The 56,735-nt window shown below is 56.2% G+C and carries 55 protein-coding genes (1 of these 55 running past the window's edge); 27 read left to right on the top strand and 28 right to left on the bottom strand.

Translation table 11 applies throughout. The features are described 5' to 3' along the window. On the top strand, nt 1-552 hold the end of the coding sequence (sstT, locus tag D8U18_RS00960) for a serine/threonine transporter SstT (protein WP_131106824.1). The gene continues 681 nt to the left of window position 1, outside the view; the window shows 552 of its 1,233 coding nt (coding positions 682-1,233); its start codon lies off the left edge, out of view; the stop codon is at nt 550-552. Nucleotides 553-639: 87 nt separating this feature from the next. Here the strand turns inward: sstT and D8U18_RS00955 are convergent, their stop codons facing one another. Continuing rightward, complete coding sequence (locus tag D8U18_RS00955) at nt 640-1,149, bottom strand: DUF1993 domain-containing protein (RefSeq protein WP_056854751.1); 510 nt, start codon at nt 1,147-1,149, stop codon at nt 640-642. A 126-nt stretch (nt 1,150-1,275) separates the two neighbouring features. On the opposite strand from D8U18_RS00955, the gene D8U18_RS00950 reads away from it, so the two are divergent. Continuing rightward, nucleotides 1,276-1,923 (top strand): DUF480 domain-containing protein, encoded by a 648-nt coding sequence (locus D8U18_RS00950; protein ID WP_131106823.1) that lies wholly within the window; start codon nt 1,276-1,278, stop codon nt 1,921-1,923. Between the two features lie 143 nt (nt 1,924-2,066). On the opposite strand, the gene D8U18_RS00945 is transcribed toward D8U18_RS00950, so the two are convergent. Beyond that, nucleotides 2,067-2,885, bottom strand: coding sequence for a shikimate 5-dehydrogenase (locus tag D8U18_RS00945; RefSeq protein WP_131106822.1), 819 nt, complete (start codon nt 2,883-2,885; stop codon nt 2,067-2,069). A 243-nt stretch (nt 2,886-3,128) separates the two neighbouring features. Between D8U18_RS00945 and D8U18_RS00940 the strand changes: the two genes are divergently transcribed. The 3 genes from D8U18_RS00940 (at nt 3,129) to D8U18_RS00930 (ending at nt 4,347) form a co-directional block, all read left to right on the top strand. Next, nucleotides 3,129-3,500, top strand: coding sequence for a hypothetical protein (locus D8U18_RS00940; RefSeq protein ID WP_056854754.1), 372 nt, complete (start codon nt 3,129-3,131; stop codon nt 3,498-3,500). 344 nt (nt 3,501-3,844) lie between these two features. Continuing rightward, the gene (locus D8U18_RS00935) at nt 3,845-4,039 is read left to right on the top strand and encodes a hypothetical protein (RefSeq protein WP_034149937.1); all 195 of its coding nucleotides are present in this window, start codon (nt 3,845-3,847) and stop codon (nt 4,037-4,039) included. Between the two features lie 116 nt (nt 4,040-4,155). Beyond that, nucleotides 4,156-4,347: a hypothetical protein gene (locus D8U18_RS00930; protein WP_056854899.1), complete on the top strand. Its 192-nt coding sequence runs from the start codon at nt 4,156-4,158 to the stop codon at nt 4,345-4,347. On the opposite strand, the gene D8U18_RS00925 is transcribed toward D8U18_RS00930, so the two are convergent. Next, nucleotides 4,344-5,405 (bottom strand): AI-2E family transporter, encoded by a 1,062-nt coding sequence (locus tag D8U18_RS00925; RefSeq protein ID WP_056854755.1) that lies wholly within the window; start codon nt 5,403-5,405, stop codon nt 4,344-4,346. The two genes, D8U18_RS00930 and D8U18_RS00925, sit on opposite strands and share 4 nt — an antisense overlap. 162 nt (nt 5,406-5,567) lie before the next feature. Here D8U18_RS00925 and yegQ point away from each other — a divergent pair, with 162 nt between their 5' ends. Then, nucleotides 5,568-6,887, top strand: a complete 1,320-nt coding sequence (gene yegQ, locus D8U18_RS00920; protein WP_131106821.1) for a tRNA 5-hydroxyuridine modification protein YegQ — start codon at nt 5,568-5,570, stop codon at nt 6,885-6,887. Between the two features lie 15 nt (nt 6,888-6,902). Here yegQ and D8U18_RS00915 read toward each other — a convergent pair whose 3' ends face one another. Beyond that, nucleotides 6,903-7,766: a LysR substrate-binding domain-containing protein gene (locus D8U18_RS00915; RefSeq protein ID WP_056854757.1), complete on the bottom strand. Its 864-nt coding sequence runs from the start codon at nt 7,764-7,766 to the stop codon at nt 6,903-6,905. A gap of 95 nt (nt 7,767-7,861) precedes the next feature. Here D8U18_RS00915 and D8U18_RS00910 point away from each other — a divergent pair, with 95 nt between their 5' ends. Then, nucleotides 7,862-8,761, top strand: a complete 900-nt coding sequence (locus D8U18_RS00910; RefSeq protein ID WP_131106820.1) for a DMT family transporter — start codon at nt 7,862-7,864, stop codon at nt 8,759-8,761. 120 nt (nt 8,762-8,881) lie between these two features. On the opposite strand, the gene D8U18_RS00905 is transcribed toward D8U18_RS00910, so the two are convergent. Then, nucleotides 8,882-9,592 carry a FadR/GntR family transcriptional regulator gene (locus D8U18_RS00905; protein ID WP_056854759.1) on the bottom strand — a complete coding sequence of 237 codons (711 nt, stop codon included), beginning with the start codon at nt 9,590-9,592 and terminating at the stop codon, nt 8,882-8,884. A 278-nt stretch (nt 9,593-9,870) separates the two neighbouring features. Here D8U18_RS00905 and D8U18_RS00900 point away from each other — a divergent pair, with 278 nt between their 5' ends. From D8U18_RS00900 to ampC, 3 genes are all read left to right on the top strand, one after another. Next, the gene (locus D8U18_RS00900; RefSeq protein WP_130907878.1) at nt 9,871-11,217 is read left to right on the top strand and encodes an MFS transporter; all 1,347 of its coding nucleotides are present in this window, start codon (nt 9,871-9,873) and stop codon (nt 11,215-11,217) included. A 12-nt stretch (nt 11,218-11,229) separates the two neighbouring features. Continuing rightward, nucleotides 11,230-12,573: a glucarate dehydratase gene (gudD, locus tag D8U18_RS00895; protein WP_056854761.1), complete on the top strand. Its 1,344-nt coding sequence runs from the start codon at nt 11,230-11,232 to the stop codon at nt 12,571-12,573. Nucleotides 12,574-12,693: 120 nt separating this feature from the next. After that, complete coding sequence (gene ampC, locus D8U18_RS00890) at nt 12,694-13,833, top strand: class C beta-lactamase (protein WP_131106819.1); 1,140 nt, start codon at nt 12,694-12,696, stop codon at nt 13,831-13,833. A gap of 157 nt (nt 13,834-13,990) precedes the next feature. Here ampC and D8U18_RS00885 read toward each other — a convergent pair whose 3' ends face one another. After that, nucleotides 13,991-14,545 (bottom strand): DUF4174 domain-containing protein, encoded by a 555-nt coding sequence (locus D8U18_RS00885; protein ID WP_056854763.1) that lies wholly within the window; start codon nt 14,543-14,545, stop codon nt 13,991-13,993. A 447-nt stretch (nt 14,546-14,992) separates the two neighbouring features. Here D8U18_RS00885 and D8U18_RS00880 point away from each other — a divergent pair, with 447 nt between their 5' ends. Both D8U18_RS00880 and D8U18_RS00875 read left to right on the top strand, forming a co-directional pair. Beyond that, a complete protein-coding gene (locus D8U18_RS00880; RefSeq protein ID WP_131106830.1) occupies nt 14,993-15,946 on the top strand; it encodes an amidohydrolase family protein in 954 nt (317 codons plus the stop codon). A 128-nt stretch (nt 15,947-16,074) separates the two neighbouring features. Then, nucleotides 16,075-17,322, top strand: coding sequence for a beta-propeller fold lactonase family protein (locus tag D8U18_RS00875; RefSeq protein ID WP_056854764.1), 1,248 nt, complete (start codon nt 16,075-16,077; stop codon nt 17,320-17,322). A gap of 57 nt (nt 17,323-17,379) precedes the next feature. Here the strand turns inward: D8U18_RS00875 and D8U18_RS00870 are convergent, their stop codons facing one another. The 4 genes from D8U18_RS00870 to D8U18_RS00855 form a co-directional block, all read right to left on the bottom strand. After that, a complete protein-coding gene (locus D8U18_RS00870) occupies nt 17,380-18,603 on the bottom strand; it encodes a c-type cytochrome (RefSeq protein WP_131106818.1) in 1,224 nt (407 codons plus the stop codon). Beyond that, nucleotides 18,600-20,366, bottom strand: a complete 1,767-nt coding sequence (locus tag D8U18_RS00865) for a GMC family oxidoreductase (RefSeq protein WP_131106817.1) — start codon at nt 20,364-20,366, stop codon at nt 18,600-18,602. Before D8U18_RS00865 ends, D8U18_RS00870 begins: the two co-directional genes overlap by 4 nt. A 2-nt stretch (nt 20,367-20,368) precedes the next feature. After that, nucleotides 20,369-21,121 carry a gluconate 2-dehydrogenase subunit 3 family protein gene (locus D8U18_RS00860; protein ID WP_056854767.1) on the bottom strand — a complete coding sequence of 251 codons (753 nt, stop codon included), beginning with the start codon at nt 21,119-21,121 and terminating at the stop codon, nt 20,369-20,371. Nucleotides 21,122-21,261: 140 nt separating this feature from the next. Then, nucleotides 21,262-21,714, bottom strand: coding sequence for an Lrp/AsnC family transcriptional regulator (locus D8U18_RS00855; protein ID WP_007973385.1), 453 nt, complete (start codon nt 21,712-21,714; stop codon nt 21,262-21,264). Nucleotides 21,715-21,852: 138 nt separating this feature from the next. Here D8U18_RS00855 and D8U18_RS00850 point away from each other — a divergent pair, with 138 nt between their 5' ends. Genes D8U18_RS00850 through D8U18_RS00840 form a run of 3 tightly spaced genes read left to right on the top strand, consistent with a single transcriptional unit; the run spans nt 21,853 to nt 23,837 of the window. Further along, entirely contained in the window at nt 21,853-22,470 is a 618-nt protein-coding gene (locus tag D8U18_RS00850) for a LysE family translocator (RefSeq protein WP_056854769.1), read from the top strand. A gap of 24 nt (nt 22,471-22,494) precedes the next feature. Continuing rightward, on the top strand, nt 22,495-23,337 hold the full coding sequence (gene panB, locus D8U18_RS00845; protein WP_056854770.1) for a 3-methyl-2-oxobutanoate hydroxymethyltransferase: 843 nt from the start codon (nt 22,495-22,497) through the stop codon (nt 23,335-23,337). Between the two features lie 14 nt (nt 23,338-23,351). Continuing rightward, entirely contained in the window at nt 23,352-23,837 is a 486-nt protein-coding gene (locus D8U18_RS00840) for a MaoC family dehydratase (RefSeq protein ID WP_131106816.1), read from the top strand. Between the two features lie 81 nt (nt 23,838-23,918). On the opposite strand, the gene D8U18_RS00835 is transcribed toward D8U18_RS00840, so the two are convergent. The 7 genes from D8U18_RS00835 to pyk all read right to left on the bottom strand — a co-directional run bounded on the left by D8U18_RS00835 (nt 23,919) and on the right by pyk (nt 31,760). Next, a complete protein-coding gene (locus D8U18_RS00835; RefSeq protein WP_131106815.1) occupies nt 23,919-24,635 on the bottom strand; it encodes a TerC family protein in 717 nt (238 codons plus the stop codon). 158 nt (nt 24,636-24,793) lie between these two features. After that, nucleotides 24,794-26,317 (bottom strand): 2,3-bisphosphoglycerate-independent phosphoglycerate mutase, encoded by a 1,524-nt coding sequence (gene gpmI, locus D8U18_RS00830; protein WP_131106814.1) that lies wholly within the window; start codon nt 26,315-26,317, stop codon nt 24,794-24,796. A gap of 8 nt (nt 26,318-26,325) precedes the next feature. Further along, a complete protein-coding gene (locus D8U18_RS00825) occupies nt 26,326-27,951 on the bottom strand; it encodes an NADP-dependent glyceraldehyde-3-phosphate dehydrogenase (RefSeq protein WP_131106813.1) in 1,626 nt (541 codons plus the stop codon). 80 nt (nt 27,952-28,031) lie between these two features. Then, on the bottom strand, nt 28,032-28,829 hold the full coding sequence (gene tpiA, locus D8U18_RS00820) for a triose-phosphate isomerase (RefSeq protein WP_056854775.1): 798 nt from the start codon (nt 28,827-28,829) through the stop codon (nt 28,032-28,034). 3 nt (nt 28,830-28,832) lie between these two features. After that, nucleotides 28,833-30,134 carry a phosphopyruvate hydratase gene (gene eno, locus D8U18_RS00815; RefSeq protein WP_056854776.1) on the bottom strand — a complete coding sequence of 434 codons (1,302 nt, stop codon included), beginning with the start codon at nt 30,132-30,134 and terminating at the stop codon, nt 28,833-28,835. Further along, complete coding sequence (locus D8U18_RS28665; RefSeq protein ID WP_162830878.1) at nt 30,127-30,297, bottom strand: hypothetical protein; 171 nt, start codon at nt 30,295-30,297, stop codon at nt 30,127-30,129. Before D8U18_RS28665 ends, eno begins: the two co-directional genes overlap by 8 nt. Nucleotides 30,298-30,311: 14 nt before the next feature. Beyond that, nucleotides 30,312-31,760 (bottom strand): pyruvate kinase, encoded by a 1,449-nt coding sequence (gene pyk / locus D8U18_RS00810; RefSeq protein ID WP_056854901.1) that lies wholly within the window; start codon nt 31,758-31,760, stop codon nt 30,312-30,314. Between the two features lie 315 nt (nt 31,761-32,075). On the opposite strand from pyk, the gene D8U18_RS00805 reads away from it, so the two are divergent. The 4 genes from D8U18_RS00805 (at nt 32,076) to D8U18_RS00790 (ending at nt 36,751) form a co-directional block, all read left to right on the top strand. Continuing rightward, nucleotides 32,076-33,698: a methyl-accepting chemotaxis protein gene (locus D8U18_RS00805; RefSeq protein WP_056854777.1), complete on the top strand. Its 1,623-nt coding sequence runs from the start codon at nt 32,076-32,078 to the stop codon at nt 33,696-33,698. A gap of 144 nt (nt 33,699-33,842) precedes the next feature. Next, the gene (locus D8U18_RS00800) at nt 33,843-34,808 is read left to right on the top strand and encodes a GntR family transcriptional regulator (protein WP_056854778.1); all 966 of its coding nucleotides are present in this window, start codon (nt 33,843-33,845) and stop codon (nt 34,806-34,808) included. Continuing rightward, the gene (locus tag D8U18_RS00795) at nt 34,805-35,443 is read left to right on the top strand and encodes an aldolase (RefSeq protein WP_131106812.1); all 639 of its coding nucleotides are present in this window, start codon (nt 34,805-34,807) and stop codon (nt 35,441-35,443) included. The genes D8U18_RS00800 and D8U18_RS00795 overlap by 4 nt, the downstream gene beginning before the upstream one ends. A gap of 519 nt (nt 35,444-35,962) precedes the next feature. Further along, nucleotides 35,963-36,751, top strand: a complete 789-nt coding sequence (locus D8U18_RS00790; RefSeq protein WP_056854780.1) for a nucleotidyltransferase domain-containing protein — start codon at nt 35,963-35,965, stop codon at nt 36,749-36,751. Between the two features lie 696 nt (nt 36,752-37,447). Here D8U18_RS00790 and acnA read toward each other — a convergent pair. Beyond that, nucleotides 37,448-40,132 (bottom strand): aconitate hydratase AcnA, encoded by a 2,685-nt coding sequence (gene acnA / locus D8U18_RS00780; RefSeq protein WP_131106810.1) that lies wholly within the window; start codon nt 40,130-40,132, stop codon nt 37,448-37,450. A 214-nt stretch (nt 40,133-40,346) separates the two neighbouring features. On the opposite strand from acnA, the gene D8U18_RS00775 reads away from it, so the two are divergent. Continuing rightward, entirely contained in the window at nt 40,347-41,087 is a 741-nt protein-coding gene (locus tag D8U18_RS00775) for an ABC transporter substrate-binding protein (protein ID WP_056854782.1), read from the top strand. A 37-nt stretch (nt 41,088-41,124) separates the two neighbouring features. Here the strand turns inward: D8U18_RS00775 and D8U18_RS00770 are convergent, their stop codons facing one another. From D8U18_RS00770 to D8U18_RS00750, 5 genes are all read right to left on the bottom strand, one after another. Continuing rightward, entirely contained in the window at nt 41,125-42,165 is a 1,041-nt protein-coding gene (locus D8U18_RS00770; protein WP_007946576.1) for an AbrB family transcriptional regulator, read from the bottom strand. Beyond that, entirely contained in the window at nt 42,162-43,226 is a 1,065-nt protein-coding gene (locus D8U18_RS00765; RefSeq protein WP_131106809.1) for a lactonase family protein, read from the bottom strand. The genes D8U18_RS00770 and D8U18_RS00765 overlap by 4 nt, the downstream gene beginning before the upstream one ends. A 42-nt stretch (nt 43,227-43,268) precedes the next feature. After that, nucleotides 43,269-44,150, bottom strand: coding sequence for a LysR family transcriptional regulator (locus D8U18_RS00760; RefSeq protein ID WP_056854784.1), 882 nt, complete (start codon nt 44,148-44,150; stop codon nt 43,269-43,271). Further along, on the bottom strand, nt 44,140-45,408 hold the full coding sequence (gene otnK / locus D8U18_RS00755) for a 3-oxo-tetronate kinase (protein WP_131106808.1): 1,269 nt from the start codon (nt 45,406-45,408) through the stop codon (nt 44,140-44,142). The genes D8U18_RS00760 and otnK overlap by 11 nt, the downstream gene beginning before the upstream one ends. Nucleotides 45,409-45,526: 118 nt before the next feature. Beyond that, a complete protein-coding gene (locus tag D8U18_RS00750) occupies nt 45,527-46,597 on the bottom strand; it encodes an isocitrate/isopropylmalate dehydrogenase family protein (RefSeq protein WP_056854786.1) in 1,071 nt (356 codons plus the stop codon). 262 nt (nt 46,598-46,859) lie between these two features. Between D8U18_RS00750 and rraA the strand changes: the two genes are divergently transcribed. Then, nucleotides 46,860-47,342 (top strand): ribonuclease E activity regulator RraA, encoded by a 483-nt coding sequence (gene rraA, locus D8U18_RS00745; RefSeq protein WP_007948268.1) that lies wholly within the window; start codon nt 46,860-46,862, stop codon nt 47,340-47,342. On the opposite strand, the gene D8U18_RS00740 is transcribed toward rraA, so the two are convergent. Next, complete coding sequence (locus tag D8U18_RS00740) at nt 47,335-48,273, bottom strand: GntR family transcriptional regulator (protein ID WP_007948269.1); 939 nt, start codon at nt 48,271-48,273, stop codon at nt 47,335-47,337. The two genes, rraA and D8U18_RS00740, sit on opposite strands and share 8 nt — an antisense overlap. Nucleotides 48,274-48,495: 222 nt before the next feature. Between D8U18_RS00740 and D8U18_RS00735 the strand changes: the two genes are divergently transcribed. From D8U18_RS00735 to D8U18_RS00720, 4 genes are all read left to right on the top strand, one after another. Then, nucleotides 48,496-49,155, top strand: coding sequence for an aspartate/glutamate racemase family protein (locus D8U18_RS00735; protein ID WP_056854787.1), 660 nt, complete (start codon nt 48,496-48,498; stop codon nt 49,153-49,155). Nucleotides 49,156-49,182: 27 nt separating this feature from the next. After that, nucleotides 49,183-49,971, top strand: coding sequence for a TIM barrel protein (locus D8U18_RS00730; RefSeq protein WP_131106807.1), 789 nt, complete (start codon nt 49,183-49,185; stop codon nt 49,969-49,971). 133 nt (nt 49,972-50,104) lie between these two features. Next, a complete protein-coding gene (gene phbB, locus D8U18_RS00725; protein WP_056854789.1) occupies nt 50,105-50,848 on the top strand; it encodes an acetoacetyl-CoA reductase in 744 nt (247 codons plus the stop codon). Between the two features lie 92 nt (nt 50,849-50,940). Continuing rightward, nucleotides 50,941-52,302 (top strand): CitMHS family transporter, encoded by a 1,362-nt coding sequence (locus D8U18_RS00720; RefSeq protein ID WP_347237896.1) that lies wholly within the window; start codon nt 50,941-50,943, stop codon nt 52,300-52,302. A gap of 23 nt (nt 52,303-52,325) precedes the next feature. Here D8U18_RS00720 and D8U18_RS28660 read toward each other — a convergent pair whose 3' ends face one another. The 3 genes from D8U18_RS28660 to D8U18_RS00710 form a co-directional block, all read right to left on the bottom strand. Beyond that, nucleotides 52,326-52,466, bottom strand: a complete 141-nt coding sequence (locus tag D8U18_RS28660; protein ID WP_156386275.1) for a hypothetical protein — start codon at nt 52,464-52,466, stop codon at nt 52,326-52,328. A 293-nt stretch (nt 52,467-52,759) separates the two neighbouring features. Beyond that, nucleotides 52,760-53,545: a sulfite exporter TauE/SafE family protein gene (locus tag D8U18_RS00715; RefSeq protein ID WP_056854791.1), complete on the bottom strand. Its 786-nt coding sequence runs from the start codon at nt 53,543-53,545 to the stop codon at nt 52,760-52,762. A 206-nt stretch (nt 53,546-53,751) separates the two neighbouring features. Beyond that, nucleotides 53,752-54,489 carry a hypothetical protein gene (locus D8U18_RS00710; protein ID WP_056854792.1) on the bottom strand — a complete coding sequence of 246 codons (738 nt, stop codon included), beginning with the start codon at nt 54,487-54,489 and terminating at the stop codon, nt 53,752-53,754. Nucleotides 54,490-54,989: 500 nt separating this feature from the next. Between D8U18_RS00710 and D8U18_RS00705 the strand changes: the two genes are divergently transcribed. Beyond that, nucleotides 54,990-55,811, top strand: a complete 822-nt coding sequence (locus D8U18_RS00705) for an aldo/keto reductase (protein WP_131106806.1) — start codon at nt 54,990-54,992, stop codon at nt 55,809-55,811. A gap of 27 nt (nt 55,812-55,838) precedes the next feature. After that, on the top strand, nt 55,839-56,309 hold the full coding sequence (locus D8U18_RS00700) for a DUF1810 domain-containing protein (RefSeq protein ID WP_056854794.1): 471 nt from the start codon (nt 55,839-55,841) through the stop codon (nt 56,307-56,309). Here D8U18_RS00700 and D8U18_RS00695 read toward each other — a convergent pair. Further along, the coding region (locus D8U18_RS00695) for a DNA polymerase domain-containing protein (protein WP_277752452.1) at nt 56,274-56,735 on the bottom strand (462 nt) is incomplete at its 5' end. The genes D8U18_RS00700 and D8U18_RS00695 overlap by 36 nt on opposite strands.

Here is a 56,735-nt window from a genome sequence, read left to right as displayed (position 1 = left end):
GTGGCGCTGGTGATGAACCCGCTCATCGTGTTCTGGAAACTGCGCCGCAACCCGTATCCGCTGGTACTGACCTGCTTGCGCGAGAGCGGCATCACCGCATTCTTCACCCGCAGTTCGGCAGCGAACATTCCGGTCAACCTGGAGTTGAGCAAGCGTCTGGGCCTGCACGAAGACACCTACTCGGTGTCGATCCCTTTGGGTGCGACCATCAACATGGCCGGTGCTGCGATCACTATCACCGTGCTGACGTTGGCGGCCGTGCACACACTGGGGATCGCCGTGGATATCCCGACTGCGATCCTGCTCAGCGTCGTCGCGGCAATCTGCGCCTGCGGCGCTTCGGGTGTGGCCGGTGGTTCGCTGTTGCTGATTCCACTGGCGTGCAGCCTGTTCGGCATTCCAAGCGAAATCGCCATGCAGGTGGTAGCCGTTGGTTTCATTATTGGTGTGTTGCAGGATTCGGCGGAAACCGCTCTGAATTCTTCCACTGATGTGCTGTTCACGGCGGCGGCTTGCCTGGGTGAAGAGCAGAAAGCCGAACGGCTGGCGTAGTACATCGCCACTCCCACGGCAGATCGCTTGCCCATGAAAAAGCCCCCGCAGCCAAAGGCTCCGGGGGCTTTTTTACATCTGGACGGTTTAGAACGCGCCCATGTAATCGCGCTTGCCCACTTCCACACCGTTGTGGCGCAACAGTGCATAAGTGGTGGTGACGTGGAAGAAGAACTGCGGCAGGCCGTAGGTCAGCAGGTAAGCCTGGCCAGAAAAACGCTTTTCTTTCGGCGTGCCAGGACGGGTGACGATCTCGATGCCTTCCTTGCCATTGATCTGCTCAGGCGTGAACTCGCCGATGTAGGCCAGAACCTTGGCGATCAGCGCTTGCAGCTCGGCGAAAGTGGTTTCGGTGTCGTCGTACTTCGGCACTTCAACCTCGGCCAGACGCGAAGAAACGCCCTTGGCGAAATCGACGGCGATTTGCACCTGGCGCACCAGCGGGAACATGTCCGGGTACAGGCGGGCTTGCAGGAAGGCGTTCGGGTCGATGTTCTTGGCGGTGGCGTGGGCCTCGGCTTTTTTCAGTACATCGCTCAGGGCGTTGAGCATTTGCTGGAAAACAGGAACGGAGGCGTCGTACAGGGAAATGGTCATGGCGGTCTCGCGTGATGACAGGAGGAAACGTGGGGCCGATTATAGCCATGCGCGACCGTCCTGCGGCTTGTCTTTTATCCTGCAAGGATTAGGCTAGGCTGCTTCGATGGCACAGGGAAAAGCGCGATGAGCACTGAACAAGAACAGACCTTTGACGAACCACGCCTGAACGGCACGGAAATCCGCATTCTGGGTTCGTTGATCGAGAAACAGGCCACCAGCCCGGAAACCTATCCGCTTACCCTCAATGCCCTGGTGATTGCCTGCAACCAGAAAACCAGCCGCGAACCGGTGATGAACCTCACTCCCGGCCAGGTTGGGCAGAGCCTGCGTGCACTTGAAGGACGCGGTTTCACCAAACTGGTGATGGGCAGCCGCGCAGATCGCTGGGAACACAAAGTCGACAAGGCGTTGGAGTTGGTGCCGGCTCAGGTGATTCTGACCGGGCTGATGTTTTTGCGCGGACCGCAGACAGTCAACGAACTGCTGACCCGCAGTGGTCGCATGCATGAGTTTGAAGATGCCGAACAGGTGGTGCATCAGCTCGAGCGCTTGATTGCGCGAGGGATGGCGGTGCTGATTCCGCGACAGGCGGGGCAGCGCGAAGACCGTTATACCCATGCGCTGGGCGATCCGGCTGATATCGAGGCGATTCTCGCGGCGCGGCAGAACCCGTCGGAACGCGGCGCCGGCAGCGGTGTTTCGGTTGAGCGGATAGAGGAGCTGGAGGCGCGGATTGCGGCGCTGGAAGAGCGGCTGGCGCGGCTGGAATAACCGATCGGCTGGTCACCTTGGTGTTGGATTTAGCGCCGTCATCGCCAGCAGGCTGGCTCCCACATTGAAATGCATTCCATTGTGGGATCACAGCTAGCCTGCTGACGATGTGGCCGGTTCAAACATCAAGAGAACAGGGTTTATCAACCCCGCGCAAACGCCACCGCTTTCTGAAACTGTTCCTCTGTCGGGCGAACGCCGGTGTACAGCACAAACTGCTCCAAGGCCTGGATTGCAATCACTTCCAGCCCGGTAATGACCTTCTTGCCCTCGGCACGCGCCCGCACGATCAGCGGGGTTTCCGACGGTATCGCCACCACATCGAAGACGATATCCGCAGCCTTGATGACTTCGACGTCGAAGGCCAATTTACCGGCTTCTGCCCCGCCATCCATGCCCACCGGGGTTACGTTGACCAGCATCTGCGGACGACGGGTACCCAGGTCCGCTTGCCATTCATAACCCAGGGATTGGGCCAAAGCGCGGCCGGCGCGTTCGTTACGGGCCACGATCAAGCCGTTTTTGTAACCACCGTCACGCAGGGCACTGGCAACAGCCTTGGCCATGCCACCGCTGCCGCGCAGCGCAAACGTAGTGTCCTTGGGCACTTCGTGGGTTTGCAGCAGTTGGGCCACGGCGATGTAATCAGTGTTGTAGGCCTTGAGATGGCCGTCGGTGTTAACGATGGTGTTGATCGATTGAATGGCGGCGGCGGAAGCGTCCATTTCATCGACCAAGGCAATACAGGCTTCCTTGAACGGCATGGACACGCCACACCCGCGAATGCCCAGCGCACGAATACCGCCCACGGCACCCGGCAGATCCTGACTGCTGAACGCCTTGTAATAGAAATTCAACCCCAACTGTTCATACAGATGATTGTGAAATCGCAGGCCAAAGTTGCCGGGGCGCCCGGAAAGTGACATGCACAACTGAGTGTCTCGATTGGGGTTCATCTGCATGAAGATCTCCTTCTAACGCACTTTCAGATGGACGGGATTAGCCAGCCCAAGTGTTCTGATCAATGATAATCGCGTACCTGTCGGCGGCACCTGCAACCGTCAGAAAACCGGTACAGACCTTACACAAAATTTACCCTGCGGCTGTGCTGATTTTCAAAAAAACGCTGTCTTAGAAGTATCCCCGCGACAAACCTTGAGTCTATTGCAGACACAAGCGCTGGGGCGAAGAAGCGAGGAACTATCATGATCCGTACAATCCCCACAGTGGCCTTGCTGATCGGCGCTCTGACTATCGCCGGGCAGGCAGAGGCGCATGGCGGTGGCGGCGGCGGTTGGGAAGGCCCGGCGGTATTTGGCGCGATCGTGGGCACGGCCATCGTTGGCTCGGCCATCATCAACAGCAACCGACCGGTGTACGTCGCGCCGCAACCGGTCTATGCCCAGCCGGCCCCGGTCTATTACGCACCGCCACCGCCTCCGGTCTACTACCAACCGGCTCCAGTGTACGTGCAACAGCCGATCTACTACCGTCCGGCGCCGGTCTATTACGGACCACCCCGTGGCTATTACGGCCCGCCCCGCGGTTACTATCGCCCCCGTTACGGTCACTACTGACTGGTTCATCAAGCCCCGCAGTGACGGCTAGATGCTGCTCACTTAAAGCATCCTGTGGCGAGGGAGCTCGTCTTTGAGTGAGCAATATTGCGCTGTGATAGCGGGGCTTTTTTGGCCCGTTGTTTCGTCCTGAACAACGCTTTCACCTTCTGACTTATCATCAGGCTGGTCTGAATAAATCTCGCCGAGGTCGCTCTCGGGACAGCGAGTTGGGCATAAATGGGCAACAGTGTCGCGACACTGTTTCTGCCGCGCGGCAGCCAACGGTCATATTTATGTCATGTCAGGTCTGCAAGCTCGGACCTGTCCGTCAAGAACAGGTTGATAACAACAAGGACGACCTCATGCCAACGCAAAATCCGCACCGCATTGTCGGCCTGTGCACTTCAAGCAAGGTGTACAACGCGCTGACCGAACTCAAGCACCTGGAAGGTCATCGCAGCGCCAAGTTCCTTTCGCTGCTGACGCAAAACCTGGTGCGCAAAGGCCTGCTCAATGAGCAGGAAGTGGTGCACATGCTCGACCAGGTCGTCGATTGAGCGACAGCGGGTCAATTGCCCTCACTCGCATCAATGACCACTATCGAAAACGGTGATTGTTCGTAAAAACCTGCGCCACGTAAGGTAGCCCCATAGATTGATGGAGGTTACTTATGATGTCTCAAGTTCAGATCATGTCCGTTATCGGCAGCGCCGTCCCTGCACCGCTCAGAGCGCTGGGCATGCTTGCCTGCTGGTATCTCGTCCAGGATGGCGAACAAATCAGCGGCCCGCTCACCTCACTGCCCGATGCCCAGGCGCTGTCGCAGCAAATCAGTGCTGGCCAGCAAGGCAAGCTCAACGCCTAAGGCAACTGAACCCGCGGCTTGGTCTCGATGAAAATCGCCCAGCTCGACATGAACAGTGCGGCAATCAACGGCCCGATGACAAAGCCGTTGAGACCGAAGATCGCCAGGCCACCCAAGGTGGAAATCAGGATCATGTAATCGGGCATCTTCGTGTCCTTGCCCACCAGGATCGGTCGCAGCACGTTATCGACCAGGCCGATCACGAACACACCGAACAAGGCCAATGTCACGCCTTGCCAGATCGCCCCGGTAAACAGGAAAAACGCTGCCACCGGCGCCCAGACAATCCCGGCCCCCACAGCCGGCAACAGCGACAGAAACGCCATCAGCACTGCCCAGATCAAGACACTGGGAATATCCAGAAACCAGAAGATCAAACCGCCCAACGCGCCCTGCGTGATCGCCACCACCAGATTGCCCTTCACGGTCGCCCGCACCACGCGGTTGAACTTGAGTTGCAAACGGCGCTTCTGGGTTTCCTCCAGCGGTACGGCCATGCGCACCTTGCGCGCAAGTTCGGCACCGTCACGCAAGAAGAAAAACAGCAGGTACAGCATGATGAAAAAGCTGACGATGAACTCGAACGTGCCCTGACCAAAACTGAACACCTGGGTAGCAACGAATTCATTGCCGGACATGGCGCTCTTGATGATTTTCTCCCGCAGCCCATTCAGTTCGCCCATTCCGAAACGGTCGAGCAAATGCTGGAAGTAGGCCGGCAGGCTGTGCTTGAACTGCGTCACGTAGCCGGCTATGTCCAGTTCACCACTCTCGATCTTCTGGTAGACCGCTGTTCCTTCCTGCACCAGAAAGATGCTCAGGACAATCACCGGCAGGATCGCGATCAACAAACAGATGCTCAAGGTGAGCATGGAGGTGAGGTTGCGCTGCCAGCCGAATTTCAATTGCAGCCTTCGCTGTAGAGGGGCGAACAGAATCCCGAGGATCACCGCCCAGAATACGGCACCGTAAAACGGCAACAATATCCAGATGAAAGCAACGCTTACCAGTGCCAGCAGGATCGTCAACGACCTGTCTTTAAGTGTTTCTTCGTTCATGTCCGATCCATGCCAGTCTGCCTGAACGCGAAAGTACGTCCTGTTCCTTAGGCCGCCACGGCTCGCACGAGTGCCATCCGTTTGTGAATAAAGCATAGATCCAGATCAATAAACCCTCGGAGCAAAGCGTTTACCCTGCTCGGCTTTTGCGATCGACTCACCATGAACCTCATTGCTCCGGAACTGCTCGCCCCCGCCGGCACCCTGAAAAACATGCGTTATGCGTTCGCCTACGGCGCCGATGCAGTGTATGCCGGTCAGCCGCGCTACAGTCTGCGGGTGCGCAACAACGAATTCGATCATGCCCATCTGGCCCTCGGCATTCGCGAGGCGCAGGCGCTGGGCAAACGTTTCTATGTAGTGGTCAACATCGCGCCGCACAACGCCAAGCTAAAGACCTTCCTCAAGGACCTGGCGCCCATCATCGCCATGGCGCCCGACGCGCTGATCATGTCCGATCCCGGCCTGATCATGCTGGTGCGCCGACACTATCCGCAGATGCCGATTCACCTTTCAGTGCAGGCCAACACCGTGAATTGGGCCAGTGTCGAGTTCTGGCAGCAACAGGGCTTGAGCCGGATCATCCTGTCGCGGGAGTTGTCGCTGGAAGAAATCGAGGAAATTCGCCAACAGGTTCCGGCCATGCAGCTGGAGGTATTTGTGCATGGTGCGTTGTGTATGGCCTATTCCGGGCGCTGCCTGCTGTCGGGCTACATGAACAAACGCGACGCCAACCAAGGCAGCTGCACCAACGCTTGCCGCTGGAAATACGCTGCGCAACCGGCCACCGAGAACCTGCTGGGAGAGATCGTCCAGACGTTCGAGCCGGAACCGACCCTGGGCATCGGCGCGCCCACCGACCAGGTGTTCCTGTTACAGGAAGCCAACCGTCCGGCCGAACAGATGCCGGCCTTCGAGGATGAACACGGCACCTACATCATGAACGCCAAGGATCTGCGCGCGGTGCAGCATGTCGAGCGCCTGACGCGGATGGGGGTGCACTCACTAAAAATCGAAGGCCGGACCAAATCGCATTTCTATTGCGCACGCACCACTCAGGTTTACCGCCGGGCAATCGACGATGCGGTGGCTGGCCGGACGTTCGACCGCAGCCTGATGGCAGATCTGGAATCCCTCGCCCAGCGCGGTTACACCGAGGGCTTCCTGCGGCGCCATGTGCACGACGAATACCAGAACTACCAGAACGGCAGTTCGGTATCAGAGCGACAACAGTTCGTCGGCGAACTGACAGGCGAACGTCAGGGGCGTTTGGCGCAAGTAAAGGTGAAAAACCGTTTTGCCTTGGGCGACCACATGGAACTGATGACGCCCAAGGGCAACTTCCACTTCGATCTGCACCAGCTGCAGAACATGCAAGGCGAGCCCATCAAAGTGGCACCGGGCGACGGACACACGGTGTATTTGCCGATTCCGGATGCGGTGGATCTGAATTTCGGGCTGCTGATGCGGGATTTGTCGTAACCCTCCTATAGAGCGTCAGGCGAACTCTTCGCGCAACATCGCCACAAACGCCTCACGCGCCGGGTGCACCCCGGCGTTTTCATGCCAATAAAACAGGTTTTCAATGGCCGTCAGTTCAGCAAACTCATAGCCCACGCAACCCGCGCCCTTGGCGTATTGATCGAACACGCCCTTGGGCACCAATGCCACGCCTGCCCCGGCACTCACACAGCCGACGATTGCGCCGTAACTGGCCAGACTGACAATCGGCAACGCCATGCCCTGGCGCAACAACCAATGCTCCAGCGCCGCTCGGTACGGACAACCTTGAGGCCACATGAACACGGTCTTGTCCTGCAGATCCGCCATGTCGTGCACCGGCCCAAGCGACGTCGAGGCGATCAGCAACAGGTCTTCGCGGTACATTGGCGTACGCTTGAGATGCGAGCGCTCGACATCCACCGCGACGATTGCGCCGTCAAGTCGATGGCTCAACGTGTCATCGAGCAACTGCCCCCAACTGCCCGTGGTCAATTCCAATGCTACCGCTGGATAGCGCTTGTGAAACTTGGCCAGCAAGCGCGGCAAGCGTCCCGTAGCGGAAGACTCGATGGCGCCAATGCGCAATGGCCCGGACGGCTCAGCCATCGGGTCCACCGCACGCTTGGCTTCAGCGGTCAGGGCCAGAATCCTCGAGGCGTAGGCCAGAAAGGTCTGGCCAGACGGGCTGATACGCAAACCACGCCCTTCACGCAGAAACAGCGCCACACCCAACTCCGCTTCCAGCGACTTGATGCGCGCCGTGATATTCGACGGCACGCAATGCAACAGCTCGGCGGCACGGGCAATACTGCCAACCTCGGCCACGGTCTTGAACATGCGAATCTGCGCCAGCTCCATACATCACCCAAAGTGAATAGATAGCGCAGTATAAGTCAGTTGTGATGAACGATAAGGATTCCGATACTCGGCGCATATTCCACCGGTGCCCGACCATGAATCCTCTGACCCCCTCCCCCCTGAAAATCATCCTGACCATGCTGTTCGTTGTCGCCTGCTGGGGATACTCCCCGAGCGGCATCCACATCGGATTGCTGGCCTACGACCCTGTGCATCTGGCGTTGCTGCGCTTTCTGATCGCTTCAGTGTTCATGGCCGCGGTCGCGCTGTTGCGCGGCATTCATCTGCCGAGACTCCGAGATCTGCCACTGCTGTTCGGGCTGGGTTTGTTTGCGGTGAGCCTGCATCACGTGGCGATCAATTTCGGCCAACAGGGCGTCAGCGCCGGCGCATCGAGTGTGCTGGCACAGACGACGCCGCTGTTCAGCACCTTGCTGGCGCGCTTCGTATTCAAGGATCGGGTTAGCGTCTGGCGCTGGGGGTGCGTCGTCCTCGGATTGGTCGGTGTGATGATTGTCGTGGCAGGTGATCACGGCTTCGGCAGCATCGACGCCCATGGCTTGTTGATTCTGCTCTCGGCATTGTCGTGGAGTGTCTACTTCGCGATGCAAAAGCATCACACCGGGCGTTACGACGGCCTGACGCTGGTTTGCTACACGGTCTGGTCCGGTACTGCGCTGCTGTTGGTGTTCCTGCCGGGGCTGGCGGATCAGGTGATGAATGCGCCGCTGCGGGTACAGTTCGCGGTGTTTGCCCTGGGGATTTTTCCGAGTGCGCTGGCGTATCTGGCATGGGCCTACGTGCTGGCGCACGTGGATCTGAGCCGGGCAACGATGACCCTGTATCTGGTGCCGCCGATGGCGATGTTGATCGCTTCTTTTGCCCTCGGTGAAAGGCCGACGCTGATGGTTGGAGTGGGTGCGGTGGTGGTGTTGATCAGTGTGTTGGCGTTGAACCTGGAGCGGCGCCCAATGCCTCGGGCGGCGAGCGCCTGATCATGAAGACAGGTTGAAAAATTGGGCCTCTTCGCGGGCAAGCCTCGCTCCTACGGATCAATTCGATACCGTAGGAGCGAGGCGTGCCCGCGAACGGCGATAACGCAATATCAGCAACCATCAACTGGGTGAAAACCGGTCCCGGCTGTTGGTCAAATGCAACCACATTGCCGCCCGTGCCGCATCCGGGTCCTGGCGCTTGATGGCGTTGAGAATCGCCTCGTGCTCAAGATTGGCCAACTGTCCAAGTTTGCTCAAGTCCACGGCGCCACGCTCGGCTGCGTTGACCCGGGTTCGCGGGATCATCGCGCTCCCCAGGTGTTGCATGATTTCACTGAAACACACGTTGCCGGTGGCTTCGGCAATCAGTAGATGAAAGCGCCGGTCGGCCTCGACGCAACTGTCATTGTTGGCCAGCAGGTTCTGGTAATCGTCGAGCGCTTCGCGCATCTGCGTCAGTTGCTGATCGGTTCGACGCGTCGCCGCCAGCGCTGCTGCCTGGGTTTCCAGGCCCATGCGCAACTCGAGGATGCTGCGCACTCCCAGCGCGGTATCCACGTTCAGCCGCAACCCCTGCTCCGGCGCCCGCTCCAGTACAAACGTGCCGATGCCGTGACGGGTTTCCACCAACCCTGAAGCCTGCAACTTCGAGATCGCCTCGCGCACCACCGTACGACTGACACCATGCTCCTGAACGATCGAGTTCTCCGACGGCAGCTTGTCACCGGGCAGCATTTGCCCGAGCAGGATGCTCTGGGTCAGCTTGGCCACCAGGTCGTGGGCCAGGTTGTGGCTGCGCTTGCGGGCAGGTGCATCGAGATCTTCTTGCATGGGCGCGTCCGAATGACATGGCTATCGAATCGTAGCACCGAGCGTTGCGGGAATCGTCAGAAAAATCGCACCAACTTGTATGACAACACTCAACAAATCCTGAATCCACCAACAAAATTACGCCTAATCTGACATCGAATCCTTCATCAAATATCCAACTGGCAGCCATTTTATTAGGCGGAACGGGTTGCAAGGCAAAAAAATGTAGTTGTATGATGTCTATCAACAACGCAACACCGTCACACCCCGCATAAAAATAACGAGTGGGAGAAAACACAGTGAATACATCCATCTCCGGGATGAACGACGAAGCCAATTCCGTGCTGAAGTCCGCCATATCCAAAGTCAAACGCCACGTTTTGCCGCTGTTCGTCATCATGTTCATCGTCAATTACATTGACCGAGTGAACATCGGCTTTGTCCGCGCCCATATGGAACACGACCTGGGCATCGGCGCTGCCGCCTACGGGCTTGGGGCCGGGCTGTTCTTCATCGGCTACGCACTGTTCGAAGTGCCGTCCAATATCCTTCTGCAAAAAGTCGGCGCACGAATCTGGCTGACCCGCATCATGTTGACCTGGGGCCTGGTCGCCGCGGGCATGGCGTTCATCCAGAATGAAACCCACTTCTACATACTGCGATTTCTGTTGGGCGTGGCCGAAGCCGGATTCTTTCCCGGGGTGATCTACTACTTCACCCGCTGGTTGCCCGGCGTGGAACGCGGAAAGGCAATTGCGATTTTCCTCAGCGGCTCGGCGATTGCCTCGCTGATCTCCGGCCCGTTGTCCGGATTGCTCCTGCAAATCAGTGGCCTGGGCATGCATGGCTGGCAATGGATGTACTTCATCGAGGGCATGTTCTCGGTGGGTTTGTGCGCATTTGTCTGGTTCTGGCTGGACTCCAAACCCCACGACGCCAAATGGCTGACCCGCGACGAACAGGACGCGCTGGTAAAAGCCATCGACGATGAACAACTGGCCCGCGAAGCCGCGACGCCGGTCAAGCCGTCGCTGGGCAAACTGCTCAAGGACCGGCAGATCATCCTGTTCTGTGTGATCTACTTCTTCATCCAGTTGACCATCTATGCCGCGACCTTCTGGCTGCCGAGCATCATCAAGAAAATGGGCGACCTCAGTGACTTCCAGGTCGGGATGTTCAATTCGATTCCATGGCTGCTGTCGATCATCGGCATGTACGCCTTCGCTTCGTTGTCGGCCAAATGGAAGCACCAGCAAGCCTGGGTCGCGACCGCGTTGCTGATCGCCGCCGCGGGCATGTTCATGTCCACCACCGGCGGGCCGATCTTCGCGTTCGTGGCGATCTGCTTTGCCGCGCTGGGTTTCAAATCGGCGTCGTCGCTGTTCTGGCCGATTCCCCAGGCCTATCTGGATGCGCGCATCGCTGCGGGCGTCATCGCGCTGATCAACTCGGTGGGCAATCTCGGCGGCTTCGTCGCGCCAACCACTTTTGGCCTGCTCGAAGAGCGCACCGGTTCGATCCAGGGCGGGCTGTACGGCCTGGCCGCCACCTCGATCATCGCCGCAATCATCGTCTTCGCTGCACGCAACAAACCCAAATCCGCGCCCGCCACCGCATCGGCTGAAGCCGCACCACGTCACGCTTGAAAGGATAAGAAAATGAGCGAGCAAAACACTGCCAAAGCACCGATCATCACCAGCATGCAGATCGTTCCCGTGGCCGGACATGACGGCATGCTGCTCAACCTGAGCGGCGCCCACGGCCCGTTTTTCACCCGCAACATTGTCATCCTCAAGGACAATGCCGGCCACACCGGTGTCGGTGAAGTGCCGGGCGGCGAGCGCATTCGCCAGACCCTTGAAGACGCCCGCAGCCTGGTGGTCGGCAGCCCGATCGGCACCTATCAGAAAATACTCAATCAAGTGCGCCAAACCTTCGCCGACCGCGATGCCGGTGGTCGCGGCTTGCAGACGTTCGACCTGCGCATCACCATTCACGCCGTTACCGGCCTCGAAGCCGCGCTGCTCGACTTGCTCGGCCAGCACCTCGATGTGCCAGTCGCCGCGCTGCTCGGTGAAGGCCAGCAGCGTGATGAAGTGAAGATGCTCGGTTATCTGTTTTACGTCGGTGATCGCAATGAAACCGACCTCGCCTACCGCAGTGAACCAGAGGCCGACAACGACTGGTTCCGCGTGCGTCACGAGAAAGCCATGAGCGCCGACGCGGTGGTGCGCCTGGCTGAAGCGGCCCATGCCAAATATGGCTTCAAGGACTTCAAGCTCAAGGGCGGCGTGCTCAGTGGCGACGCCGAGATCGAAGCCGTCACTGCACTGGCTGAGCGTTTTCCCGATGCACGTATCACCCTCGATCCGAATGGCGCCTGGTCCTTGAAGGAAGCGATCCGGTTGTGCCGTGATCAGCACGACGTTCTGGCCTACGCCGAAGACCCGTGCGGGGCGGAAAACGGTTACTCGGGCCGCGAAGTCATGGCCGAATTCCGCCGCGCCACGGGGCTGAAAACCGCGACCAACATGATCGCCACCGACTGGCGGGAAATGGGTCATGCGATCCAGCTGCAATCGGTCGACATTCCGCTGGCCGATCCGCATTTCTGGACCATGCAGGGTTCAGTCCGCGTCGCCCAGATGTGCCACGAATGGGGCTTGACCTGGGGTTCGCACTCCAACAACCACTTCGACATCTCCCTGGCGATGTTCACCCACGTCGCGGCCGCCGCACCGGGTGAGATCACCGCCATCGACACCCACTGGATCTGGCAGGACGGCCAGCGCCTGACCAAGGCGCCGTTGCAGATTGTCGACGGTTGCGTACAGGTGCCGAAGAAACCGGGGCTGGGGGTCGAACTGGACATGGACCAAGTGGCCAAGGCCCATGAACTGTACAAAGGCATGGGGCTGGGCGCGCGGGATGACAGCGTGGCGATGCAGTTTTTGATTCCGGGATGGACGTTCGATAACAAGCGGCCATGCCTGGTGCGTTGAGTCGACGGTAGCGCGCTCATTGGCAGTAAACCCGAGCTGCTGTTGGCAGCCCGGGTTTAATGAACGGGGTCTTCCCCCCTAGAATGGCGCACACCTGAATCAACAACGGACAACATCAACATGGATCGCTTGAAAACACTCGTGGTTTGCCTGGGGCTGCTGACCGCAGGCCAGTGTGTCGCACAGGACCCCATCGAATCGGTGGTAAACGCCGCTGTAAATCCGCTCATGCAAACCCAAGGCATTGCCGGCATGGCCGTGGCCGTCACCGCCAACGGCAAGCAGCACTTCTTCAACTACGGCGTGGCATCGAAGGAAACCGCCAAACCGGTCACCGAAAACACCCTGTTCGAGATCGGCTCGGTCAGCAAGACCTACACCGCCACCCTCGCCGCCTACGCCCAGGCTCTCGGCAAGCTGTCGTTTTCCGACAAGGCCAGCCAGGTGCTTCCCGCCCTGCATGGCAGCGCGCTCGACAACATCAGCATGCTGCAACTGGGCACCTACAGCGCCGGAGGCCTGCCGCTGCAATTTCCTGCGCAATTCGATTCGGCCGACAAAATGCTCGGCTATTACCAACAGTGGACACCGGCCTACGCCCCCGGCAGCCACCGACTGTATTCCAACCCCAGCATCGGCTTGTTCGGCTACCTCGCCGCACACAGCATGGGCCAGCCGTTCGACCAGCTGATTGAAAACACCCTGCTGCCGAAACTCGGCCTCAAGCACACCTTCCTCAAGGTGCCGCAGGAGCAAATGGGGTTGTATGCCCAGGGCTACAACAAGCAAGGCGAGCCTGTGCGCGTCACCCCGGGGGCGCTCGACTCCGAGGCCTATGGCGTGAAAACCAGTGCGGCGGACCTGCTCCGCTTTGTCGAAGCGAACATGCACCCGGCAACGCTGGAAAGGCCGTTACAGCAAGCCATTGCCCTGACGCACACCGGTTACTACAGCGTTGGCGACATGACCCAGGGGCTGGGGTGGGAGCTGTATCACTACCCGGTAACGCTGGATCGTTTGCTGGCCGGGAACTCGACGCCGATGGCCATGCAGGCGCATGAAGCTCAGTGGCTGTCCCCGCCGCAATCGCCGACTCAGGACTTGCTGATCAACAAAACCGGATCGACCGGTGGCTTCGGTGCTTATGTTGCGTTCGTGCCAGCGAAAGACATCGGCATCGTCATTCTGGCCAACAAGAACTATCCGATTGCAGAGCGGGTAAAGATTGCGCATCAGGTGTTGAGCGCTCTGAGTCGCTGATAGAACAAAAAATACAAGATCGCAGCCTTCGCCAGCCCCTAAAACGAATCCTTTAGAGGCTGGCGAAGGCTGCGATCTTTTTGTTGGGGGTTTAAACCTGCGCGGAGAACAATCGCTCTAGCGGCCAGCAAACCTGCGTCGAGCTCTACAAGTCAGCTCAATCATCCGGCTGTTCTGGCGGTTTGGTCGGTTTCGCCGGTTTGGCGTTTTTCGCGGCTTTGGCGCCTTTGGCTGCGGGTTCGGTTTCAGCGACTGGGGTGGCCACTGTCGGCGGCGGGGTTTCTTTCTCGGCTGCCGGCAATTGGTCAACGGCGGCGAAAATCTCTTCGAGCTTGACCGTGTCCGCTTGTTCGAATTTCTTCTCGCCGTCCTTGCCGACCAGAATCACCTTGGTCTTGGCGCCGGCCCCCAGCTTCAGCGAGCGGATCAACGCTGCCGTGTCCTGAGGCCCCAGATCTTTGCCTTCGCGCTGGCCCATCAGGTTGAGCACGGTGTACAGCACCATGTTGCGATCGGTGAATCCCTTGCGATTGGCCGGCTCGTCCAGCGACTTTTTCAGGCTGACCCATGTCGGATCAACCGTGCTCGGAGCGATGACGATCAGTGGCCTTGCCCTGCCCTTGTCCATGTCCAGCGGTGAGTCGCCATCGGCGGCGAACAGGGGGCTGGCGATCGCCAGCAGGGTAGCCAGGGTCAGTGACCTGATGAGCATGCGCATCTCCTTTTGATATCCACGCTCTAATGATTGCGCATCGCGGCGTTCGTTCCGGGTGACGCTCCGCAAATGTATTTCGCCTTGCCCAAAGCTTAGGTCAGGGCAGTCATTGCGCAACAGGCTGGGGTCAAAGCAGCACATCCCCGTGCTGATTTTCTCCCGTGGCGGTAGCGCCGTCATTCCTCTCTGCTTGTTTAAACGCGCGGGAATCGCAGCAAAGCATGCTTACTCTCCACTCGATCGCATATTGTATTTTGTCGATTCAATATGCGATTCTTCAGATAACAGAAGACTATTCAGTGAAGAATCAATCGTGACCTGATTGCTTTTTAACGCGCGAATACCTGTTTCATGAGCATTTTCCAGATGATTTGGAGGCTTCATCTCATTGACAGGTTTCATCACGCGACTTTGGTATTCAACGTACTGATAACAAGGAAAAAAATGAACAGTATGGAAATGAGTCGTCGCCGCTTTGTGAAAACCATGACGACACTTGCGGGTGCGGGTCTTGCAGGCACATTAACCTCATTTGCCAATGGTGAGGCGCATTATCCTTTTAGCGCGGGATCAAAATCACCGACGCTCAAGGTGCCTCCATTGGCATGCGACTGCCACCACCATATCTATGACAGAGCCTATCCCTACGTCGACAATCGAAACCTGCCAACAGCCAGTGTGGCGGATTATCTTAAACTGCGCTCACGACTACGGTTGACTCGCAGCGTCGCAATTCAGCCCTCTTCTTACGGTACGGATAACAGCTGCCTGGTGGCTGCTCTTTCCCTCCTGGGGCACACCTCGCGAGGCATTGCTGTCGTAGATGACAGGGTTGAGCTGACGGAACTGAAAAGGTTGGACGCCGCCGGGGTACGTGGTTTGCGATTCAATTTGGGGGTGGCTAGCGTGACCACGCCCGAGATGATCAAACCATTGGCAAACCGGATTGCGGATCTAGGGTGGCATGTGGAGATTCACATGCGTGCTGATGAACTGCTGGGCATGAAAGATATCTTGGCCGACCTGCCCGTTCAGGTTGTCTTTGACCATTTTGGTCGAATCCCACATCCAGCCGGCATCGATCATCCCGCTTACAAACTCATTGCAGACTTGGTGAGCCGAGACCGTGCCTGGGTCAAGATTTCCGGTGCGTATCAGGATTCAGTCCTGGGTGGGCCAGCCTATGAGGACGTCAAATCTCTCGCTCAAACCATGATCGAGCTCGCTCCACATAGGGTGATTTGGGGAACCGACTGGCCACACCCCAGCCTGCAAACAAAACAACAGCCTATGCCTGATGACGCCGGCATGATGGACCTGCTCAGCGTCTGGACTCGGACTAAGGATGATGTGGACAAAATCCTGGTTGAGAACCCGGCACGCCTGTACGGATTCTGAGTGCCATGGCATATCGCGGCTCATTGGGCCTAAGCGCCCCATCACTATCAGATCGTTGGGTTAGCCGCTTTCTTTGCTAGCGGCGTTCCTCCCTCCCCGTAACCACACCACAAATCGCAGAAGTCACTATGAAGAAGACGTTTCGCGCTCTGTTCCTTGCCGCTGTCATCCCTGCCATAGCCTTTGCAGAGATATCACCCACCTCGCAACAAGACGATGCAAAATTGCTGTATGCCAGCTTGGGAGAAAAGTTACTGGGTTACAGCATCGACCCTGATAACGCATCGCTAACTTTTTTGAGTGAAACCGTTGCTCCGGCCAATGTGCAGTTCGCCGTCAAAAACAATGCCGGCAATATTCTGTACGTTGTCTCTAGCAATGCTGGAAATGGCACCCTTGGTGCCAAGGGTGATACCCATGTATTGAGCAGCTACAGGATCGACGTCAAGACAGGAGCGCTCAGACAGTTAGGTGCTGCAATCGCGTTACCAGAGCGCCCGATCAATCTGGGACTGGATCATCAAAATCGCTTTGTCGTGGTGGCATACAATCAGTCAGCCACACTGAGTGTTCACACGCTCAAGGAAGATGGAAGCGTCAGCTCCGCCGTTGCACAGAATCAAGTACCCGAGGCCGGCATATTTACTCACCAGGTGACATTCACGCCTGGCGACAAGTCTGTGGTTGCGCTGGCTCGTGGCAATGACGCGGTAGCCAACGTCCCGGACCAACCGGGCAGCATCAACACCTTTACTATTGATGACCAGGGCCATCTGTCAAAACTTGTGACCTCTTCCATCGACCCGGGTGTTGGCCCTCGTCATCTTGCGTATCACCCAACCCAGCCTTGGGTTTATGTGTCCATGGAGCGCGGCAGCAAGCTGTACATGTATCCGTTGGAAAGCAACGGTACCCTGGCAACAAAACCTTTGTTCCGTAAAGACACCCTTCAATACAAGGCCAACCTCGACACTCCACGTCAACGAGGTGGAGTCATCCAAGTCAACCCCAACGGCAAATACTTGTACGTGACCAACCGGGCAGATGCCACGGTTGAACAGGACGGCAAACAGGTCAGCGCCGGGGGGGAGAACAACGTGGCAGTATTCAAGATCGATGGCCAGACAGGCGAACCACAACTGATCCAGATCATCGACGCCCAAGGCATTGAAGGACGAACGATGAAGGTTGATCCATCAGGCAAACTGCTGGTGGTGGCGAATCAGAAAACCTTATGGGTCAAGGATGGCGACTCATTGAAAAAAATCCGTTCCAACCTGGCCATTTTCAGGATCAAGCAGGACGGCAAGCTTGAATTCGTCCGCAAATATGAAATGGACGACGAGAAAAAAGCACTGCTCTGGATGGATATCTAAACAACCGATCAAGGCTGAGCGCGGCACATTTCCGCTCAGCCTTGATCGATTGCTGCGCTAGGGTTGCGAAGCCAAATCAGCCCGTTGAGCTTTGACAGTCCCCGCAGAAACCTCCCCTGCAGCATTACCCCAACTGTTTCTCAGATAAGTCGCCAATGCCGCGACCTGGGTGTTATCCAGCCGCCAGCCGAAGGACGGCATGGACGGACCTGTCGGAGCTGCATCAGTGGCAACAGCCTGAGCCCCCTGCAAGATCACGCGAATCACAGTGGTCGGATCTTCAGCCAATACCGATCCCGAGTTCTTGAGCGATGGGAAAAGTTTTGCGACACCCTCACCATTACTCATGTGACACGCCGAACAGTTATCGGCGTAAAGCGCCTTGCCAGCGACCATGCGTGGGTCTTTGGCGTCCAGTTTTGGCGGTTGTTGCAGATCTGCTTTTTGATCTTTAAGGTAATTCGCGATCGCCAGCAGGTCTGTGTCGTCCATAAACTGCGTGGAGTTGGTGACCACTTCCGCCATCGGCCCGGACGCTGCCGCATAACGGTTACGGCCGGTCTTCAAGTATTCGACGATCTCTTCTTCGCTCCACAAACCGATACCACGATAGTCATCGCCCGTGATCGTAGGCGCTACCCAGCCCTGCAGCGTATAGCCTTTCAAGTGTCCATCCGACGTGTCGCCTCCGAGAAAATTCTTGGAGTTGTGGCAAGTACCGCAATGCGCCAGGCCTTCGGCAAGATAAGCGCCACGGTTCCACTTCTCGGACTTGGCCGGATCAGGTTGAAACTCTCCCGGCTTGAAGAACATCATGTTCCAGCCTATCAGGCTCATTCTGATATTGAACGGGAACGGTAACTGATTGGCGACGACCTTATTGTGAACAGGCGGCAATGTAGCCAGATACGCCCGGATCGCCAACAGATCTTCACGCTTTACTTTGGTGTAGGCCGTATATGGAAACGCGCCGTATAGGTACTCGCCTTCATGACCTACACCTTGCTGAAGCGCGCTTACAAATTGATCATCAGTCCAGCCACCAATGCCGGTCTCCCGATCAGGCGTCAGGTTAGGTGCGACCAACTTGCCGAATGGCGTCTCAATAGCTCGTCCCCCCGCCATAGCCGGGCCATTCTCCACCGTATGGCATGCAGCGCAGTCACCGACGGTAGTCAGATAGCGCCCTTTTTCGATATCTGGAAAGAATGCATTTGCTGCCTCTGCCAGCGGGGAAAGCATCAACACCCCAAAGATTGCCGTTACTGCTGCTTTATTCATGCTTGCACCAGTGGGCCAGGGTTTTTCAGATACTGGGTGCGAATGGCATTCGCCGCCCAGTAAGCCAAAGCCCCCACCGTGGCGGTCGGGTTGTAGCCGGCATTCTGCGGAAACGCTGAACCACCGATAACAAACAGGTTAGGTACGTCCCAGCATTGGAGGTATTTGTTCACCACACTGTCGCGCGGGTTATTACCCATGATTGCGCCGCCCGTGTTGTGTGTGCTCTGGAAAGGCACAATGTTGTAAGGTCCCTTCGGCGCCTTGGCGACGATCTGTTTCGGGCCCATGGCGCGTGCCACTTCAGCAGCCTTGTCGGTCACGAAGGCTGACATTTTCAAGTCGTTCTCCGGGAAGTCGAACGTCAGCTGCATCATGTTGCGGCCATGCCGATCCTTGTAGGTCGGATCAACCCCCAGGTAGTTGGCACGCGTGGGATACGAACTGCCTTGGGTGCGAACAACTGTCGTACTGAGGTAGTTGTCCTTAGTCGCCTGCTTCCACTTTTTGCCCCAACGAGGCGTGCCCGGAGGCGTCATGCGATTGCTGATTGGCCAGCCACTGGTGACGTTCGACATGATGCACGCGCCGCCAAAGAAGCCGAGGCCTGAGTGGTCAAAGTTGTCGCCGTTGAATTCGTCGCACGCCTGGCCTACACCGCCGCCTGCAATGAAGGGGTTGAAGTTTTTGTTATCGAAAAACAACTGAACGCTGGAGTTGGTCTGATACGCATAGTTCTTTCCGATCAGGCCTTTCTCGGTAACCGGGTCGTAGGCTTGGCCAATCCCGGAAGCGAACAGCAAACGTACATTAGGCACCGAGAAGGCGGTCAAGATAACCAGATCGGCCGGCTGCTCGTACTGCTGCCCTGTGGCGTCGACGTAGATCACGCCAGTAGCGCGAGTGCCTGACGCATCCATCTGGACCCGCAAGACCTCGGACTGCACTTGAGCGGTAAAATTGGGTTTACGCATCAATGCCGGGATGATGTTGGTTTGCGGTGTCGCCTTGGAGTAATTCGCACAACCGCAGCGCGAACAGTAACCGCAATAAGTGCAGGGGCCCATGGTTACGCCATAAGGGTTGGTGTAAACCGCAGATGCATTGCCGCTTGGCGTCGGAAATGGGCGCATGCCCAGGTTTTTTGCTGCTTCTGCAAACAAAGTCGGCGCGTACGTCATTGGCATCGGTGGCAGTGGAAACTCACTGGAGCGGTTGCCTTCAAAAGGATTGCCACCTTCCTGGTACGCGCCATTCAACATGCCGGCTTTGCCGCCAATGCCTGCCATTTTTTCGAACTTATCGTAGTAAGGCTCAAGTTCGTTGTACGTCACGCCCCAATCACGGATGAGCAGGTCTTTAGGTATCGCGCGAGCGCCATAACGTTCCGTCAGATGGCTGCGCAATTGAAAGTCCGTGGGGTTATAGCGCCAGGTCAAACCACTCCAATGTGCGCCCGATCCTCCGACACCGGTTCCGAGCAAAAACGAACCGTACTCACGAATTGGCAGCGCCGTCTGATGCGCTGCATTTCGAAACGTATAGGTGTCTTCGGCCGCCGTAATCATCAACTCCTGCTGAATCACATAACGCAGTTCGTCCTGAACATACCCCACATTGAAGTCGGTCGCGGTGTCTCGCCAAGGTCCACGTTCAAACGCAATGACGTCCAGTCCCGCTTCCGCCATTTCGATCGCCATGATGGAGCCGCACCAGCCCAGCCCAACGATAGCGACGTCTTTTTTTGGTAGTTTCTTGATCATGATCAGGCTTTAACCTTCCAGTCAGGACGACCGGAGATGCTTACAGGCGGATGGGGATAGGTTTCGTTGTGGCGATCGATCCAATCCAGATAGTCATAACGCGCGCCGGGATAGCCGAGCATCGTCCAGCTCACCATGTCACGGTTTCCGCCGTAGATCGGGTCAGCAAAAAAGCCTTCCATCGTTCTGGAAAGCAGCACCTCAAAAAAAGCCTTTCCATCGACTTCATTCGGCAATTCGATGTGCCCATCCTCCAGCCCGTGCAGAACCGACTCACGTTCATCGATTGAAAGTTCGGCAAAACGTCTCCCGCCAAACGCTGATGCACAGTGCCATTCCAGCGCAGCCAACCCGATGCGCATTTGTTCAGCCGGTGTCTTGTCTGACTGAGTACCTTGCGTCGGCAATCCTTTTGCAAACGGTCCTTGCAGATAGAGGCGTGCCCCCTGCCCTTGGGGGCCGGACATTTGCCTGTCGATGTAAACCGCGCAGCCGGCATCTTTTCCGCTTGGACTCAAGTGATCGGCCGGGATCAAAGTCTCGACAAGTGCTTCGACTTGAACCCGTTCGTTCTCGGAAAAAAACGTCCAGTTTTGAGGATCGATATTTTTAGGAGGGGCCGCCGCATCGGGAGCCCAAGGCAGTGGACGCCCACCAAGGATCGTTGCCGCACTGGCAAACGAGGAACTGACCGCGATCAGCGCACCGGCGCCTAACAGCTGCCTGCGGCTGATCTGAAAGCGATCGTCAGACATAGGTACCTCACAAACTTGAAAACATGAGGCGCCATAATATTGCACTTCAATGCAACGACGTACAATTTTGTAACATTAAAATTCATTCATACGATTGATTTTTTATGGTGCTTACCTGCGAGGATCTGGTGATTTTGGTTTTACAGAGGCAGAGGTCGATCCTGCACGACCCGCTTCATAACGAGCGTCGACGTCAGCCTCTGCACATTCGGCAACGTCGAAAGACTCTCATCGTAGAGCCGCTGAAAGGCTGGCAAATCTTGGGTAATGACGTGAAGCAGGTAATCCGGTTCACCAAACAGCCGTTGAGCATCGACTATCTGGGGAATTCCGAGGAGCGCTGTTTCGAAAGCCTCAACTGCCTGTCTGTCACCTTCGCGAAGGGTAGCAAACACCATGGCGGAAAAGTTGAGGCCCAAGGCGCCAGGATCCAGTTGCGCTCTGTAACCGAGCAGTACTCCCGACTCCTCCAGCGCTCGAACTCGACGATGGCAAGGTGAAAGGCTCAATCCGACACGCTCGGCGAGTTCAGTCACTGAAAGACGGCCGTCCTTTTGCAATTCAGAAAGAATCTTTCGATCAATTCGGTCCATTTGGAAGAATCTCCCTCATTCACGCGATATACCGAACATCTTTGAAAGTAAATTCTAACAACATTTCACTATTCTTCCTCGCATCCAATTCTTCCGGAGCAGGACGATGAGTTATCAGCAAGACACGTGGGTGGCGCCATGAATCTCAGTGTGTTTATCGCCTTCTGGGCGGTGTCGATTCTATTCGTCATAACCCCGGGCGCAGACTGGGCCTACGCCATATCCGCAGGTTTGAAAGGGAGGGTCGTCATACCTGCCGTGGGCGGACTTCTGTCCGGCCACCTGATTGCAACCATGGTGGTTGCCGCAGGCGTCGGCACGCTTGTAGCCAACCACCCTTTGGCCTTGACGGTGCTAACGATTGCCGGAGCGGCCTATCTGCTTTGGCTGGGAATCAACATGCTTGCCCGCCCTTCGACACCCCATGCCGATGATGTTCAGGTTTCGAACTCCTGGACACGCTGGGCGATCAAGGGCCTGTGCGTGAGCGGGCTCAACCCGAAAGTGTTTCTGTTGTTCCTGGCGTTACTACCGCAATTTGCCCACGCCTCCGCCCCTTGGCCCGTGCCGCTACAGATGATTGCACTTGGTTTGGTCCACACGATCAGTTGCGGGGTGATCTATCTTTTGGTCGGCTTCGGTTCTCAGGCCGTTCTGCATGCACGACCCACGGCGGCTCGGTTCGTCAGCCGGTTCTCTGGCGCGGCAATGATCATCATCGCAGTCATTCTGCTCGCCGAGCAGATACTGGATTAATCCTTTTTTATCGAGGCAGTGTTCATGAGCGATCAGCCCGCACCTTACGGCAACGCAACTCACGCGCAGGCGGCGACCCGGGTGCGCATACCGCATCTGAAACAAATGAAAGTGGAAGGCCGGAAATGGGCGATGCTCACTGCATACGATATGTATAGCGCTGCCATTTTCGACGACGCGGGTATACCGGTTCTTCTGGTGGGCGACTCTGCCTCCAACAACGTCTACGGCAATGAGTCCACGCTATCGGTAACCGTTGATGAACTGATTCCGCTGGTTCGGGCGGTCAGTCGCTCCACTCAGCGAGCCCTGGTGATTGCCGATCTGCCTTTCGGTTCTTATCAGGCCTCGGCCGAGCAATGTTTCCATACCGCCGTGCGCTTCATGAAAGAAGCCGGTGCCCACGCGGTCAAACTGGAAGGTGGCATCGAGATGCTGCCTCAAGTCGAGAAGCTGACGAGTTCAGGCATACCGGTCATGGCCCACATCGGTTTCACACCACAGTTCGAACATCAATTGGGCGGCTTTCGTGTCCAGGGCCGGGGCGAAGATGCACAGCGTTTGCTCGACAGTGCCAAAGCTTTTGAAGCCGCAGGCGCGTTCGCGATTTTGATCGAGATGGTGCCAGGCGATGTGGGTCGAGCGATTACCGAAGCGGTTTCAATTCCAACTGTTGGTATCGGCGCGGGAAATCAATGCGATGCCCAAGTCCTCGTCTGGCAGGATATGGCCGGACTGCGCACCGGTCGCATGCCGCGTTTCGTCAAGCAATACGCCGATCTTCGCTCGGCTCTTCACAACTCGGCGAAGGATTTTGCAATGGATGTAGGTGCTGGAACTTTTCCCGGACCCGAGCACACTTTCTAGCCCAAGGATCTGCTATGAAAAGCCTCAGAGAACGCGCTGCCGAAGGTCTTCAGGTCGGAGACCGCTTCACCATCGATCGTTGTTTTTCCGATGAGGATATCCGCCGATTCGCGCAGATCTCTCGGGATTACAACCCTGTTCACTGCGACGCGCGTTACGCATCGATTCGCGGATTCAAGACACCTGTAGCCCATGGCCTACTGACAGCCAGCCTCATTACCGAAATCGGCGGACAAATTGGTTGGCTGGCCAAAGGAATGAGTTTTGAGTTCAAACGACCGGTTTACCCAGGAGAACAGATCATCTGTCACTGGCTTATTGTGAACATCGATGAACGCGGTCACGCAAAAGCTGAAGTCAGTGTTTCCAATGCACAAGGTGTCATCGTGCTGGAGGCCACGACCACGGGGGTACTGCCCGGCGTCGATGAACGAGAACGCATGAAACAGATGCTTTCTGAAGGCGACCCCACCAACGGTGCTGCCTCTTCGTCGAGGTGATGGCCACACGTTGGCGACTGTCCTGTCTGTATCTGAAAAAAATTGCCGTAGCGGGGCGTCCTTGCCCCGTCTGCGACGGACTCACGCAGCCTTAAGCGTCCTGAAGCGAATGTTCAATGCCTCGACCGCAAGTGAGAACGCCATTGCAAAATAGACGTAACCCTTCGGTACGTGCATCCCCATCGCATCGGCAATAAGCACGACGCCCACAACAATCAGGAACGCCAAGGCCAGCATTTTCAGGCTCGGATGCTTGTCGATGAACGCACTGATCGCCCCGGCCGCAAGCATCATGATCAACACAGCGACGACGATAGCGGCAACCATCACCGGTACATGAGAAACCATTCCGACAGCTGTGATCACCGAGTCCAGCGAGAAGACGATATCGATGATCGCAATCTGAATGATGGTGCTCAGAAAGCCCGCCCCCTTTTTACCAAACTCAGACTCCCCCTCCTCGCCACCTTCCAGTTCCTGGAATATTTCGCTGCTGCTTTTCCATAGCAAGAACAATCCACCGAAGAACAGAATCAGGTCACGCCCCGAAATCCCTTGATCGAAGACATGAAACAGATCGGTAGTCAGTTGCATGATCCATGTGATGGACAGCAGCAGAAGAATGCGCGTGACCATGGCCAGTGCCAGACCGAAGAAGCGGGTTTTGGGCTGCATGGCTTTGGGCATGCGGCTGACCAAAATCGAAATCATGATGATGTTGTCGATACCCAAAACGATTTCCAACACTGTCAGGGTAAAAAACGCGATCCAGATTTCCGGATTGAGAAACCATTCCATAACGTCAAAACTCTCGATTGCCCAGAAAAAAAGGCATCACCAAAATCGGTGATGCCCGCATGCTCAAATGAGCGAGTCGTGGTAAGCCACATCGCCTCGACGGGGGCGACCAAACCAATCGTCGGTGCGGCGATGCACTGATGGCACCTGTCAGCCAATCAGACGGTGAGAAGCGAGTTGCCATCCATCTCAGACGGAATCGGCAAACTCAGCATCTGCAACAGGGTTGGAGCGATATCGCACAATCGGCCATTCTTCAGCCCGTGTCGCCCTGGTTGCTCACTGACCAGAATCAGCGGTACCGGATTCAAGGTATGCGCCGTGTGGGCCTGGCCAGACGTCGCATCGAGCATTTGCTCAACGTTGCCGTGGTCGGCGGTAATCAAACATTCACCACCAGCTGCGAGGGTTGCTTCAACCACGCGACGCAGGCACTCATCGAGCACCTCGACCGCCTTGACGGCAGCATCGAATGAACCCGTATGCCCCACCATATCGCCGTTGGCATAGTTGCAAACGATCAGATCGAATGTGCCGCCGGCGATAGCGTTGACCAGTTTGTCAGTCAACAGTGGGGCGCTCATCTCAGGCTGCAGATCGTAGGAAGCAACGTCAGGTGACGGAATCAGGATTCGCTCCTCACCCTTAAAAGGCTGCTCTCTACCGCCGTTGAAAAAGAACGTCACGTGGGCGTACTTCTCGGTTTCGGCAATGCGCAATTGCGTTTTCCCAAGTCTGGCCAAATGTTCCCCCAAGCTGTTGTGAATAGCTTCGGGAGGGAATGCACACAGGCAATTCAGCTCTTCGGAATACTGCGTCAATGTCAGCAAGCGATCCTTGTCCACCACTAACGGTCGCTCGAACGCCGTGAAATCCGGTTGGATCAACGCCTGGGTCAACTCTCGCGCCCGATCGGGGCGAAAGTTCATGAAGATCATGGCGTCATCCGCACCGACACTGACGGCCTGTCCAATCGTGGTTGGCTGGACGAATTCGTCCGACTCCCCACGTTCGTAAGCGGCAGACAAAGCTACGGACGCCGTTTCAGCCTGATGTTCGGCTTCGCCGCCGACGATCAATCGGTAGGCCGATTCCACGCGCCCCCAGCGATTGTCGCGATCCATTGCATAATAGCGACCGACCAGCGAAACAAGGCGTCCGGCGCCCAGTTTCGCAAACGCGCTTTCCAAAGCCTCAAGCGAGGCTAAAGCGCTCTTGGGCGGCGTGTCTCGGCCATCGAGAAAGCCATGCACATAAACTTTCTCGACCCCCTGCTCAACCAGGCAACCACAAGCCGCGATAATCTGATCGATATGACTATGCACGCCACCCGGAGAAAGTAGGCCCATCACGTGCACGGCACCATCGCGACTCTTTACCCCTTGGAGCAACAACTGTAGTGCCGGGTTGTGTGAGAAATCTCCGTCCGCGAGTGCTTTATCAATTCGGGTCAGGCTCTGGTAAACCACCCTCCCCGCGCCGAGGTTCATGTGGCCAACCTCGGAGTTCCCCATCTGACCTTCTGGCAGTCCAACAGCAAGACCTGACGTCGCGATCTCGCTGTGGGAGAAACGCTTGAGCAGCGCATCAAACGTCGGCTTTCTCGCTGCGGCGAAAGCATTCGATTCAGTAGCCTGCCGAATACCGACACCATCAAGAATAATCAAAGAGCGCGTAGTCATCGTGCCCCCTAGAAGATGTAGTCAGTGGTCAAGAAGCTCGACTCGCGATTGCGAATGATGTCGCTGACCAGTTCCTTGTTACTTTCCTGGAACTTGGTGGCGACGAGCGTGCGGATGGAGAACACGCGCAAGGCGTCATGAACGGACAGTGTTCCTTCGGCAGAGTTTTTGCGACCGTTGAATGGAAAGCTGTCTGGGCCACGCTGACATTGCGCGTTGATGTTGATACGCCCCACCTGATTGGCGAAGGCATCGACCAATCGACCCACTTGCGCGGAATCCTTGCCGAAGATACTGAGCTGCTGGCCGAAATCGGAATCGAGGACGTATTCGATGACTGTTTCCAGATCACGGTAAACCACTACCGGTACGACCGGACCGAACTGTTCTTCGTGGTACACACGCATGTCGGAAGTCACCGGGTACAGCACCGCAGGGTAGAAAAACGTCTCACAGACTTCTCCCCCGCCGGCGTTGACGACTTCGGCACCTTTGCTGACAGCATCGGCCACAAGTCCGGTCAGAAAATCAGTTTTGCCTGGTTCTGGTAGCGGCGTTAAAGAGACACCCGGCTCCCACGGCATACCCGGTTTCAGCTGGGCCAGCTTCGCCTGAAACTTGTCGAGGAAAGCGTCAACGACGTTCTCATGAACGAACAGGATTTTCAGCGCAGTACAGCGTTGCCCGTTAAACGACAACGAGCCGGTAACAGCCTCGGAAACGGCGTTATCCAAATCGACATCGGGCAGGATGATGCCAGGATTTTTCGCATCCAGGCCCAGCGCGGCACGCAGACGGTGTGGCTTAGGGTGCAGCTTTTTCAGGTCGCTGGCAGCCTTGTTGGTTCCGATGAACGCAAAAACATCGATCTTGCCGCTGGCCATTAAAGCGCTGACGGTTTCCCGGCCGCTGCCGTAAATGATGTTGATAACTCCGGCCGGGAAGCTGTCACGGAATGCCTCAAGCAAAGGTCGAATCAGCAGTACACCGAATTTGGCCGGTTTGAACACGACGGTATTGCCCATGATCAACGCCGGGATCAAGGTCGTGAACGTCTCGTTCAGGGGATAGTTGTAAGGCCCCATGCACAGCGTTACGCCCAGCGGAACGCGGCGGATCTGGCCCAAGGTGTCTTGTTCGAGCTCGAAACGGCTGGAGCGACGATCCAGTTCCTTGAGGGCATTGATCGTGTCAACGATGTAGTCGCAGGTGCGATCGAACTCTTTCTCCGAGTCTTTGAGATTCTTGCCAATCTCCCACATCAACAATTTCACTACCGCTTCACGTTGTTCACGCATGCGGCTGAGAAAAGACTCCACGTGCCGAATACGCTCGACCACACGCAGGGTTGGCCAGACGCCTTGGCCACGGTCATAGGCCTGTACCGCTGCATCCAGTGCGGTCATGGCCGTTTGCGCGTCCAGAAGTGGGGTACTGCCCAAAATCACGGACTCGTGACCCGATTCTTTTTTCAGGCATACAGGACTGCGGACGGGAGCGAGCGCGCCGTCCCACAACCGCAGCTCGCCATTGACCAGATATTCGCGCTGTTCAATGGAAGGTCCTGGACGAAACGCAGCAGGGATTTCGTCTGCGCTCGGGAAGAGAGTTTCAAGTCGGTTGTTCAACGTCATTTTTCATACCTCTGTGCACACTGTTCAGTGCCGGGAGAGAAAGAACCGGGCACGCTGTGCTTTGCACGTTCAAATAGAATTCAGATCACAACGAGTTCGGCAGCCGGCGCCGTTTGCGCCGCCCAGCAGATGGCAGCAAAGGACATCGCATCCAGCGAAGCTCCTCCGATCAGGCCACCATCGATGTCCACTTGATCAAACAGTTGCTTGGCGTTATCGGCCTTCACGCTCCCGCCGTACAGAATCCGGCAATCGACGGCGGCCGCGCGATCATGCTCCGCCAGCCACTTGCGGATGTGCCGATGAACAGCTTGCGCCTGCTCTGGCGTCGCGGTTTCGCCAGTACCAATGGCCCATACGGGCTCATAGGCAATCACCCCCTTGACCAGGTCCTGAATGCCCACTGCCTTCAGAACTGCACTCAATTGTTGGGTGACGATTGCCTCAGTTTCACCGCCCTGTCGCTGAGCAAGTGTTTCACCCACACACAACACCGGGATAAGTCCGGCGCGAAGCGCGGTAGCGAATTTCTTTGCCACAAGTTCATCGTCTTCTGCATAAAGCGCACGGCGCTCCGAATGCCCGACGAGTACGTAGCGGCAGCCGATATCCCGGAGCATGGAAGCACTGACTTCTCCGGTATGTGCACCTGACAAATGAGCGCTGAGATTTTGGGCTCCCAGCGAAACATCAGAATCGTCCAGCAGATCAGCTACGGTCGTCAGGTAGGGAAACGGTGGGCAAATTGCCGTCTCAACACTTTCAAAGCGTGAAACCACCGGAAGCAGGCTGCGCAGCAACGAAGCATTGGCCGCGCTGCTGCCGTTCATTTTCCAATTGCCGATAACCAGTTTCTTTTTGTGAGAAGAGGTCTGCATGATTCAGGCTTTCCTGTTCAAAAGTGCGGCAGCGTCATAGGGCGCACGCCCTTGCAACGCCTCTTCAATACGCAGCAAACGGTTGTATTTGCCCACCCGATCCGAACGACTCAGTGAGCCGGTCTTGATCTGTCCGGCACAGGTTGCGACGGCAAGGTCAGCAATGGTGGTGTCCTCGGTTTCTCCCGAACGGTGAGAAATGACCGCGGTGTAGCCTGCGTCTTGCGCCATACGAATGGCGTCCAGCGTTTCACTGAGAGTGCCGATCTGGTTGAACTTGATCAGAATCGAATTACCAATCCCTTTCTGAATGCCCTCACGCAGAATTTTGGTGTTGGTTACAAACAAGTCGTCACCCACCAGTTGCACGTGGCCGAGTTTTTGAGTCAAACCCGCCCAGCCATCCCAGTCGCTTTCATCCATCCCGTCTTCTATGGAGATGATCGGGTACTTGTCGCAAAGCATCGCCAGGTAATCGGCAAAGCCTTGCGAACTGAATGTCTGGTCTTCCCCGGACAGTACGTATTGACCGTCTTCGTAAAACTCGGAGGCTGCGCAATCAAGCGCCAGAGTAATTTCCTTGCCCAGCTCGTAACCCGCTCGACTTACCGCTTCCTTGATAACAATCAGCGCTTCTTCATTGGAAGCAAGTGAGGGAGCAAACCCGCCTTCATCCCCTACCGCGGTACTCAGGCCACGCTCGGACAAAACCTTCTTCAAGGAATGGAACACCTCGGCGCCCATGCGCAGGCCTTCACGGAACGACGAGGCGCCGACCGGCTGGATCATGAATTCCTGGATATCGATGTTGTTATCAGCGTGCTCGCCGCCGTTGATGATGTTCATCATCGGAACCGGCATGCTGAACTTGCCTGGCGATCCGTAAAGCGCCGCCAAGTGTTCGTACAATGGAATACGCTGAACCTCGGCTGCCGCCTTGGCGGTAGCCAGGGAGACAGCGAGGATCGCGTTGGCACCCAGGATGCTCTTGCTCTCGGTACCATCAAGGGCAATCATCGCGTTGTCGATTTCGCGCTGATTCAACGCGTCCAGTCCGATCAAGCATTCACGGATGGGGTTGTTCACGTTCTCGACCGCACGCATCACGCCTTTGCCCATGTAACGCGAAGCGTTGTCGCGCAGTTCGAGTGCTTCACGTGAACCGGTAGACGCACCCGACGGGACACTGGCGGTGGCACTGACGCCACAATTGAGCGTCACAACCGCTTCGACAGTCGGGTTTCCTCGCGAGTCCAGAATTTCACGGGCAGTGATTTGTTGGATACGGCTGTTCTTGTTAAGCATGATTTGTCCCCTTCGTATGATTCACTGCCGTTGCCTCTTGGCCTTGCGTACCGAGCAATTCCTGCTGCTCGGCATACTGCGCCCGAAAATCGAAATCCCGTGGCCATGATGCAAAGTCGTGTTCTTCAACGACTTTGTGATCAGTAGAATTCGTCTCACTCATCAGAGCATCCTCAATCAGCGGATCGCTTCGCCTACGCGCACAACACGAAGGGAGTTGGTCCCGCCTTGGGCGTTGGCGTAGTCGCCTTTGGTAATCAGAACGTGATCGCCTGCCTTCACCACACCACGGCGGGTCAACTCATCTACAGCTTTCTCGTTGACCAATTCAGGGGCGAAATCATCGCTGTCGAACGGGATGGTCGTGACACCACGAAACAACGTGACCCGATTTTGGGTGGCCAGATTGCGAGAAAACGCAAAGATCGGAAGGTGCGAGCGAATGCGCGACATCAAGCGAGGTGTATCACCGCTTTCCGTCATGCAGATGATGGCTTTGACACCGTGCAGATGGTTGGCCGCGTACATGGCGGACATCGCGATGGACTCGTCGATCTTGTGGAACACCTGGTCGACGCGATGTTTGGAACGATGGGACTGAGGATGCTTTTCTGCGCCGATGATGATCCGGTGCATGGCCTCGATCGTTTCGATGGGATAGGCACCCGCCGCGGTTTCGGCGGAGAGCATCACGGCGTCGGTGCCATCAAGCACTGCGTTGGCAACGTCGAACACTTCTGCACGAGTCGGCATAGATTGCGTGATCATCGACTCCATCATCTGAGTGGCGGTGATCACCACACGATTAAGCGTGCGGGCACGTTCGATAATCAGCTTTTGAACGGCGACGAGTTCCGCGTCACCAATTTCCACCCCCAGGTCACCCCGGGCCACCATTACGCCTTCAGATGCTTCGATGATCTCATCGAGAATTCGCAAGTCATTGACGGTTTCTGCGCGTTCAATCTTGGCAATCAGGCCGGCCTGCCCTCCTGCCTCCTGCATCAGGCGACGAGCCAGGTGCATATCCGAGGCGTCGCGTGGAAACGAGACAGCCAGGTAATCCACCTGCATGTGTGCAGCCGTCTTGATATCGGCGAAATCTTTTTCGGTCAGCGCCGATGCCGACAGTCCACCGCCTTTGCGATTGATCCCCTTGTTGTTGGACAGCGGTCCGCTTATCAGGACTTCGCAGATCAATTGCGTCGCTTCGACTTTCAGAACCTTCAACTCGATTCGTCCGTCATCGAGTAACAGAATGTCGTCTGGGCGGCTGTCTGTGATCAAGGCCTCGTAGTCGATTCCGACCCGCTGATTGTCCCCGGCATTTTTGTCCAGCGCAGCGTCGAGAATGAATTGCTGCCCCTTCTCCAGAACAACTTTTCCTTGCGCAAACCGTGCGATGCGAATTTTAGGACCTTGCAGATCGGCCAGTACTGCCACGAAACGACCATGTTTGGCAGCCAGCTCACGCACCAGCCGGGCACGAGCAATGTGATCTTCAGCCTTCCCATGGGAAAAGTTCAGGCGCACGACATCAACGCCCGCTTTCACCAATCCCTCGAGGGCTTCGAATGATTCTGTTGCTGGCCCCAACGTGGCCACGATCTTGGTTCTGCGCTGCATGACAGATGCTTCCTCAAACAGGGTTTTATTATTGAACGCAAAGGAAATCTGGAGGCGCTTGTGATTATTTGCGTGCAAATAATCAATCAGCGCAAAGCAATCCAATTGACTGCTAAAACTGCCAGGGACCGACAAATGGCTTTTTACCTTAGTATTTTCATGCTAAACGCCCAGCACCCAGGTAAACGCCATCGAAAAACGCTTAAAAAATCTTGGCACATTGACACACCAAAATGCAATGCTATTTTAGTCAGCACAAATACACGCATCCGGCCACGACCCGGATCGCACTACTCTGCCGAAGGGATATTGATCATGCTGCCAAGACGCCTCTCCATCGCCAGTCGAATGGTTCTCGGGTTCGTCATCATTGCCGCACTGAGCATTGCGCTAGGGGTTTTCGCCCTACGTCAGATCGATGAAGTGCAGGTCCAATCGACCCAGATAAAAGACAATTGGCTTCAACGGGTACGTGCTCTAGGGGCGGCGAATGCTGCACTGAACCGCTATCGGATGGGATCGATGCAGCACATTCTTTCGGTCAGCGAGAAAGACATGCAGTCTTACGAGGACAAAACCGCCGGGCGGTTGCGTCAGGTTCGCGAGCAAATGCAGAACTACGCCCAGTTGCTCACGAACGAGGACGATAAGGGACGGTTGAGCGCGTTCAATGCCAGCCTTGACGTGTATGCAAAAAATCACCTCGAATTGCTAAAGCTTTCTCGCAAAGGTGACAAAACGGGCGCCAGGGAATTTTTGATGACGATCAGGGATTCCTACGATCAGATGACGCAAAACTTCGAAGACCTCATCGACCGTTCAAACCAAGGCGCAGAGCTGGCTGGTAACGAGTCGATCGATGCCTATCAACGCGCCGTCCAAGGCGTGGCACTGGTCATCATCCTGGTTGGTATCGGGACAGTTCTGGTGGCATGGCTACTGACTCGCAGCATCACTGCTCCCTTGAATGTGGCCGTTAAAGCCGCGAAAACAATTGCTGAAGGTGATCTGAGCCAGCCCATTCAACCAACGGGCAACGATGAAGCTACTCGCCTGCTCGAGTCCTTGGCGACCATGCAAAGCAATCTGATAAAGACCTTGGGAAAGATTTCAGGCTCGTCCCGTCAATTGACCAGCGCCACTGCCCAACTAAACACGGTCACGGAAGCCTCCAGTCAGGATATTCAACAGCAACACGCCGAGATTGAGCAGGCAGCCACCGCGGTGACCGAAATGACCGCTGCCATTGAAGAAGTCGCCCGTAATGCGCTATCCACGTCCGAGCTGTCCGTGGCGTCACGGGACATTGCCCTGAAAGGGCAACAACGCATGGTCGAAACATTGGACGCCATAGAGACACTCACCCGAGATGTGCAACTCAGTTCGGAGCAGATTGAAAGCCTGGCCGAACAGTCGCAGCGTATTGGCAAGGTACTGGACGTCATTCGCACGATTGCCGAACAAACCAACCTGTTGGCACTCAACGCCGCCATTGAAGCGGCTCGAGCAGGCGATGCGGGTAGAGGTTTTGCCGTCGTTGCAGATGAGGTGCGCGCCCTCGCCCACCGCACTGCACAGTCGACGCGGGAAATCGAAGAGATGATAAGTGGCATCCAAAGCGGAACGGATACTGCCGTTTCAACCATGCTCAGCAGCAGTGAGAACACCCGTCTCACGTTGTCTTTGGCCCAATCCACTCAAAGCGCGCTGGCAGAAATTGTCGCCGCCAACGACGACATCAATCAACGCAATCTAATGATTACGACAGCCACGGAAGAACAAGCGCACGTTGCACGTTCCGTTGACCGCAACTTGCTCAATATCCGTGATCTATCCGTTCAGTCGGCTACGGGCTCACAACAAACCACTGACGCTTCGATATCCCTCGGCCATTTGGCTGTCGAACTCAACAGTATGGTGGGTCACTTCAAGATTTAATCAGTGCAATTTTTTGCATAATGCCACGTTAAAAAGTAGTCATCGGCGACGAAACCTGTTCGAATCAAGCCATGCTTCATTCGCTATCACTCTCCACTACCGCGGACAGTGATCGTCGCCACCCTATTTGTAAGTGATCAAAATATGGCCTCAAGCGCCCTCGTACTACGCATCGCTGCTGAAATCCGGCAGAAAATCCAGACAGGCAAGCTAGCCCTGGGAGCTCACCTGAGCGCACAAAAAGTCGCCGACGAATTCAACGTCTCCCGCTCTCCTGCACGTGAAGCACTGGTATTGCTATCGGAGCAAAATATTCTCGAACAACTGCCAAATCGTGGGTTCTTTGTGTTGGAGCTCGTGCAGGATCCGTCGCAAATCCACGATGAGGTACTTCCGCTTGAAGAGCCGGACGAATACTACCGACTCTCGGAAGACTGGCTGAACAATGCAATCCCCAACGAAGTGACAGAGCAGTTTCTGCGCACTCGCTACAACCTGACAAAAGCCCAGGTCATAGACATTCTCAACCGGGCGGCAAAAGTCGGTTGGGCCGAGCCGAAACCGGGTTATGGCTGGCGATTCCTGGACGTGGCGAAGACACCGGAAACTCTCGAACAGATCTACAAGGTGCGCTCGTTGATCGAACCGGCAGCGCTGCTGGAGCCGACTTACCATCACGACCTGAGCAAGCTCCAGCGCTTGAAAAAAGAACAGCAGGACATGCTCAACGGCGGCATTGATAACCTGCCGGCTGATGTGCTGCTCAAAAATGGTATCCGCTTCCACGAAGAGCTAATCAAGCTCTCCGGCAACCCGCTTTATCACATGATCCTGGTCCAGATGAACAACATGCGGCGCTTGATCGAGTATCGCTCGATGATCGACCGCAAGCGCCTTTTCAAACAGTGCGCCGAACACATCCGGATGATCGAACTGGTGGAGCAAGGCAACAACCTTGAAGCCGCGCATCTCATGAAACAGCACCTGAGTGGATCCTTCGCTCACAAATCGCCGATTCTGAAATTAAGACCCGAATCCGCCGAGGCCAGCCTTTCACTTTCAGGCATCGGCACTGGCCTCACATCACTTCTCGAGGAGAGCACAAGTTGAGCACCGAAGAACAATTGCGTGAAGAAATCTGCACCGTCGGCAAAAGCCTGTACCAACGCGGTTATACCGTGGGTAGCGCAGGCAATATCAGTGCACGTCTGGAAGATGGCTGGTTGATCACCCCCACCGACGCCTGCCTGGGAAGATTGAAGCCGGAAGAAATCGCGAAAGTCAGCAAGGACGGCACCTGGGTATCCGGCAACAAGCCGTCGAAAACCCTGGAGCTGCATCGTCAGGTATACGACCGCAACCCGGAAGTGAATGGTGTAGTGCACACACATTCGACTTCGCTCGTGGCTCTGACGCTCGCCGGAGTCTGGAACAAAGACGACATCCTTCCTCCACTGACGCCTTACCAAATCATGAAAGTCGGCCACATCCCATTGATCGCCTATCAGCGCCCCGGTTCTCCTGACGTGGCGGCACAAGTTGCTCAATTGGCCAACGATGTGCGTGGCGTCATGCTGGAACGGCTAGGCCCAGTGGTTTGGGAAAGCTCGGTATCGAAAGCCAGCTTTGCCCTGGAGGAGCTTGAGGAAACGGCGAAGCTCTGGATGATGAGCAATCCGAAGCCTGCACCGCTAGGTGAAGAGGCAATCGAAGACTTGCGTCGGGTGTTCTCAGTCAAGTGGTGATGCCTCCAAGAAGCAACACAAGATGTTCCATTGAATAATGCGTTGATACTCGCCTTGTTAATCAAGATCTCCATTCATCTCGCGTCAGAGGTGATTAGCGAGGCGAATGTCCCCTTGCATAGTTGACACTATTTCCCCCTCAACCTAGGTCATGCAGCCTGACCGGGCACTATCTAACTGAATTTCCGCGCTATCACGCTCGTTCTTCGAATTCGGGGCAGATCCGTAAGGTGCGCCGATGGAGAGTGACGGCCGGTTGCGAGTTATTTTCAGTCCATGCGCCAGGCAGCAATCGATTTCTGCGCTTCATGAAATGCGGAAAACGAGTGTGGATTCAACCGGTCGATGCAACAGATTGGCTAAATGAATCGCCTCTGGTTTCGTAGACATCTCGAACGGCTGCAAAGGGTCGATTACTGTCCTTGGTGATAGGCAGAAATCGGCCAAAAGCGGTCACTGGACAGTCCACCCTTGAACAAGTAGCGTGCAAGCCAAATTTCATCTAATTAGAGTTCGCTCATGGTTTCTATGGCTGTTCAGGAAGAAGTTCGAGCCCGCCTACGCCGCGCAGAGGACGAGCACGATGTGAAAGTGCTTTTAGCAGTTGAGTCAGGAAGTCGCGCCTGGGGATTCGCCTCTCCCAACAGCGACTACGACGCACGCTTCATTTATGTGAATAAACCTGAGTGGTATCTCGCTGTGGGCCTTGAGGAACAGCGCGACGTCATCGAGTATCCCATCATCGACGACATGGACATCAACGGCTGGGATCTACGAAAGGCACTTAGACTATTTTGGAAGTCCAATCCAGGCTTTGTGGAGTGGATACAGTCGCCCATCATCTATGAGCATACTGGTTCCTTTCACATGTGGGCCAAGGAGTTACTGCCGCAGGTGTATTCGGTAGAAAGCGGCATTTACCACTATCGCAGCATGGCTAAAACTAACTATAGGGGGTATTTGCAGGTCCCTCATGTCCCTCTGAAAAAATACTTTTATGTACTACGCCCGTTGTTATCGGTCCGGTGGCTAGAGCAGTTTGGAACGCCCGCGCCTATAGAATTTGACAGGCTGCGCGGTGTCATCGAAAGGGAGCCTGAATTCCAGCGGGCAATTGATGATTTGCTTGCGGTCAAGCGCGCATCTCCAGAGATGGGATTATCGCCTCAGATCATGCCGATCCAGCAATTCATTGAGCGTGAGCTCACTAGACTTGAATCAATTAAACCGACCCGTAGCGAGCGCAAAGAAGTTGAACCATTGCTTTCCGAACTGTTTCGCTCGGTGCTCAAAGACGCTTGGGGATGATGTTGTACCGGCCCCTCTGTAGACGCCAGGTACGTCAGCCTACATAAATTAATGATGACCGCTTTGGGTCGTTTGCTGCCTATCACAACTAGATGAAACTGACCCGTTGCTACCAGTGGAAAAGACAGAACGATCCGCCGCTACGATTGATCGCGTTCAATACATAGAGCTAAACAGCTGCTCAGCGTTCTTCAATTCACACGCCGCTTCTGCCTCCGCTCGCGTTGGAAAATGAAGGGGTAGACGGGACTTTTCCTTGTTGTCATAAATGTCGAATCCAGACGACTCCGTTCGCGAATAAAAGCGCACACCACACCTTGCAGATTCTGTCTCTTTAGGTGTTGGTGGTACGACAACAAATCTCAATACCATCTCCTCACCTATAGTTTTTTATTCCTAATTCTTTTGTTTTAGCGGCATATAGCCATCTTATCAATCTCCCGTCATGGGTCTCGACGAGCGGAAAGCACCTAGCCCAGATGCAGAGTTAACCGATGGTGAGCCGATGAAAGCTTCAGGCCGAAGGCAGCTCAAGATTTCGCAGTTTCGACCTGGAAATTTGTTCCGAAGGCTATGCATGGCGGCAAGAAAATATCTGCCGTGGTTTTACAGTCCTCATGGCCATCTGACAGTCTGCGCGCTTGGTTTTTAGCCACTTTGAAGGCGGCATCCTGCGATGCACTTCCCGCCTCGCTATCAGTTGCTCACCTTCGAAACGACCTTGCGCACGACATACGGCAGGATACCGCCCTCCTTCAAATAGAGAATTTCCTGTTGCGAATCCAGCTGCAGAATCAACGGCAGCGAGGTCTGACTTCCGTCCTCGCGATTGATCACCAGGCAGAGCGGGTTTGCCCCCACCTGCATTGTCTCCAGACCGTTGAAGTCCAGTGTCTCATCCCCTTTTAACTGCAAGTTCGTCGCGTCGACGCCTGCCGCGAACGTAATGGGCAAGATGCCCATGCCGATCAGATTGCTACGATGGATACGCTCAAAACTCTGCGCGACGACAGCCTTGACGCCCAAGGTGGCTTGCGCCTTGGCTGCCCAGTCACGACTGGAGCCCGCTCCATAGTTGAATCCGGCGAAGATCACCAGCGGCACGTCCTTGGCAACGTAGCTCAGAGCTGCGTCGTAAACGCGCTGGATCGAACCGTCAAAAGCCGTTGCAAAACCACCCTCTCCCGGCTGTTGCTCCAATAGCCGATTCTTCACTGCTCGATTCACGAATGCACCGCGCATCATCACTTCGTGGTTGCTGCGGCGGGTCGAGTATTGATTGAGATCGTTCGGGTTTTCGCCGCGCTCAATCAACCACTGTCCAGCCTGGCTTTCGAGTGGAATCGCACTGGCCGGTGAGATGTGGTCAGTGGTGACGTTGTCGCCCAGCACCATCAAAGTTCTTGCACTATGAATCGACAACTCGGGTGAAGCTTCGGCTTTGACGTTTTGCAGGTAGATGGGGCGGCGCAGGTAAGTCGAATTCGGCGCCCAAGGAAACTGCACGCTGCCACTCGCTGACAGTGCCTGCCAGTGATGAGTGCCATCCCACAGCATCGCGTTACGCTGGCGGAACAAATCCGGGCGAACGGTCTGGCTGACCAGTGCCTGAATCTGCTCTTCACTGGGCATCAGTTCATGCAGGTACACATCGTTGCCTGCCGCATCCTGTCCTAACGGCTCAGTCTGGATATCCTTATTGATGGTGCCTGCCAAGGCATAAGCCACGACCAGCGCCGGCGAAGCCAGGTAGCCGACCTGGACGCGAGGATTGACCCGCCCCTCGAAGTTGCGATTGCCCGACAGCACCACCACGGTTTTGAGGCCCTGGTCCGAGAAGCGCTCCATGTGTTCCTCGAGGCTGCCGGAGTTACCGATGCAGGTCATGCAGCCAAACCCGGCGAGGTCGAACCCTAAGGCCGAGAAGTCGCTCAGCAGATCGGCCTTTTCCAGGTAGTCCGCGACTACGCGTGAGCCGGGAGACAGAGATGTCTTGACCCAGGGTTTACTGCGCAAACCGCGACGCTGAGCGTTGCGGGCCAGCAATCCCGCCTGGATCATCTGGCTCGGGTTTGCAGTGTTGGTGCAACTGGTGATTGCCGCCAGGGAGATGGCGCCATGGGTCAGGGCCTGGCCAAACGAAGGCTCGAAGTATTCCGCTTCAGCATCCGAAGAACGCGCTATCACGCCCTCCCGCTCACCCAGAATTTCCTGACGAAAGGATGGCGCGGCGTCAGCCAGTTTGCGCCACTGATGCGGTTGATGAGGTCCGGCAACACTTGGCTCGATGGCCGCGAGATCCAGCTCGATCAGGTCATCGAAATGCGGTTCGGGCAGTGCGTCGTGGCGCCACAGGCCTTGTGCTTCGAGGTAAGTCTCAATGCGCGCAATGGTGTCTTCGCTGCGACCGGTCAGGTGCATGTACTCCATCGTGCTGTCGTCGAACGGGAAGAACACTACGGTGGCGCCATACTCAGGGGCCATGTTCGACAGCGTGCCTCGCGCCGCCCAACTGAGCTTCGACAGGCCAGGGCCGCAGAACTCAACGAACTTGCCCACCACGCCCTTCGCACGCAATATTTGCGTGATGCGCAATGCCAGATCGGTGGCCGTCACACCGGGCCGCAATTCATTGCTCAAACGAATGCCGACGACTTCAGGAAAACTGATCGGCACCGGCTCGCCGAGCATGGCAGCCTGTCCCTCCAGCCCACCCACACCCCAGCCCAGGACGCCAATGGCGTTGATCATCGGCGTGTGGCTGTCGGTTGCTACGATATCGTCAGGATGCAGCAGTGGCTGGCCATCGGCAGTCTGGCTTTCCCAAACCACGGTCGCCAGCGACTCCATGTTGACCTGGTGAATGATCCCGGTACCGGGCGGGACCACCTTGAAATTGGTCAGACTCTTCTGCGCCCACTTGATGAATTCGTAGCGTTCGGAGTTGCGGCGGTAGTCGATGTCCAGGTTCCTCTCCACCGCGTCCGCTTCGGCGTAGCGTTCGACAATCACCGAATGGTCAATGACCAGCACCGCAGGAATCATCGGGTTCATGGTTTCCGGTGCGCCACCCATTTCCGCCACCATGTCGCGCATACCGGCAAAGTCAGCAAGCGCCGGCAGGCATGTCGTGTCGTGGAACATCAGCCGGTTAGGATAAAACGGCACTTCGCAGGCCGGCGCCCCTTGGCGTATGCATGCGATGAAGTTGTCCAGCGACGCTGGTGAGCACCGCGCCACATTCTCCAGCAGAATACGGATTGAATAGGGCAAGCCAATGAGCTCGTCCGGGGTGAGTATCTTGTGCAGATCCACGTAGGCGTAACGGGTGTCGCCCACTTGAAGATGACTTTGATGACGTGCGTCGATGGTGGAAATCATGGGCTTATCGTTCACCGGTTGAGTGCGTACGCAAACGACTCTATTCGGTCGTTCAGTTGAACCCAGCGTAACCAAAGGCCGAGCCGGGGAAAATTGAACAATGAGCAAGTCATCGTTCGCCAACGGAGAACGCAGCCTTGATGAGTCTGAAATTGTCAGGTCTTGCTCACTTCCCTACTCTCAGGGGCGACGACAATTTCCATGGAGACCATTTATGCTCGCCCCTACCGCAAAAGTCCTTGAAGAGCTTGCCCCGACTGGTGTGCTCAAAGCCGCCATCAACTTCGGCAATCCGGTGCTTGCACAGCGCAATGCCGAAACGGGCCAACCTCAAGGTGTATCTGTCAGCCTGGCGGTGGAACTGGGCAAGCACCTGGGCGTTCCTGTCGAGTTCATCACCTACGATGCTGCGGGAAAAGTGTTCGAGGCTTTGGCACAAAATCAATGGAACATTGCATTCCTGGCCATCGAACCTGTGCGTGAAGCTCAAGTCGCCTTCAGTGAACCTTACGTGATTATCGAAGGTACCTATCTGGTCAAGGACAGCTCCCCATTCCGCAAGATGGAAGATCTGGATCAACCCAACGTGCGGATCGCCGTGGGCAAGGGTGCAGCTTATGACCTGTACCTGAGCCGGACTCAACAGCACGCAACCCTGGTTCGCGCGCCAACCTCTGCCGGAGCGGTGGACTTGTTTCTCGATGAGAACCTGGATGCGGCGGCGGGCGTGCGTCAACCGCTGCTCAAGGTCGCCGAGGCCAACAAGGAATTGCGCGTCCTGGACGGTTACTTCACGTCAATTCGCCAGGCAATGGGCGTTCCCGTGCGATGCGCCGCGGGTGCGGCGTATGTCAGAGCATTCCTGGAAGAACAGAAAGCCAACGGTTTCGTTACCAAGGCACTTGCCGCAAGCGGCCAAAGTGACGTCACGGTTGCCCCGCTTCAAGTCAATTGAGGCCGTTGCGATAAGGAGTTGAAACGCACTTGCCTGCTCAGCGGCGAAGGCGTTTCAACCAGATTTTATGCACCGGCTCAGCGCAGAGCATCACCACTATCAAGCGCATGATCTGCATTGCCGTAACGATGCCGACTCCCAGGTTCAAGGCTTCGGCCGTCAGGTACATTTCCGTACTGCTGCCCGGCATCATGCCCAGTGCCAGCGTCATCAAAGGAAAACCCAGCAGATAACCGATTCCAAGTGCCAGCAACAAGGTGCATACAATCATGCTTAAGGTGAACACCGAAACCTTGATCAGGAATGTCGGTGAAGCCTTGAAGAACTGGCGATCAAAGTAGCCTCCGAGCGCGCAACCGATCATGAGTTGACCGTAATGGCTCAACTCAACGGGCAATGCCGTCTGCAGATTGAAGCTGGCAGTGAATAGCGCGCACAGCGCCATCGGGCCGAACATCCAAGGGTTCGGCAACTTGTACCGTTTCCAGATAATCGCCGTCAGCGCCCCGCCGAGCAACAATGGCAGCAGCCAATACCAATCACTGGGCAATCGGGCATGAACCACCGATGGAGAAATTTTCGAGCTGAAAAACATCGCGGGCGGAACACAAAGAACAATCAGCACGAGCCGAACACTGTGAGCTGCAGCGATTTGACTGACGTTGGCCTTATGCCTGATCCCCGATTGAATCATCTCTGCAAAGTTCGCAGGCATGAAGGCGAAAAAGGCAGTCGTCAGATCCATGCCTCGACGCCGCATGAACTCGATGCCGAGCAAGGCAAGTAACAAGGTGAGAAATGCCGCGAACAGCATCATCGCGAAATGCCCCAGGATCTGCTCCAGCACCGCGGGTGTGAAATGCAGGCCGATGGATGTCGCAATCATCCATTGCCCGGTCAATCGCCCATTGGGGATCTCCCCTACCCGCCAGCCGAGACATCGCACCAGAATAACCGCCAACATCGATCCAATGATCCAGGGCAAAGGCCAGTTCAGGTAACTGGCAATCAGTGCGCCGGCCACTCCAACCAGCGGTGTCGCCCACCACAATCCCATTGAGGTGAAAAACGCTCTCATAGGTTGGCGCCACCAAAGACCATACACACTGGACTCCCTGTCTCAATCACCTCACCCGTTGGGGTCAAGCTTCCAGTCGTTGGGTCAACTCTGAAAACCACGATGGTGTCGCTGTCCTCGTTGGCCACATACATGCATCCGCCGTCGGGCGACAAGGCGAAAAATCGAGGAGTGAGGCCTTGCGTTGGCGTCGCTGATTCGAATGTCAGCCAGCCCGATTGAGGATCAATGCTGAAGCGCGCAATGCTGTCGCTTCCCCGGTTGGAGGCGTAGAGGAAGCGCCCGGCCTTATCGACTTCGATCTCTGCGGCCGTGCTGTCACCGGTGAAAGAATCCGGCAGCGCAGAGAGCACCTGCTGCGGCTGCAGCTCACCACTTTCGCTGTTCAAGCGATAGGTTGCGACGGTCGAGTCGAGCTCATTGACCGAGTAGACAACGGGTAGTCCCGGATGAAAAGCCACATGCCGCGGCCCGGCTCCTTTGCGGGTGGCAACAGATGGACAGGCTGTCGGGAGCAGCTTGCCCGACAGTGAGTCGAATCGGTAAGTGAAGATCCGGTCGAGACCTTTATCCGGTACGACGACTAGCTTTCCACTGGGGTCGAATGGATTGAAATGCGGTTTCGGGCCTTTTTGTTCAATTCGATGGGGTCCGATCGGCCCTTGCGTCATCACTTGATCGCAGAGTTCGCCGAGTTCCCCCGAATCGAGAATCGGTAAAACAACAACAGAACCACTGTAATGGTTGCTCACCACCAGGAAGTCGCCGTCCGGTGAAATCGCCAAATGTGCGGGATTGTGGCCATGGGTGCTTTGGCTATTGAGGTAGCGCAGCGTGCCATTGGCGCCGATGCTGAATGCGCTGGCCTGATCCGTATCACCATGGACGCAGTACAGGAAATCCTTCTGTTTACTGATCGCAAGAAATGAAGGGTTTACCAATCCATCAACCAACTGCACATGAGACAGGCGCCCAGTCTTTGAGTCGACGCTGTAGACGTTGATCCCGTTGCCACGGGCATTCCTTTCACGAGTGGTACGACAGCCTACGTAAATGAACATGAAGTCATCTCAAAAGGCGAGCAGGTGCATGGATGGCACCTGTCACGCGGTCAAGTGTGCGACGAACGCGCGAGCGGTAGGAGGGAGCGCTTCGAATCGTCGAGCAACAATATTCAACTGACGCTTGGCCCATGGCTCGGCCAACGTGACAGCCTGCAAATGGAAGGAACGCAGATAGGGACGCAGAACATCGCGAGGCAAAATGCAAATGCCCAGATTGGTCGAAACCATCCGGCACATGCATTCAAAGCTGGAAACGCGAACCCGCTGCCTGATTGGCTTACCTAACAATTCGGCTTGTTCACTCAGCAGCAAATGCACCGAGCTCTCCACGTGAGGACCAATGAATTCGAAGATCAACGCTTGCTCGAAACTGGCTTGCGTCTGTGCCGCCAACGGATGCCGTTCTGGAACCGCAATCACCAACTCATCCACGCGATAGGGAACGGATTCCAACCCTTGTGAAGGCGTCTGTTCGGCAATGATGCCGACATCCGCACGACCGTCCGACACCGCTCGTACGATTGCCGCACCGACGCGCTCCTCGATATCGAACTTGATATCGGGGTAGGTTTCCATAAACGTGCCGATATCCAGACTCAGCTGTTGGGCCAACGCCGATGTAATGGCGTGCAATCGAACATGGCCCTTGATTCCAGCACCATACTCACTCAACTCCTGGTCCATCTTCTGAAGAGTTTCGTTCACCTGCAACGCGTAATGGCGCAGCGACTGACCCGCAGGGGTCAGCTCCATTCCGCGCGGATAGCGAATGAACAAGGGAGAACCCACCTTCTCTTCAAGCTCGCTGATCCGCTTACTGACTGCGGAGGTCGCCAGGTGGCAGAGCTGCGATGCCTTGGTCAGGTTTCGCTGCTCCGCCACAGCCATGAAGATTTCCAGGCTGAGCAGATCATGGCGCATTGGCCAATGCCTTCTCGAAGAAGTCTACCGTGCCGAAATTGCCGGATTTCAGCGCCAGGGCAACCGGGTCGTCGCGCAAGCCGAGTGTCCAAGGCACACCAGGATCGATGGTCGCACCAATTCGCAGAGCCTTGACTTGCAGTGCCTTGACTACCGCACCCGATGTCTCGCCGCCGGCAACCACCAGCTTGCGAACACCCATGCCGTAGAGGCCGACAGCGACGGCGGACAATGCGTCTTCAACGATCTGCCCAGCCGCCTCAACACCGAGCTTTTGCTGAGCAAGCTTGACCGTCTCTGGATGTGCGCTTCCATAGATCAGGACGGGACCCTTTTGAATCAGATCCTTTGCCCATTCAAGTGCTTCAGCAACCTGATCATGACCATTGGCAAGACGCAGCGGATCAATGGAAAAGCTCGGGCGGGTTTTCTGCCAGTGCTCGACCTGACCATTCGTCGCTACCGAACAACTGCCGGAAACAACGGCGCCCAAGCCCTCGATGACAGGCAGTACCGATGCCGTTTCGGACTGACCGAGCTTGCCTGCACGACGGAAGTTTTCAGGTAGACCCAGCGCAACGCCAGAACCGCCGGTAACCAGTTTATGGTCCGCCACGGCAGTGCCTATCGCATACAAATCTTCATCATCGATCGCATCGACAATGGCATAACCTCGACCTTGGGCAGTGAGGCTGTTGAAAGCCGCGGAAATGGCTTGCGCGCCCTTGTTTACGACCGAATGTGCAACAAGACCTACCGGTTTGAGCGTCTGCTGCTGCAACACCCGAACCAGATTGGAATCGGTCATTGGCGTCAATGGATGATTACGCATGCCGGATTCGCTCAACAGCACATCGCCGACGAACAAATGACCGTTAAAAATCGTCCGTTTGTTCTCCGGGAATGCAGGACAAGCCACAGCGAACGAGACGTTCAAAGCTTCAGCAAGTGCATCGGCGACAGGGCCGATGTTTCCGCGAGAGGTCGAGTCAAACGTCGAGCAATATTTGAAAAAAAACTGTTGGCAGCCTGCCGCACGCAACCATTTCAGCGCTTCGAGCGATTGGGTAACGGCTTCTTCCGGGCTGACGGTACGGCTTTTCAGGGCAATGACGACAGCATCGATGTCGTCAGGCAGTGGCCCTTGCGGCACACCGATCACTTGTAGCGTGCGCATGCCGCCACGTACCAGCGTACTGGCCAAATCCGTACCGCCGGTGAAGTCATCAGCGATGCAACCGAGTAGTAATTGACTCACTGTGGTCTCCTCGTGCCCTCCTCCTTTGGATATCCAAAAGGAGAACAGGCGTTTTCTTGTTATAGATCCGCAACACTCCAGATAACGGGCGACATGCCTGGCATGCCGCCCGTTTCAATCAGCCCAGAATGGCTTTGGCTACCGCTTCGCCGAACGCTTTGGTACCGCTGGAGCCGCCCAGATCAGGCGTGCGCTGCTTAGGATCCTGCAGCACAACATCCACTGCCTTTTCCATTTCCAGGCCGGCCTTGATCAGCGCTTCCTTGTTGTGGTGCTCGCCCATCCACTGCAGCAGCATGCCAACGGACAGAATCATCGAAACCGGGTTGGCCTTGTCCTGACCGGCGATATCCGGCGCAGAGCCATGCTGGGCCTGGGCGCAGCAATGAGTGTCGCTGGCCATCATGGAACCGGCCAGACCCAGGCTGCCCGACAGTTCACTGGCAAGGTCGCTGATGATGTCGCCGTAGAAGTTGGTCGCGACCAGAACGTCGAAGCGCTCAGGGCTACGTACCAGGTGGGCAGTGGAGGCATCGACCAGCAGATCGTCCAGAGTGACCTCCGGGAAGTCCTTCGCTACATCGCGAACGCATTCCAGGAACAGCCCGTCGGTCATGTGGAAGCTGTTGGCCTTGTGAATGGCGGTGACTTTCTTGCCACGCTTCATAGCCAGCTCGAATGCACGGCGGGCGATACGCTCGCTGCAATGACGAGTGATTTTACGAGTGGATAAAGCCATATCCGGAGTCGGCATCACTTCGCCCCAACCGCGGCTCATGTTGCGATCTGGATAAAAGCCTTCAGTCGCTTCACGCATGATCACCAGGTCCATCGTCTTGCCTTCCTTCATGTTGGAAGTCAGGAATGGACGGGTACGGGCAGGACGTACGTTGGCGTAGAGATCCAGGCCGATACGGAAACCGGCAGAAACGTTGCGACCGCCTTTTTCAGGCACTGGATAGTCGGCGTGCGACTGGGTGCCGAGAATGATGCCGTCGTAGCCTTTGGCTTTTTCCAGCACTTCATCACGCAAGGTGGTGCCGTATTTATCCAGGCTTGTGAAACCGACATCGTCGTAATCGAAGCTCAAGCCCAGATCGAATTTTGTGTTGGCTGCCTTGAGCACCGACATCGAAGATTCAACGATTTCTGGACCAATACCGTCACCAGGAAGAACCAAAATACGCATCGCATACCCCTTACTTATTGTTTGAGCTGAATTTTTTCGAAGCCTGTGCGTGATGAACCGGCCCCATTTCTGTACATCGTAAATACAAAGTACAATATTGGCGAGACGAAGTCCTTAACCTTTTGCTCCCGTTCGTCCTGAGACGATATGGGGGGCAGTAGCGCTATCGCCCTCGACAGATTGCATTTTATTGCATGAATATTCAGTTTGTGCAACCTTTACGCTCAACGGTCACCCAATTCACTTTCCCAGGAGATCCTGCATGACAGTCAAAACCTCCGATCTTTGCGATCAATACCCAGACTCAATTCGCGTACTGGCCCCGATTTTCCAGGACTTTGGCGGCAAAAATGATTTCGAGGGACGCGCCTTCACCCTCAAATGTTTCGAGGACAATTCCCGGATCAAGGAAATAAGCAGTCTGCCGGGGCACGGCCGGGTGTTGGTGGTGGACGGAGGCGGCAGTGACCGCTACGCGCTGTTCGGCGATGTGATCGCTGAAGATCTGGTCAAGAACGGCTGGGCCGGTGTGATGATTTACGGTTACATCCGCGACAAAGCTGCATTACGTGACATGCCGATCGCCATCAAGGCACTGGGCACATCACCGCGAAAGACCGTCAAACGAAACGAAGGGCAGATTGGCATAACGGTGGAATTCGCCGGGCACACCATCGCCGATGGCGACCAGCTGTTCGGCGATGATGATGGCGTGGTGTTGTTAAACGAGCTGAGCGCTAGCTGACGACCGATATCTCAAGGCTGCGCTGGTATTCCAGCTCATCCTTGGCCTCTTTATCAGTTTTTTGCCGCCCGACCACATCAAGGTGGTTGCGTAGAAATTCCGCCGCCTCCTCTCGCTGTCCACTTTCGATGAGATCAAGAAGATGGATGTGTTCTTTACATTGGTTGATCAGGCGAGGCCGATCCACGTTGGCCTTGTAGGCCATGAAACGACGCAGTTGGTTCTGGCGGCGGATTGCCTCAAGAAAAAAAGCGTTGCCCGAGCAGCGCACCACCAGCTCATGAAGCTGCGAACCGATCTGGAACAGCTGCGATCGCGACAAGGTGAAAATGTCGCCATCGAGCAGTTGCTGCTGGATTTCCCGCGCTTTGGCAAACGCAGGCTTATCCACCTCGTAACCAGGCTCCAATACGGCGGCCGGTTCGATTGCCATGCGAAAACGGTAGCTCTGAATATGGGCTTTGGAGTCATGCAGAAAACTGTTGATCTCCCACCCCTGCCCAGGCTTGCGCTCAATCATTGCCTCATTGGCCAGCCGGGTCAGAACCTTCATGAGCTGCCCTCTGGGCACCTCATATTTGCGCATCAATTCGGCTTCAAAAAAAGTCGTGGGAATGTCACCACGCAAGACGTCGTCAACAACGCGCAAGTAGAAGTCTTCAAAGGGATCGACTTCCAGAGGGAGCTTGCGACTGTCGATTCCTCGCGCGTCAGCCGTCAGGAAATAACCCCGGTTCGGCTCCTTGGTCGCCAGACCCAATTCGGCCAACAACGCAAAACCTCGTCGAATCGGAGACCGGGACACTCCCAACTCCTTGGCAAAAGACTCCTCACGCAAAGGATCACCAGCGCGCATCGACCGGGCCCTGGCCATGTCGATGATCTTGGGTGCCAACTGCTCCGCAAGGTCTTTCTTAATCTTGGGCTTCATTTTGGCTGGTTCGCCCACCAAGGGTTGTTGAAGAGTCGATTCTGCTGAATTCATGGAAACCGGTAATCAGAGGAGGATGACGTGCATAGCCCGGTTTGGAGTGATTACACCCGAATCCAAGCTTTAAAGAAAAATAACACACCTGATGCACATCAACACGCCAGTGACAATTCAGGGCTTCACCGTACACCCACTTGACCTACAGTAACGCAGGAAACCGTCATGACCGCACCACGCATCTATCTGATCCATGCAACGCCAGTAGCCATAGACCCCATCACTGAGGCGTTCACACGACTTTGGCCTGAGGCCAGGCTGGCCAATTTATTGGAGGATTCACTCTCTAGCGATTTGGCCGAGGCCGGTGAGCTGACCCCGGACTTGAGCCAGCGGTTCTTGAAACTCGCGACCTACGCCGCAGAGTCCGGTGCTGATGCGATCCTGTTTACGTGCTCGGCATTTGGTGAGGCGATCGACTTGTGCAAACGCTCGCTGAGCATTCCGGTGCTTAAACCGAACGAAGCCATGATCGAGGCGGCCCTTCAACGCACAGCAAGAATCACCATCCTTGCGACATTCCAGCCGGCCATTGCATCGATGACCGAGGAATTTTTAGCCCACGCGGGACAACTGGGCGTCGATATCGAGCTCGACACCCTTGTTTGTCCAGAAGCACTCGCCGAACTGCGCAAGGGAAATGCTGAACGCCATGACGCGCTGATCGTCGATTCAGCTCGCTCCCCAACCAATAGCGAATTGTTGTGCTTTGCCCAGTTCTCCATGACCAGCGCAGCACAACAAGTGAGTCAAGCGAGTGGCCTGCCCGTACTGACAACACCCGACAGCGCCGTGTTGAAGCTGCGTGACCTTCTCAAAGCCTGATACAGATCGAATATTCAAGGAGTCCCCATGACCAGGTTGAACGCACACATCGGCTTCCAGTTTACGGAGTTGCCTTTCCTGGAGCGGTTCTCGGCAGCGGCCAACGCGGGTTTTCGAGCGGTCGAGTTCCCCTCGCCCTACGAATACGAAGCACAGCAAATAGCAGAGCTTCTCTGCGAGCATGAACTGCAGATGGTGCAATTCGCCGCGCCATCGGGGCCAACCAAAGGCACTACCGGCATTTGCAGTTCAAAAGAAGCATTTCGATCTGATCTGATCAAAGCCGTCGACTATGCAAATGCACTCGACTGCCGAATGGTTCACCTGATGTCAGGAGTGTCGCAGGCTGCACTTGGGATCATTGCCGATAGCAGCACTTACCGACGCAATTTGAAGTACGCCGTAGAGTTCTTGTCTGGAGAAGGCATCGAGCCTTTGATTGAAGTCATAAGCTCAGATGAAGTCCCAGGTTACCTGATGAGCCGATACGACTTCGCCGAAGAGATGCTTCAGACACTGCCCAGCCTTGGACTCATCCTGGACACGTACCACACCGAGCTTCTAGGCGAGGATTGCCTGCGCAAGCTCAATCAATGGTGGTCTCGGGTAAGTCACATCCAGGTCGCCGACTTTCCCGGCCGCAACGAGCCAGGCACAGGCAACATCGACTTCCCAAAACTGCTCTCCATGCTTGAAGACCGGGCCTATCAGGGCTGGGTGGGTTGCGAGTACCGCCCTCGCACCTCGACTCTCGATGGGCTGGAAGAACTCCGGAGGATCATGATGCCGCATCCTCACGAGGATGACCGTTGGTAAGAAATCGTTTCTTTTTGAAGAAATTGTACTGCGTAATCTTGCAAAACAATTTCGAGTGGAGTTTATTAGCCCTCAGTAGCCCTCGAAGGTTGCAGGCAATACTCCCAACAAAAAACACAACAGGAGTTTACGCATGAGCAAAAAGATCGCATTTGTTACTGCAGGCATGGGAAACCTGGGGACTGCAGTTTGCCAACGACTGGCACGTGACGGGTTCACCGTCGTCGCAGGATGCGGCCCTGACTCTCCCCTGAAGGACACCTGGCTCGCCCAACAAAAGGAGCTTGGTTTCAACTTCATCGCTTCTGAAGGTAGCGTTGCTGATTGGGAGTCCTGCCAAAAGGCTTTCGATCAAATCAAGAAAAATGTCGGCCCTGTTGACGTTCTGATCAACAATGCCGGTACCGCTCGCAATGTTGTATTCCATGACATGCAGCCCAATGACTGGGCTACCGTCATCGACACCAATCTCAATTCGCTATTCAACGTAACCAAACAGGTTATCGATGGCATGGCCGAACGAGGCTGGGGACGAGTGATCAACATCTCCTCTGTAAATGCTCAACTGGGCCAGGTAGGTCAGGTCAACTACTCCACTGCCAAATCTGCAATTCGAGGCTTCACTCGCGCACTGGCACGAGAAGTCGGCTCCCGTGGGGTCACCGTCAATACCGTCTCTCCTGGATACATCGCCACTGCCAAGCTCAAGTCCGTCACCACGGCGGACGCGATGGATCGCATCATTCAGGACATTCCGACTCGTCGCCTGGGAACACCCGAGGAGATCGCAGCGGTGTGCGCCTGGCTAGCCTCCGATGAAGCCGGTTACGCAAACGGTGCCGACTTCTCGCTCAATGGCGGCCTTCACATGAGTTGATACTCGTGTGAGACTCAGCGGCGACCCGCTGGATCAAACCAAAAATACAGCGGGAACCTTGATGCGCTTTTTGCGCAGATCCCATAAAAACAATTGTACTTTACGTCAAGGTGATACAAATGCTCTCAATACTCGGCTACGGCATGATCGTGACCTTCATGGCACTGATCATGACCAAGCGGTTGTCACCGTTGGTAGCGATGACAACAGTTCCGATCGTTTTCGCACTCATGGCAGGCTTCGGTCCGGACATGGGCAACATGATGATCGATGGCCTGAAAAAGGTAGCGCCAACCGCCGTCATGGTGATGTTCGCGATCCTCTACTTTGGCGTGATGTTCGATACAGGCCTGTTCGATCCGATCATTCGCAAGTTCATCAAACTGATCAACGGCGACCCGATGAAGGCGGTCGTTTTCGCGACCCTGCTGGCAGGCATGGTGTCGCTGGACGGCGACGGTTCGACAACCTACATGATCACCGTCACGGCGATGCTGCCTCTGTTCAAGCGACTCAGACTCGAACCCTTGTCACTGACCTGTGTAGTCATTCTGGCGGCAAGCGTGACAAACCTGTTGCCATGGGGCGGCCCACTTGCACGCGCCGCAGCTTCCCTGCAGGTCGATACGTCCGAGCTGTTCATCCCACTCATTCCCGTTATGGTGGTGGGCTTCCTGGGCGTTCTGGCGCTGGCTTACTTCATCGGTATTCGCGAGCGTCAACGCCTCGGAAAACTGCGTCTGTCAGTGGGTGCTGCTGCCACCGTTTTTGACGATGAGACTGACGAAGGTCTGCCATCGATGTCAGACGAAAATGCCGAACTGCGTCGTCCAAAACTGTTCTGGTTGAACGCGGGTCTGACGATTGCTTTGATGGCTGGCCTGGTGGTGGAAATCCTGCCACTTTCCATTTTGTTCATGGTCGCGTTCTCCGTTGCATTGGTAATCAACTACCCACACATGAACGATCAACGTCGTCGCATTTCCGCGCACGCTCCAACAGCCCTGAACCAGATTGCGATCTTCCTGGCAGCCGGCATTCTGGCGGGTATCCTCTCCGGGACGGGCATGGTCAACGCGATGTCCGCCAGCTTCCTGGCAATGCTTCCTGCAACCTGGGGCCCGTACATGGCTCCGATCACCGCGCTGGCGAGTATCCCGGGCACGTTCTTCATGTCCAATGACGCCTTCTACTATGGTGTGCTTCCAGTACTCGCCAAGGCTGCCGAGGTTTATGGCATTACCCACGCTGAAATCGGCCGGGCCTCGCTGGTAGGTCAACCAGTTCACCTTCTGAGTCCTCTTGTGGCCTCGACCTACTTACTTTGCGGTCTGGCTGGTGTGGAGTTCAGCGACCACCAGAAATACACCATGAAATGGGCGTTTGCGCTCAGCTTCCTGATCCTGCTCGCTTGCTTGCTACTGGGCTTGTTCCCTCTGGCAGCGGGTGTCTAAGGGGAGGTGAGGAACAACTAGCATCACCGCTGCAAACCAATAAAAAATCCCGGAAACAGAAATGTTTTCGGGATTTTTTTCGTTCGATCAAGATCGCAAAATACATTAGGTTTGTTAGCCCAGCGCGGTGCTTTTACATTGCCCCCAAGCATCACTTCAGCCATGGCAGTCACGTGCGCAAGCCAACTCTCTCGCCCAAGGACAAGCGCTGTCCAAGGCCTGCCCTGAAGCGAAGGGAGTTCATCGAAATAGTCTGGCTGATCGCACTAGTGCTGGTTATGCCCTGCTCAAGTCAGCATGTAAGCGCGCTGACTGCGCTTTGCACCCGTGTCCATTGCACCTTCCTGATAAGAAGTCAGAAGGTGTAAACCTTATTCAGGACGAGCCATAAAAAATAAAAAAGCCCTGAATATCAGGGCTTGATGAATATTTTTTAGATTCTCCTAGGTGGTAAACCCTAGAACGCCAGTTTGTAACCGATCAACACCAGCATCGTCGCCAGGCAAGGACGCAACAGCTCATCGGAGATGCGCCCGGTGAGGTGGCTGCCCAGGTAAATCCCCGGCAGCGAACCGACCAGCAGAAAACCCAGTACCTGCCAATCCATGTTGCCCATGCTCGCATGGCCCAGACCGGCCACCAGCGTCAGCGGGACGGCGTGGGCGATTTCCGTGCCGACCAGGCGACGGGTCGGCAGCAGCGGATAAAGGATAAACAGCGCCACCGTACCCAACGCACCGGCGCCGATGGAGGTCAGTGCCACCATGGTGCCGAGAACGAGCCCGGTGATAACGGTCAGGACGTTGAGGCGCGGACCGCTTGGGTTGTAGTTGCCACCGGCGCGCTTGTGGGCGAAGTCCAGCAGGCGTTTCTTGAACAGAATCGCCAGCGCCGTGGCAAACAACACAAAGCCCAGGGCTTGCTTGATGATCGCGTTCATCGCGTCAGGGCTGGAATGCAATGTGCTGAGGAACCACAACGTCAGCATGACTGCCGGCACGCTGCCGAGGGTCAGCCAACCGGTGATGTGCCAGTCGATGTTGTTGTTCTTTTTGTGAACAAGTACGCCACTGGATTTGGTAATGGCCGCGTACAGCAGGTCGGTGCCGACGGCGGTTGCCGGGTTGATTCCGAACCATAGCAGGATCGGGGTCATCAACGACCCGCCACCTACGCCTGTCATGCCGACGATGAAGCCGACAACCAGTCCGGCCACGACCAACCCGATGTTCACTAAATCCATTGATACGTCCACATAGACCGCAGGGAAAATCTGGCCCGCAGCATAGCGATATTTCTTATAACCAGTTATATCGATGCGATCTATCTTTATGCCTAATACAGTTCCCTGCTCGCGAGGGAGGCAACGATGTCGAGCCCTTTCAGATCAATCGCTGTGTCTTGACGTTTTCGCCTGCAGGCTGGCGCCTGCAGGAGGTTGTGGGGATTTCACTGCACCGGGAGAAAATTCAGGAACAGCAGGCTTTGCGCATAGTTGAGGCCGATACGCCGGTAGCGCTCGTCAAGCATCTGGGTCAGCAAATCCAGGCGCGCGACGATCTTGCCGAACTCCACGGCAAAACTCAGGTTACTGCCCTCCTCCGAGATTTCGTTGGAAAACAGCATGGGCTGGCCATCCTTATTCTGTCGCTGGCTCAAAATCCAGGTGGCGATTTCGATGTTGCGGGCGGCGTTGCTGACAAACGTCGGGTTGATCGCGTCGGTCATGTAGAACTCCAGGCGATTACCGTGGGCGGTGACCAGCATGCTGCCGATGGCATAAATGAACGCGCCGACCCGGTCTCCGAGAAATTCCGGACTCATGGCAAAGCGCAACGCCGCCAGGTCTTTTTTCCCGCCCAGGGTGGGTAACGGCTGTTGCTGTTCGATGGCCATGCGCACTTGCTTGCCGGCAGTGCGGGCGTCGAGGAAGCCGGATTTCTTCAGCTCGTCGGGGTTGCGCAGGTACAACTTGCTCATCAGCAGGTAGAGGCTGTCGAGATTGTCACGCATAGCCAGCGTGGCCATGCGATCAACGCTGGTTTGCAGGAATTCCTGGGGTTTTCCATCACGTATCTGGCTGAAAAGATCATTGCCGGGCTGATGGCTGCAACCGCTGGCGCAGAGCAACAACAGACCGGCCAGCAGGCGAACGCGGATAAGGTTGAAGGGCAACACTCGAACCATAAGGGATTGGACTGACACATTCCTGTGCGGCGGGATTCGCCGCAACGGCTATGGATAGAGCCGATCAATTGGAAAAAGTGCAGTGTCGGGCGTGGGCAATCGATCATCGGCAGGGAAAGATCATTTGCACTTCGAAGGAATGGTGGATGACAGGCCGTCATCGCTGGCATGCCAGTTCCCACAGGTGCTGCGAACCGACGGCTTTATTGGATGATGTCTCTGTAGGAGCAAAGCTTGCTCGCGATGGCGATCTCAAGGACGCCATCGCCGGCAAGCCGTGCTCCTACAGGTGATGGAGTGCAACTGGCAGAGATTGGTTGGCTGGCAGACCGCCATCACCAACAAGCAAACTCCCACTGCGGCGAAACCCTCAGTCGCCGTTACCGCAGTAACGGGTATCACCCAAAACATCCACAGCATGGTCGGCCCAGAACCCGCCAAGACGGAACCCAGCGGCTATCCTGATGCCAACTGTAGTGTCGAGCAAAAAGGAACCAAGCATGCGAACTCAGCAACTGGCCGGTCGCCAAGTACCCGTGATCGGCCAAGGCACCTGGCAAATGGGCGAAGACCATACCCGCCAAAAAGAAGAAATCGCCGCCCTGCGCCTGGGCATCGATCAGGGCATGACCCTCATCGACACCGCCGAAATGTACGCCGAAGGTGGCGCCGAGCAAGTCGTGGCCCAAGCCATCGCTGGCCAGCGCGACAAAGTCTTCCTGGTCAGCAAGGTCTATCCACACAACGCCAGCCGCCAAGGCATTGCCCAAGCCTGCGAGCGCAGTCTGGGCAGGCTCAAGACCGACCATATCGATTTATACCTGCTGCACTGGCGCGGCCAATACCCATTGGCAGAAACCGTCGAGGCCTTCGAACGCCTGCGTGAGGCGGGCAAGATCGGTCGCTGGGGCGTGTCCAATTTTGATGTCGATGACTTGCAGGACCTCGATGCCAAGGCCTGCGCCACCAATCAGGTGCTCTACAACCTGGAAGAACGTGGCATAGAATTTGATTTGTTACCCTGGTGTCAGCAGCACAACATGCCGGTCATGGCCTATTGTCCAATCGGCCAGGGCGGAAAAATGCTCGCCAATGCCACGCTCAGACAAGTGGCTGCCCGCCACGCTGTGACGCCCGCCCAGGTGTCGCTGGCATGGCTGCTGCGCCAGGACGGTGTGATCGCCATCCCCAAGGCGGTCCGCGCTGAACACGTGCAACTGAATGCGCAAGCGGCGCAGTTGCAACTGGAAGTCGGGGATCTGGAGGCGCTGGACCAAGCGTTTCACGCGCCCAAACGCAAGCAGCGACTGGCCATGGTCTGAGCCAACGCGGTGTCAGAGGGCTTCGATATGAGAAGCACCGATCAACCGGACGACTTTAACCTGCAACGTTTTATTCAGGCACAAGACCCGGTATTCGACCGAGTCCAGGCCGAATTGAATGCCGGCCACAAACGCAGCCACTGGATGTGGTTTGTCTTTCCGCAGTTCGCCGGGCTCGGTGGCAGTGAAATGTCCCGACGCTTTGCGATCCGCTCCCGCGAAGAAGCGCAGGCCTACCTTGAACACCCCGTGTTGGGTGCCAGGTTGCGCATCTGCACCCAGGAAGTGCTGAACATCCAGCAGCGCTCGGTAGCGGCGATATTCGGCCATCCCGACGACTTGAAGTTTCATTCATCGATGACTCTGTTCGCCCAGGTCGCTGCCGCTGACAGCCCGTTTCACCAAGCGTTGAATCAGTATTTCCACGGCATCCTGGATGACTGGACGTTGTCGCTGATGGACTCAAAACAAGCCCAGTTGCCCCCCAATCAGGGTTGAGAAATCGTCGTCGACAAACGGCAGGATCGCGTCCGCCACCGGTTGCAGTTGTTTGCTGATGTAGTGATCGTAATCGATCGGCGCGCTGCGGATCTCCAGCGGTTCGGGGCCAGCGACGGTGATCACGTAACTGATCCAGCCGCCGCTCTGGTATTGGCGGGGGCGACCCTGCTGGTCGTTGTAGTCATCGGCGATACGCGCCGCCCGCACGTGCGGCGGCACATTGCGCTGGTAGTCATCAAGGGTGCGGCGCAGGCGTTTGCGGTAGATCAGGCGATCATCGAACTCACCGGCCAGGGTTTTGCGCACGTACTCGCGCACGTAGTCCTGATACGGCTTGCGGTGGAAGATCATCTCGTACAGCTCTTGCTGAAACTGCCGGGCCAGCAGCGACCAGTCGGTGCGCACGGTTTCCAGGCCTTTGTA

Source organism: Pseudomonas sp. Sample_10, from assembly GCF_004321495.1.
Lineage (GTDB): Bacteria > Pseudomonadota > Gammaproteobacteria > Pseudomonadales > Pseudomonadaceae > Aquipseudomonas.
Note: the sequence above shows the minus strand (reverse complement) of the source record. Positions and strands in the feature narration are given on the sequence as shown.

Excerpts from the sequence above, each read along its gene's own strand:
- D8U18_RS00940 (WP_056854754.1), top strand. The coding sequence starts at position 3,129 with ATGATCCGTACAATCCCCACAGTGGCCTTGCTGATCGGCGCTCTGACT.
- D8U18_RS00835 (WP_131106815.1), bottom strand. The coding sequence starts at position 24,635 with ATGGAATGGTTTCTCAATCCGGAAATCTGGATCGCGTTTTTTACCCTG.
- rraA (WP_007948268.1), top strand. The coding sequence starts at position 46,860 with ATGACAGTCAAAACCTCCGATCTTTGCGATCAATACCCAGACTCAATT.
- D8U18_RS28660 (WP_156386275.1), bottom strand. The coding sequence starts at position 52,466 with ATGGCTGAAGTGATGCTTGGGGGCAATGTAAAAGCACCGCGCTGGGCT.
- D8U18_RS00770 (WP_007946576.1), bottom strand. The coding sequence starts at position 42,165 with ATGAGAGCGTTTTTCACCTCAATGGGATTGTGGTGGGCGACACCGCTG.
- D8U18_RS00930 (WP_056854899.1), top strand. The coding sequence starts at position 4,156 with ATGTCTCAAGTTCAGATCATGTCCGTTATCGGCAGCGCCGTCCCTGCA.
- D8U18_RS00885 (WP_056854763.1), bottom strand. The coding sequence starts at position 14,545 with ATGCTCATCAGGTCACTGACCCTGGCTACCCTGCTGGCGATCGCCAGC.
- gpmI (WP_131106814.1), bottom strand. The coding sequence starts at position 26,317 with ATGACTACGCGCTCTTTGATTATTCTTGATGGTGTCGGTATTCGGCAG.
- yegQ (WP_131106821.1), top strand. The coding sequence starts at position 5,568 with ATGAACCTCATTGCTCCGGAACTGCTCGCCCCCGCCGGCACCCTGAAA.
- phbB (WP_056854789.1), top strand. The coding sequence starts at position 50,105 with ATGAGCAAAAAGATCGCATTTGTTACTGCAGGCATGGGAAACCTGGGG.
- D8U18_RS00950 (WP_131106823.1), top strand. The coding sequence starts at position 1,276 with ATGAGCACTGAACAAGAACAGACCTTTGACGAACCACGCCTGAACGGC.
- D8U18_RS28665 (WP_162830878.1), bottom strand. The coding sequence starts at position 30,297 with ATGAGTGAGACGAATTCTACTGATCACAAAGTCGTTGAAGAACACGAC.
- D8U18_RS00775 (WP_056854782.1), top strand. The coding sequence starts at position 40,347 with ATGCTCGCCCCTACCGCAAAAGTCCTTGAAGAGCTTGCCCCGACTGGT.
- D8U18_RS00700 (WP_056854794.1), top strand. The coding sequence starts at position 55,839 with ATGAGAAGCACCGATCAACCGGACGACTTTAACCTGCAACGTTTTATT.
- D8U18_RS00840 (WP_131106816.1), top strand. The coding sequence starts at position 23,352 with ATGAAAAGCCTCAGAGAACGCGCTGCCGAAGGTCTTCAGGTCGGAGAC.
- D8U18_RS00880 (WP_131106830.1), top strand. The coding sequence starts at position 14,993 with ATGAACAGTATGGAAATGAGTCGTCGCCGCTTTGTGAAAACCATGACG.
- D8U18_RS00865 (WP_131106817.1), bottom strand. The coding sequence starts at position 20,366 with ATGATCAAGAAACTACCAAAAAAAGACGTCGCTATCGTTGGGCTGGGC.
- D8U18_RS00740 (WP_007948269.1), bottom strand. The coding sequence starts at position 48,273 with ATGAAGCCCAAGATTAAGAAAGACCTTGCGGAGCAGTTGGCACCCAAG.
- D8U18_RS00955 (WP_056854751.1), bottom strand. The coding sequence starts at position 1,149 with ATGACCATTTCCCTGTACGACGCCTCCGTTCCTGTTTTCCAGCAAATG.
- D8U18_RS00705 (WP_131106806.1), top strand. The coding sequence starts at position 54,990 with ATGCGAACTCAGCAACTGGCCGGTCGCCAAGTACCCGTGATCGGCCAA.
- D8U18_RS00860 (WP_056854767.1), bottom strand. The coding sequence starts at position 21,121 with ATGTCTGACGATCGCTTTCAGATCAGCCGCAGGCAGCTGTTAGGCGCC.
- D8U18_RS00710 (WP_056854792.1), bottom strand. The coding sequence starts at position 54,489 with ATGGTTCGAGTGTTGCCCTTCAACCTTATCCGCGTTCGCCTGCTGGCC.
- D8U18_RS00760 (WP_056854784.1), bottom strand. The coding sequence starts at position 44,150 with ATGCGCCATGATCTGCTCAGCCTGGAAATCTTCATGGCTGTGGCGGAG.
- acnA (WP_131106810.1), bottom strand. The coding sequence starts at position 40,132 with ATGATTTCCACCATCGACGCACGTCATCAAAGTCATCTTCAAGTGGGC.
- D8U18_RS00925 (WP_056854755.1), bottom strand. The coding sequence starts at position 5,405 with ATGAACGAAGAAACACTTAAAGACAGGTCGTTGACGATCCTGCTGGCA.
- D8U18_RS00850 (WP_056854769.1), top strand. The coding sequence starts at position 21,853 with ATGAATCTCAGTGTGTTTATCGCCTTCTGGGCGGTGTCGATTCTATTC.
- D8U18_RS00800 (WP_056854778.1), top strand. The coding sequence starts at position 33,843 with ATGGCCTCAAGCGCCCTCGTACTACGCATCGCTGCTGAAATCCGGCAG.
- pyk (WP_056854901.1), bottom strand. The coding sequence starts at position 31,760 with ATGCAGCGCAGAACCAAGATCGTGGCCACGTTGGGGCCAGCAACAGAA.
- D8U18_RS00945 (WP_131106822.1), bottom strand. The coding sequence starts at position 2,885 with ATGCAGATGAACCCCAATCGAGACACTCAGTTGTGCATGTCACTTTCC.
- D8U18_RS00915 (WP_056854757.1), bottom strand. The coding sequence starts at position 7,766 with ATGGAGCTGGCGCAGATTCGCATGTTCAAGACCGTGGCCGAGGTTGGC.
- D8U18_RS00870 (WP_131106818.1), bottom strand. The coding sequence starts at position 18,603 with ATGAATAAAGCAGCAGTAACGGCAATCTTTGGGGTGTTGATGCTTTCC.
- panB (WP_056854770.1), top strand. The coding sequence starts at position 22,495 with ATGAGCGATCAGCCCGCACCTTACGGCAACGCAACTCACGCGCAGGCG.
- D8U18_RS00935 (WP_034149937.1), top strand. The coding sequence starts at position 3,845 with ATGCCAACGCAAAATCCGCACCGCATTGTCGGCCTGTGCACTTCAAGC.
- eno (WP_056854776.1), bottom strand. The coding sequence starts at position 30,134 with ATGCTTAACAAGAACAGCCGTATCCAACAAATCACTGCCCGTGAAATT.
- D8U18_RS00805 (WP_056854777.1), top strand. The coding sequence starts at position 32,076 with ATGCTGCCAAGACGCCTCTCCATCGCCAGTCGAATGGTTCTCGGGTTC.
- D8U18_RS00730 (WP_131106807.1), top strand. The coding sequence starts at position 49,183 with ATGACCAGGTTGAACGCACACATCGGCTTCCAGTTTACGGAGTTGCCT.
- D8U18_RS00910 (WP_131106820.1), top strand. The coding sequence starts at position 7,862 with ATGAATCCTCTGACCCCCTCCCCCCTGAAAATCATCCTGACCATGCTG.
- ampC (WP_131106819.1), top strand. The coding sequence starts at position 12,694 with ATGGATCGCTTGAAAACACTCGTGGTTTGCCTGGGGCTGCTGACCGCA.
- D8U18_RS00715 (WP_056854791.1), bottom strand. The coding sequence starts at position 53,545 with ATGGATTTAGTGAACATCGGGTTGGTCGTGGCCGGACTGGTTGTCGGC.
- D8U18_RS00735 (WP_056854787.1), top strand. The coding sequence starts at position 48,496 with ATGACCGCACCACGCATCTATCTGATCCATGCAACGCCAGTAGCCATA.
- gudD (WP_056854761.1), top strand. The coding sequence starts at position 11,230 with ATGAGCGAGCAAAACACTGCCAAAGCACCGATCATCACCAGCATGCAG.
- D8U18_RS00875 (WP_056854764.1), top strand. The coding sequence starts at position 16,075 with ATGAAGAAGACGTTTCGCGCTCTGTTCCTTGCCGCTGTCATCCCTGCC.
- D8U18_RS00790 (WP_056854780.1), top strand. The coding sequence starts at position 35,963 with ATGGTTTCTATGGCTGTTCAGGAAGAAGTTCGAGCCCGCCTACGCCGC.
- D8U18_RS00750 (WP_056854786.1), bottom strand. The coding sequence starts at position 46,597 with ATGCGTATTTTGGTTCTTCCTGGTGACGGTATTGGTCCAGAAATCGTT.
- D8U18_RS00825 (WP_131106813.1), bottom strand. The coding sequence starts at position 27,951 with ATGACGTTGAACAACCGACTTGAAACTCTCTTCCCGAGCGCAGACGAA.
- D8U18_RS00855 (WP_007973385.1), bottom strand. The coding sequence starts at position 21,714 with ATGGACCGAATTGATCGAAAGATTCTTTCTGAATTGCAAAAGGACGGC.
- tpiA (WP_056854775.1), bottom strand. The coding sequence starts at position 28,829 with ATGCAGACCTCTTCTCACAAAAAGAAACTGGTTATCGGCAATTGGAAA.
- D8U18_RS00765 (WP_131106809.1), bottom strand. The coding sequence starts at position 43,226 with ATGTTCATTTACGTAGGCTGTCGTACCACTCGTGAAAGGAATGCCCGT.
- D8U18_RS00905 (WP_056854759.1), bottom strand. The coding sequence starts at position 9,592 with ATGCAAGAAGATCTCGATGCACCTGCCCGCAAGCGCAGCCACAACCTG.